We start from the raw sequence: 54,001 nt of genomic DNA, 5'->3' as shown, positions 1-54,001 counted from the left end.
AGCGTCGAGCGGGGGCTGCGCGACCTCGTCGCCGACGGCGCGGGGCTCGTCGTCACCACCGGAGGCACCGGGATCGCCCCCACCGACCGCACACCCGAGGGCACCGCCCGTGTCCTCGACCGCGAGCTGCCCGGCATCGCCGAGGAGCTGCGGCGTCGGGGCCTCGCCGACACCCCCATGGCGGTGATCTCTCGAGGGCTCGCGGGGATCGTCGACCCCGGCACGCTCGTCGTCAACCTTCCCGGGTCGACGAGGGCCGTGGCATCCGGGATTGCCGTCGTCGCACAGCTGGCCCCGCACATCCTCGACCAGCTCTCCGGAGGAGACCACGCATGAGCGCTGTCCGCATCGCCCGCTTGTCCGAGACCCCGCTCGACCTCGACGAGCACCTGGACGCCGTCGAGGAGTCGTCGTCGGGGGCCGTGACGACCTTCGTCGGACGCGTGCGCGACATCGACCCCGACGCCTCGGGCGCGGTCGTGGCGCTCGAGTACAGCGCGCACCCTGACGCCGAGCAGACCCTGCACCGCATCGCCGGGACCGCGGCGGCGGGAACCGATGCGATCGTCGCCGTCAGCCACCGCGTCGGCCGTTTGGGCGTCGGAGAGGCCGCGGTCGTGATCGCCGTGGCATCCGGTCACCGCGCCGAGGCGTTCGAGGTCTGCCGCGCCGTGATCGAGACCATCAAGACCGACCTGCCCGTGTGGAAGCGTCAGGTCGAGGCCGACGGCACGACGGAGTGGAAGGGCCTCGGGGGCTGACGGCTTCTCACGCCCGCAACGGTTTCGGATGACCGGGGCGCATCCGGAGACCGCAGCGAGGGTGCGCCCGGATCCCATGCACGGATCCGCATCCGGTGGGCGGCGCGCGCCCCGGGCTCAGCCGCCCCGGGCTCAGCCGCCCGCGAAGGGCGGGAGCACGTCGACGTATGTGACGCCGTCGAGGGGGACGTCGTCGTCGTGGCGCGTGCCGTCGACGAGCACGGCGCAGCGATCCAGGATGCCGCCGAGCGCGGGGTGGTCGGCGACGACGGCCGCGCGCAGTGCGGCGAGGGTCGGTTCGGTGCGATCCTCGGCATCGGTTCCCGCCGCCTCCGCCGCCGCGGCGAAGTAGCGCACGCGCACGCTCACGCGGGTTCTCCCTCGGCGGCGGCGTCTTCGCCCGGGCGCAGCCAGTCGCCGGACTTGCCGCCGGTCTTCGACACGATGCGCACGTTCTCGATGAAGGTGCCCTTGTCCATGCCCTTCACCATGTCGACGACGGCGAGAGCGGCGACCGACACGCTCGTCAGCGCCTCCATCTCCACGCCCGTGCGGTCGGCGGTGCCGACGGTCGCCTCGATCTCGACGCCCTCGTCGGTGATCTCGAGGTCGACCGAGGCGCGGTGTACGCCGATGACGTGCGCGAGGGGGAGGAGCGCGGGGGTGGACTTCGCGGCCTGGATGCCGGCGATCCGCGCCACGGCCAGCACATCGCCCTTGGGGGCGGTGCCGTCGCGGAGGGCGGCGACCACCTCGGGCGCGCAGCGCACGAAGCCGCGCGCGGTCGCGGTGCGGACGGTGGGCTGCTTGAGCGTGACGTCGACCATGCGGGCGTGGCCCGCGGCATCCAGGTGGGTGAAGGTCATGGAATCAGCATGACATCGAGCGGGTCGCCCACCGACACGGTGGACACCTCGGCGGGAACGATCGCGAAGGCCTCGGCGCGGGCGAGGGAGGCGGCCAGGTGCGAGCCGGAGCCGCCCGCGGTGGCGGGGCGGACGGTGCCCTCGACGAGGTCGATCGCCGCCGGAAGGTACTGGCGTCGGCCGGGGGGCGTCGTCCAGCTCTCGGATGCCGTGAGTCGAGCCAGGCGTCGATCGATGACCGTGCGCCCCTGCAGTGCCAGCAGCGCGGGGCGCACGAGCACCTCGAACGACACCGCGACACTCACGGGGTTGCCGGGGAGACCGAAGACGAGGCGGCCGTCGTCGAGGACCCCGAAAGCCTGCGGCTTGCCCGGCTGCATGGCGATCTTGTCGAAGGAGATGCGGTCGGACAGGGCCTGGCGCACGGGTTCGTAGGCCCCCGCGCTCACACCGCCCGTGAAGACGACGACGTCGGCGTCGTGGGCCTGCTCGAGGAGGGCGTGGATCGCGCCGGCTTCGTCTCGAAGCGAGGCGATGACCGTCACCTCGGCGTCGGCGTCCGCGATGAGAGCCGCCAGAAGGGTCGAATTCGAGTCGGGGGTCTGCCCGCGCCCCGGCACGGTGCCGGGGGCGACCAGCTCGCTGCCGGTGGAGACGACCGCCACGCGCGGGCGGCGGCGCACGACGAGCTCGGCCACGCCGGCCGCGGCGGCAGCGGACAGGGCCCAGGCCCCCAGTCGCTCGCCGGCCGCGAGGACGACGTCGCCGGCACGGGTGTCCCCGCCCCGACGTCGGATGAACGCCCCCGCGGCGGCGGGGGCGTGGAGCACCTCGACGACACCGAGCGAGTCTTCGAGACCACCCGCGGTGTCCTCGAAAGGGACGACCGCGTCGGCCGCGGCGGGAATGGGCGCGCCCGTCATGATGCGCACCGCCTCGCCCGGGCCGAAGGACGGGTCGGCCGAAGAACCGGCCGGCAGATCGGCGACCACGCGCAGGGACGCCGGGGTGCCGGCATCCGCCCCCTCGACGTCGGCGAGGCGCACCGCGAAGCCGTCCATCGACGAGTTGTCGAAACCGGGGAGGTCGTGCGCGGCGCGCACGGGCTCGGCGAGCGTGCGACCGCTCGCGTCGGAGAGGACGACGGTCTCGGCGGGCAGGGCCGAGACGGCGGCGAGCACGCGGGCGCGGTGCTCCTCGACGGTGAGCAGCGGGGTCATCGGGGCCTCCGGGGTCAGGGTGAGACGGCAGGGCGTGCCGCCGGGACGAGCGGGATCACGTCGTGCCGGGCGCGCAGGGCGTCGATCACGACGAGCCGGCCGAGCAGGGGGTCGCCGGCGCCGGTGACGAGTTTGATCGCCTCGGTGGCGAGCATGCCGCCGACCTGCACGCACAGCGACCCCAGCACACCCACCTGCGCGCACGTCGGGGGCTCGCCGGCGGAGCCCGCGGGGAACAGATCGCCCAGGACGACCGGGGCGTAGCCCTCGGGCGGGGCCGACCAGAACACCGTGAGCTGCGCCGCCCACTCCTGCACGGCTCCCCAGACGAGGGGGATGCCGAGCTCTTCGGTCGCGGCGGCGACGGCCTCGCGGGTGTCGAAGGTGTCGCTCCCATCGATCACGAGGTGGGCGCCCGCGAAGAGTTCGCGTGCATTGTCGGCGGTGAGTCGCACGTGTCTCTCGTGGACGAGGGTGAGAGGAGAGAGATCGTGCACGGCGCGCGTCGCGGAGGCGGTCTTGGCGGTGCCGATGTCGTCGACGCGGTGCATCAGCTGGCGTTGCAGGTTCGTGCGCTCGACGGTGTCGTCGTCGATCACGACGAGCTCTCCGACACCGGCGGCCGCGAGCGACAACAGCACGGGAGAGCCGAGGCCCCCGGCCCCGACCACGGCGATGCGCGCGGCGGCGAGGCGACGCTGCCCTTCTTCGCCGATGCCGGCGAGGACGGCGTGACGGGCGGTCCGGATGAGTTCTTCGGGGGCGAGGGAGGCCACCGGCTCGACGAGCGGTCTCATCCGCCGATCGCGCTCATCGTGCGCTCGGGCTGGACGAAGTCGGCACGCGCCAATCCCACGCGGTCGGAGCCGTGAGCGCGGGGCTTGGCCCACATGGCATCCCGCCAGACCTGCGCGATCCCCTCGTCGTCGGCACCCGACCGCAGGGTCGAGAGCAGATCGGTCTCTTCGTGCGAGAACAGGCACGAGCGCACCTTGCCGTCGGCGGTCACGCGCGTGCGCGTGCACGCCGAACAGAACGGCTCGGTGACCGAGGAGATGATGCCGACGTGACCGGCCACCGCGGTCTCGCCGGGGCGGCGCACCTCCCACCGCTCGGCGGGGGCCGCGCCCCGCCCGCGGGGATCGGGGGCGAGCGAGAACGCCGTCTCGATCTCGGTGCGGATGTCGTGCGCCGAGATGACGTTCGTCGCCGTCCACGAGCGGTCCCCGTCGAGGGGCATGTCTTCGATGAAGCGCATCTCGAAGCCGTTCGACACGGCCCAGTCGACCAGCGGAACGATCTCGGTGTCGTTGATGCCGCGCAGCAGCACCGCGTTGATCTTGATGGGCCCCAGACCCGCCGCGCGGGCGGCCTGCAGACCCGCGAGCACCTTGTCGAGGTGCGGGCGACGGGTGAGCTCGGCGAAGGTCTCGGGGTGCAGCGTGTCGAGCGAGACGTTCACGCGGGTCAGTCCCGCGTCTTTCAGCGCCTGGGCCCGACGGTCGAGGCCGACGGCGTTGGTGGTCATCGAGATGGGGAGGTCGGGGTTGTCCTCACGGATGCCGGCGATGATGAACTCGAGGTCTTTGCGCACGAGGGGCTCGCCCCCGGTGAGGCGCAGTTCTTCGGCGCCCAGCGACTGCACCGCCACGCGGACGATGCGGCGGATCTCGTCGGTGCTCATCAGCTGCGCCTGCGGGAGCCACGGCATCCCGTCGGCCGGCATGCAGTACGTGCAGCGGAGGTTGCACTTGTCGATGACCGAGACGCGCAGGTCTGTCGCGACGCGACCGAACCGGTCGAGCAGGCCTCCCTCGCGGGGAGCTGCGGCCCCGCTCTCGCGGATCGCGCCGAGAGTGCTCGGGGCGCCGGTGTCGCGCAGAACCGTGGCGCCGAGGGGTACCGCGACCGGTCCCGGGGCGGCGACGTCGTGCGCAGCTTCCATGGGTCGAGCCTAGGTCAGCGCAGACGGGGGTGGGGCGGTGGCGCCTCCGGGGCGGGACCGCGGGGGTACGGTCGGGGGATGCCGAACACCTATCGCATCGCGCAGGCTGCGCGTCTTCTCGGAGTCAGCGACGACACCGTGCGCCGGTGGATCGATCAAGGGGTGCTGCCGACGACCGGGACCTCTCCGACCGAGATCCCCGGAGCAGCCCTCGCGGAGCGGGCCGTGGCGCTCGCCGACGAGCCCGACGACCCGACGGGTATCGCCTCGAGCGCGCGCAACCGCTTCGTCGGGATCGTCACGCGCGTGCGCATCGACGGGGTGATGGCGCAGGTCGACCTGCAGTGCGGGCCGCACCGGGTCGTGTCGCTCATGTCGGCCGAGGCGGCCGAGGACCTCGCGCTCGAGCCCGGCTCCCTGGCGGTCGCGTCGGTGAAGGCGACGGTCGTCACGGTCGAGGCGCCGCGCGGTTGAGGCCGGCGGACTCCGCGGGCCGAACTCCGGAGATCCGGGGGTCGAGATAGCTCGGTGGGGCGATCGTGGGGCTCGAGAGCCGATTTCTCCGGAGTTCGGCGCACGGGTGCTCGGCGCAGGAATCCGTGGAAACGGGTCCAGCGCGTCCCCGGAGTCCGCAGATGCGGAATACTGAGGGCAGAGCGAGCCGTCGGCGTCGCCGAAAGGACTTCTCATGCGCCGCAGACTCCGCTTCTTCGCCGTTCTCGGTGCCGTCGCCGTGCTCGCCTCGGGCTGCGCGGGCGCGGTGACCGCCCCCGCGGCATCCGAGGACTCCCTCTCGGGGACCGTCGAGGTGTACGCCGCGGCCTCGCTGCAGCGCTCGTTCGACGAGATCGCCTCGGCGTTCGAGGCGGCCCACCCCGGAGTCACCGTCAACGCGGTCTACGACGGATCGAGCACCCTCGCGACGCAGATCGGCGAAGGCGCTCCGGCTGACGTCTTCGCCTCGGCCGACGAGAAGAACATGGCGAAGGTGAAGACGCAGGCCCCCGCCCCTCAGCTCTTCGCCGGCAACACGCTCGTGATCGCCGTGCCGAAGGGAAACCCGGGCGGCGTGGCCACCCTCGCGGACCTCGCCCGCGTCACGACGGTGCTGTGCGCCCCGGAGGTGCCGTGCGGCGCTGCCTCGGCGACCCTGCTGTCGAACGCGGGTGTGAGCGTGACCCCTGCCAGCTCCGAGCAGAACGTCACCGCGGTGCTGACCAAGGTCGCGGCGTCCGAAGCCGATGCGGGCCTCGTCTACGCCACCGACGTCAACGGTCGCGACGACGTCGAGACCATCGTTCCCGCCGGTGCCGACGCGGTCGTCAACCGGTACCCGATCGCCGCGCTGACCGATGCGCCGAACCCCGACGCCGCTGCGGCCTTCGTGGCGTTCGTCCTCGGCGAGGACGGGCAGCGCGTGCTCGCCGACGCCGGGTTCCGCGCCCCGTGAGAGAGACGGGCTACGTCCCCCGCTGGTTGATCGTTCCGGCGGTGGCCGGCTTGCTCTTCCTCCTCGTCCCGCTGACCGCACTCGTGTCGCGCGTGCAGTGGGCGACGCTGTGGAGCGACGTCACCTCCGAGGCCGCCCTCTCGGCTCTCGCTCTGTCGCTGATCACGGGGGCCGCGGCCACCGCGGTGTGCGCCGTCGTCGGCATCCCGCTCGCGCTGCTCATCGCGCGCAGCCCCGCCCGCACGGCAGCCGTGCTGCGGGCCCTGGTGACGGTGCCGCTCGTGCTGCCGCCGATGGTCGGCGGCGTCGCCCTGCTGTACCTGTTCGGGCGCAACGGCTGGTTCGGTTTCCTCGGACTGCCGTTCACCACCCCCGCCGTCGTGCTGGCGCAGGTGTTCGTCGCCCTGCCGTTCCTCGTGCTCGCGGTCGAGGGGGCGCTGCGCAGCACCGGCGTCGAGTTCGAGCGTGCCGCCGCTTCTCTCGGCGCGAGTCGGGCGACGATCCTGCGCCGCATCACGCTCCCGCTCGCGGCCCCCGGCATCGTCGCCGGGGTCGTGCTGTGCTTCGCCCGCGCGATCGGGGAGTTCGGGGCGACCGCGCTGTTCGCCGGCAACCGCCCGGGCGTGACGCAGACCATGCCGCTCGCGATCTACACGGCGTTCAACGGCGCGGGTGTCTCGCAGGGCACCGCGGTGGCGCTGTCTCTCCTGCTGTTGATCACCGCCGTCGCGGTGCTGCTGCTCGTGCGCGGATGGCGGCCGGGGGTGGGCAGATGACGATCCCGGATGCCGCGGAGCTCCGCGCCCGCATCGCCGTGCGCCGCCGAGACTTCGTCGTCGACATCGCGCTCGACGTCGCCCCGGGCGAGACGGTGGCCGTGATGGGGCGCAGCGGCGCGGGCAAGTCCACGCTGCTCGGGGCCCTCGCCGGGCTGACCCCGCTCGACGAGGGCGAGATCTCCGTCGACGGCCGGGTGCTCGATCGCGCACCGCGGCTGCGCACGGCCCCGATGGAGCGCGGGATCGTGCTGCTCGGTCAGGAGGCCCGGCTCTTCCCGCACCTCACCGCGCGCGAGAACGTCGCCTTCGGTCCGCGCTCGGCCGGGGTCCCGGCATCCGTCGCTCGCTCCCTCGCCGATGAATGGCTGGACCGCGTGGGGCTCCCGGGAACGGGTGATCGTCGCCCCGCGCGGTTGTCGGGCGGGGAGCAGCAGCGCGTGGCCGTGGCCCGGGCGCTGGCCGCCGAACCCCGGGTCGTGCTGCTGGACGAACCGCTCGTGGCCCTCGACGCGGTCACGGCTTCGGAGATCCGCGCGATGCTGCTCGAGCGTCTCGCGGGGGTGACCACCGTCGCCGTCACGCACGACGCGATCGATGCCGCCGCTCTCGCCGACCGGCTCGTCATCGTGGAGCGCGGACGGGTGACGCAGGAAGGGCCCGTGCGCGAGGTGCTCTCGGTCCCCGCCACCGACGTGGCGGCGCGGATCGCGGGACTCGAGCGCCTCGAGGGCGTGGCTCGGGGCGGCGCGTTCGTGCGCGGTCAGCTGCGGCTGGAGTCGACGGATGCCGCATCCCTCGCCCTCGCGCGGACCGAAGGTATGGCACTGGCCGCCGTCTTCCCCGCGTCGGCCGTGCGTCTCGGGGAGGGGACTCCGGCTCTCGTGTCGCACCTCGAGCCGACCCCGACCGGCGTCCGGGTGGTCACCGATCACGGAGCCGCGGAGGTCCCCCCGGCCGAGGTCGCGTCGATCCGACCCGGCGACACGGTGCTCGTGAGCATCGCTGCCGAGCGCGTCCGTTTCGCCGCCGCCTCCTGATTCAGCCCGCCACCACGCGTCCGTTCTCGAGCCTCACCTCGCGGTCGACGAGAGCGTCGGGCACGTCCACGTGCGAGACCAGGATCACCGCGCGATCGCGGTCGACCGCGCCGAGCAGGTCGCGGAGGAGGGCGTCGGATGCCGCGGGGTCGACGCCCGCGGTGGGCTCGTCGAGCACGAGCACGGGAAAGTCGCGCAGGATCGCCCGCGCCAGGGCGAGGCGCTGCGCCTGGCCGCCCGAGACGAGCCCGCCCCGCTCGCCCACGTCGGCGTCGAGGCCACCGCGCTCTCGCGTCCAATCGTCGAGCCCGACGCGCTCGAGCGCCGCCCACAGGTCTTCGTCGGTCGCGCTCTCGCGCGCGAACAGCAGGTTCTGTCGCACCGACTCGTCGAAGAGGTACGGCGACTGCTCGATCAGACCGACGGTGCGCCGCAGGTCGTCGCCCGAGATCTCGCGGGCCTCGCGACCGCCGAGCCGGTACGACCCCTCGTAATCGAGGAAGCGGGTGAGCACGTGCGCGAGCGTGGTCTTGCCGGCGCCGCTCGGGCCGGTCACGAGGACGCGCTCGCCGGGACCGACGCGGAGGACGACGTCCTCGAGGCGCCCGGAATCGCCGTCGGCGTCACCGCGCGCCGGCCAGTGGGCACGGATGCCGCTCAGCTCGAGGCCGGCGCCGAGGACGGGGGCCTCATCGGTTGCGGACGGTTCGTCGCGGGGGAGGCCGTCGGGGGTGGCCTCGGGCACGGCCTCGGCGATGCGCTCCGCGGCCGACCGCACCTGCCGCCACGAGGCGAGGGCGAGGGGGACCGGGCCGAAGACCTCGAACACCGCCATCGGCAGCAGCACGACGACCGCAAGCCCCGGCCCCGACAGTGCGCCGCCGGTGACAGCGGGGGCGGCGACGAGAAGGGCTATGAGGGAGGCGACACCGGCCAGCACCGACACCGCGCCCGAGGTCAGCCCCTGGGCTCCGCCGCGTCGAACGACGGCCCGGCGCAGTGCGGCGTCGGCTCGGCGCACGCGCTCGATCGCGGCGTCCAGGGCTCCGTACGCCGTCAGCACGTCGAGATTGGCGAGCAGGTCGTGCACCGCGTCCGCGACGGCGGCGCGCAGCGGCGCGATCGAGCGCTCGGCGCGGGCGCCCGCGGCCCAGCCGACGGCGACGGCGAGGCCGAAGGCGGCGACGAGGCACACCAGCAGGACGACGGCCGCGGGCCACGAGACGAACGCGGCGAACATCACGGCGGCGAGAGAGGTCAGCGCGGCGACCGCGAGCGGCAGCACGACCCGCAGGGGCAGGTTCTGCAGCTCTTCGACGTCGTCGACCACGCTCGAGAGCAGCCCTCCGCGGCGGGAGCGGGCGAGACCGTCGGGGGCGAGCGGCACGAGGTCGCGCACGAGGTCGGCGCGGACTCCCGCGAGCTGGTGCAGAGCGGCGTCGTGGCCCGTGAGGCGCTCGAGGTAGCGGAAGACCCCGCGCGAGAGCGCGAACGCGCGCACTCCGACCACCGCCATCGACAGGTACATCACGAGCGGTTGCTCGGCGGCCCGGGCGATGAGCCAAGCGCTCGCCGCGAGCAACGCGATCGAGCTCGCCGCGGTGCCGACACCCGACAGCACCGCGGGTGCGAATCGTCGGGGCGAGGGCAGGGCGGAACTCAGGATGCCGCGCACCCGGGCGTTCACGAGCGCACCGCCTGGGCCGCGCGTGGGCTGCCCGACACGGGCGTCCGCTCGTCGGTGCGAACGGCGGACGACGGAGATTCGCGCGGGGGCGTCAGCTCGACCACGCGGTCCGCGATCGCCCGGGCGGAGCGGCGGTGCGAGACGAGAAGGACCCCGCGACCGGCATCGGCCTCGCTGCGCAGGGTCGCCCAGAGATGCGCCTCGGTGTCGGCATCCAGAGCGCTGGAGGGCTCGTCGAGGACGAGTGCCGGCACCCCGCCGACCCGCGCGCGGTACAGCGCCCGCGCGACCGCGACGCGCTGCGCCTGCCCACCCGAGAGTCCTGCTCCGCCGGCGCCGAGCGCGATGGCGGGATCGATCTCGGCTGCTCCGGCGTCGGCGAGGGCCGCGGCGACCCGGGCGGAGTCGACCGGGGAGCCGAACGAGACGTTCTCGGCCACCGTGCCCGTGACGAGACCGGGTCGTTGTCCCGCCCAGGCCACCGAGTCCCGAGCGTGCGGCACGGCCACGCCGTCGACCCGCACCTCGCCGTCGTGCGCGGCGAAGCCGAGCAGCGCCGCGATCAGAGACGACTTGCCGACGCCGCTGGGGCCGTTCACGAGCACCACCTCGCCGGGCCCCACCGACAGCGAGACGGTGGGCAGAGCGTGCCCCTCGCGGTGCACCCTGACGCCCTCGAACGCGATCGTCGAGCCGAGCGCCGGGGTAACGGCATCCGGAGTCTGCCCCTCGGGAGTCTCGGCCGAGCGGGCGGCGTCGAGGGCGTCGAAGATCTCGTCGGTGGCTGCGACCCCCTCGGAAGCCGCGTGGAACTGCACGCCGACCTGGCGCAGCGGCAGGTACGCCTCGGGCGCCAGCAGCAGCACGAAGAGTCCGATCAGCAGCGTGAGGTCACCCGAGAGCAGACGGAAGCCGATGGTGACGGCGACGATCGCGACCGAGATGGATGCCAGGAACTCCAGCGCGAAGCCCGAGAGGAACGACACGCGCAGCACCGTCATCGTCTCGCGCTTGTAGTCGCGCGTGATCGTCTCGATCGAGCGCGCCGCGCGGTGCTGGCGTCCGAAGGCCTTGAGCGTGCCGAGGCCCTCGACGGTGTCGGCGAAGCGTGCGGCGAGGCGGCCGAGGGTGCGGTACTGCCGTTCCTGGACGCCACGGGTGGCGAGACCGATCAGCACCATGAACAGCGGGATCAGGGGAATCGTCAGCACCACGATCAGGCCCGAGAGGGGGTCGGCCAGCGCGATGGCGCCGATGAGGATCGGCATGGCGATCGCGGTGGCCACGAGCTGCGGCAGATACCGACCGAAGTAGGCATCGAGTGCGTCCAGACCGTGGCCGGCGGTGAGCGACAGCGAGGCGGAGTTTCGGCGGGCGAGCCAGCCCGGACCCAGGCGTGCGACCGCGCCCACGAGCGCTGCCCGCAACTGCAGCGATGCCGCCGCCGCGCCCCGCGCCGCCGCGCGCTCCGAGGCGGCGATCAGCAGGCCCCTCAGGAGCACGAGCGATGCCGCCACGCCGATGTATCCCCACAGCTCGCCGACCGGTCGGCCCTGGATCGCGCCGACGAGCGCTGTGGCGAGCGCCCACGCGAAGCCGACGGTCACGCCGGTCTGCGCGAGCACGATCGCCGCGGTCACGGCGAAGAAGCCGCGGGAGGCGGTGGCGTAGCGGAGCAACCGCGGGTCGACGGGTTTCATCAGTCAGTGGGCGACGAGCGCGGCCTTCTCGATCCGGGCGCGGGTGACGCGCTTGCGGAACACCCAGTAGGTCCAGCCCTGGTAGGCGAGGATCAGCGGGAGGAAGATGAGCGCCGCCCAGCTCATGATCGTGAGCGTGTAGTCGGTGCTCGAGGCGTTGTCGATCGTGAGGCTCGAGCCCGCCGCGAGCGTGGAGGGCATGACGTTCGGGAAAAGCGCGAAGAACAGCGCGGCGACGGCGGTGACGATCGTCACGGCGCCGAGGGTGAAGGCGGTGCCCTCGCGGTCGCGGGCGTTCGCGAGCCACGAGCCGATCAGCGCGAGCGCGGCGATGCCCGAGAGGGCGACCACGCCGAGGAACAGCGGAGCGCTCGCGGCGTTCGCGATCGTCCAGACGAGGAAGAGCGCGGCCAGTGCGATCGTGACCAGGCCCGCGCGTGCTGCGAGACGTCGAGCGTCGGCACGCACCTGCCCGTCCGTCTTGAGTGCGACGAAGTAGAGACCGTGCAGGAAGAACAGGGTCAGGGTGGTGAGTCCCCCGAGGATGCCGTAGGGGTTCAGCAGCGTGAGCACGCTGCCGACGTACTCGTGGTCGGCATCCAGCGGCACGCCCTGCACGATGTTGGCGAAGGCGACGCCCCAGAGGAAGGCGGGGACGGCCGATCCCGCCACGATCATGCGGTCGAAGGTGCGCTTCCACTTCAGGGACTCGCGCTGGTGGCGGTACTCGAACGAGACACCGCGGGCGATCAGGGCGATCAGGATCGCCAGGAGCGGCAGATAGAAGCCGCTGAACAGGGTCGCGTACCACTCGGGGAAGGATGCGAACAGCGCGGCACCGGCGACGATCACCCAGGTCTCGTTGAGATCCCAGACGGGGCCGATCGTGTTGATGATCTGGCGGCGGGCGATGTCGTCCTTGCCGAGGAAGGGGATCGACATGCCGACGCCGAAGTCGAACCCGTCCAGCACGAAATAACCGACGAAGAGGAAGGCGACGATCCAGAACCAGAGGTATGCGAGATCCATGAGGGGCTCCTAGTAGACCGTGGTCGGGGTGTTCTCGACCGAGTCGTCTCGCTCGGCGTCGGGGTCGGGCAGGGGCTCGGGACCCTTCTGCGCGAACTTCACGATGAGGCCGAACTCCACGACGGCGAGGGTGGCGTAGACGAGGGTGAAGGCGATCAGCGAGATGAGCACGCTCCAGCCCGGGACGCTGGGGGAGACCCCGTCCTGCGTGAGCATGAGGCCGAACACGATCCAGGGCTGACGACCCATCTCGGTGAAGATCCAGCCGACGAGGCTCGCGAGCATCGGCAGGGGAGCGGCCCAGATCGCCACGCGCCACATCCACGGGGCGACCGGACGGGTCGCCTTCTTGCGGGTGACCCAGAGGCCCGCGACGCTGACGAGCGCCGCGATCCCGCCGAGCGCGATCATCCAGCGGAAGGCCCAGTAGGTGACCCAGAGCACGGGGGCGAAGTTGCCGTCGACCTGGTCGGCGAACTGGGGGAACATCTGCTGGCTGTAGAGGGTATTCAGGTCGTTGATGCCTTCGACGCAGCCGTCGAGCGAGTGGGTGGAGAGGATGCTGAGCAGGAAGGGCACGCGGATCGAGAACAGCTCGCTCGTTCCGTCGGGCGTTCCCAGCGTGAAGATCGAGAACGAGGCATCCTGCCCGCAGACGGTGTTGAAGGTCGCTTCGGCCGCCGCCATCTTCATCGGCTGCGTGGCGACCATGACCAGGCTCAGCTGGTCGCCCACGATCGCGACGAGCACGAAAGACACCAGCGTCGACCACAGGCCGAAGCGGAGCGTCTTGCGCATCATGTCGGTGTTGCGACCGCGTGCCATGTGCCAGGCCGAGACGGCGACGACGACCATCGCGGCGAACATCCAGCCCGCGAAGATCGTGTGCGGGAAGGCCGCGAGGGCGACGGGATTGGTGAGCATCGCCCAGAAGTCGACGAGCTCGGCGCGGTGGCCGTCGGCCGACATCTGGTAGCCGACCGGGTTCTGCATGAAGGCGTTCGCGGCGATGATGAAGTAGGCCGACAGGGTCGCGCCGATCGACGCCATCCAGATGCTCGCGAGGTGCGCGAGGCGGGGGAGCTTGTCCCACCCGAAGATCCACAGGCCGATGAAGGTCGCCTCGAGGAAGAAGGCGAGCAGCCCCTCGAAGGCGAGGGGGGCGCCGAACACGTCGCCGACGAAGCGCGAGTACGCCGACCAGTTCATTCCGAACTGGAATTCCTGGACGATTCCGGTGACCACGCCCATGGCGAAGTTGATGAGGAAGATCTTCCCGAAGAAGCGCGTGATGTGAAGCCATCGCACGTCTCCCGTCCGATACCAGGCGGTCTGGAAGATCGCCACGATGAGCGACATGCCGAGCGTCAGAGGCACGAAGAGGAAGTGGTACAGCGTCGTCAACCCGAACTGCCAGCGGGCGAGGGCGAGGGGGTCGAGCCACTCCATCAGGAGCCTCCGATCGAACCGGATTATGTGGTCAGACCACATGCTACGCCGGGCCTCCTCGGCGCGCCGGGGGATCCCTCGGCGTCGAACGATATACTCGGCAAGTCATTTCTGACCCGCCTGGAGGCGCCGTGTCCGTCCGTCTGAGCCTGCTCGCGATCCTCGACCGCGGCACCTGCTACGGCTCTCAGCTGCGGGCCGAATACGAGCGGCGTACCGGAGCGCGGGTCAATGTCGGCCAGGTGTACACGACCCTCGAGCGCCTCGAGCGCGACGGGCTGGTGCAGGGTGCCGGCCTCGACGACGAGGCGCGCGTGCTGTGGGAGCTGACCGCCGAGGGCCGCGTCGAGGTGCGAGCGTGGCTGGGCGGTGCCTCGCTGGTCGAGGGGCGCGACGACGTCGCCCTCAAGGTCGCGCTCGCGGTGACGCTCCCGGGAGCGGATGTGCCCGGCATCCTGTCGGTCCAACGCGAAGCGGTCCGTGCGGCGCTCGCCGAGGTGCGGGAGGAGCGGACGGATGCCGTTCCTGCCGCCATCGTGCAGGCGGCGCGCCGTGCGCGGCTCGAGGCGGACCTCCGGTGGCTCGATGAGGTCGAAACGCTCACCGCGGGGGTGGAGCCGTTCGACCTGTCGGAGCAGCGCCCACGCCGCGGTCGCCCCGCGCGCAGCGTCGGCTGATCCCGACGTATCCGTGATCCGCCGTCGCGTCAAGGGCCGCGCGGTTCGGGGGCGGACGGCGCACTCTGGGATGACCCGGAGGAGCCAAGGAGTCGTCGCATGGTCATGGAAGCACCCCTCAGTCGCCCGGGATCATCGAAGGCTGCGGCTCGCGCCGCGGCGAAAGCGGCCCCCTCCTCGACTACGCCCGCCCTCACCGAGATCCCCTGGACGCGCGTCGATCTCGATCTGTACGAGGTCGCCCGCGAGGGGTACATCGTCGGATACGTCGAAGTCGTCGGCGCCGTGTTCGTGGCGCTCGGCGGACCGCGCTACGACCGCGCTGTCGAGGTCTCGCAGCACCTCACGTTCCACGCGGCCGTCGACGCGCTGGTGTGTCGCGTCTTCTGAGGCACGCGCCACGCGGGGCAGATTCCCGAGGGTGAGGGATCGCCGTGCCCGCGGCATCCGGTCACCGGACCAGGGTGTACCCGGCCTCGTCGATCGCCGCGGTGAGAGCGGCCTCGTCGGCTGAACCCGTGATGCGCACGAGCGAGGCGTCGCCCGCACGCAGGTCGACGTCGACGACCTTCACGCCGTCGAGCGCGTTGAGCTCTTCGCTCACGGCGCGAACGCAGTGCTCGCAGGTCATCCCCTCGACGCGGAGCACGACGGAGGACGCCTCGTCCGAGGCGACGGCGGGGGTGGATGCCGCGCTCTTGCACCCGCAGCCGTCGCCGCAGCCGCCGGCGGGGGCCGAGGTGAGGCGGAGGTCGATGCGCTGTTCGGTCATGTGCGTCTCCTTACGAGCGGACCAGGCGCGCGATCGCCTGGTTCGCCTCTTTCAGCTTCTCGTCGGCGACGGGGCCGCCCTGTGCGGCCGCTTCGGCCACGCAGTGGGAGAGGTGGTCGTCGAGCAGGGAGAGGGCGACGTTCTCGAGCGCCTTGGTCACGGCCGAGACCTGGGTGAGGATGTCGATGCAGTACTGGTCGTCGTCGACCATGCGCGCGATGCCGCGCACCTGCCCTTCGGCGCGGCGCAGACGCTTGAGGAGGTCGTCCTTGTGGCCCTCGTATCCGTGCATACCCCGATGATACCCCCATGGGGTATACCTAGCACCGTCGTGCGCCGTGTCAACCCCCTCGGAATCCACGCTCGACGGGCGGATGGTCGAAACATCAGGAGGTCGACATGTTCTCTCGTCGCACCGGTGGTGGTCAGCGATGACCACCGATCCCTTCCCCACCGGCCCCCATCGCCCCGTGCGCATCCCGCACCTGCCCCCGTTGCGCTCGCAGCGGCGAGAATCAGAGGATGACGCGAACACTGGCAGCGCTGCCGGGCGCCGCCCGGAGACTGTGCCTCAGCCGAAGAAACGGCGAGATCTGCACCCGTGAAGACGGCCACCGCGGCCTTCACCACCGCACCGGCGGACGACTGCTCTGGAGCGACCTGCAGGCCGACCCGCCCGAGTGCGTCGCGGGTGGGACTCCCGCCGAACCCGCCCCGACGCTCGATGACGGATTCCCCGGCGGCCGGGCACTATGCCCGGTCTGCTGGGCGTTCGTGAACCGTGACGACGGCGGTCTGCTCGAACCCCACGACTCGTGGCGAGGGGACGAGTCGCGCGCCGAAGCCGACCGCCGTCGCGAGTGGTTCAACGCGTACGGGTGGTGACGAGCGCCGCGCGCCCGTCCACGATCTCCACCGTCTCGTCGAGGGCGTCGCGGTGCACGAGGTCGTGCGTCACGAGCAGCGTCGCGGTTTCGCGTTCCCGCGTCAGTCGAGACAGCAGAGCCATGATCTCCCCTCCCCGGGCGGTGTCGAGAGCGCTCGTCGGCTCGTCGACCAGCAGTACCCGCGGCTCGTGCACGAGAGCGCGCGCGATCGCCACCCGCTGACGCTGACCGCCGGAGAGCTGGGCGGGCCGACGATCGGCCAGAGCGCCGAGACCGACGGCCTCGAGCAGCTCGTCGACCCGTGAACGAACGAGCGCACGCCGTTCGCGCCGGTCGGGTCCGCCGAGCTCGGCCATGACCCGCAGCTGCTCGCGAGCGGTGAGGGCCGGGAGCAACTGCGGCTGCTGGAACACGATGCCGATGCTCTGGCGCCGCAGCGCCGTCGCCGCCGCGGCGCTGAGCCGGGTGGCATCCGTCCCCGCGACGATCACGCGCCCGGAGTCGGGGCGCACGAGGGTGGCGGCCAGGGCCAGCAGGCTCGACTTGCCCGAACCCGAGGGGCCGGTGATGCCGGTCACGATGCCCGGGCGGCCCTCCAGGGTGACATGGTCGACGGCGGTGACGCGGGCGTCTGCGTCGGGATAGGTGAGGGTGACGTCGTCGAGAAGGATCATCGGGTGCTCCCGAGGGCGGTGAGGGGGTCGGAGGAGGTGACCGTGCGCAGCGACACCGCGGCGCCGAGCAGGCCGAGCACGACCATGACCGCCGCGGGGGCGAGGGTCGTGAGCGGGTTCAGGACGAAAGGCAGCGCTGCGCCGGCGAGGGTGCCGAGCAGGGCGGTCAGTCCGATCCCGATGCCGACTCCGAGCCCCAGCACGACCAGAGCCTGGCCGAGGGCGTCGCGCACGAGTGCGGGAGTGCTCGCCCCGAGCGCTTTGAGCACGGCGATGTCGGCTGAGCGCTGCATCGTCCAGACCGTGAAGAACGCGCCGACCACGAGCGCCGAGACGCCGAACAGCATCGCGATCATCAGCGCGAGCGAGCCGATCTCGGAGCGGAAGGTCGTCAGCGCCGTGAGGCTCGACAGGGGAGTGGATGCCGTGGTCCCGGTGTCGGCGGCGAGGGTGTCCCACGCCGGGGAGCCGGTGACGGCGAGAAGCGTCGGTTGCCCCGTGCCGCCCAGGTGCTGATCGAGAGTCGTCCACGCGTGCGCGTCGAGTGTGGCCACGGGGGTGTGGCTGTACCACCGATCGCCTCCGATCGCGGCGACGCGGAAGGAGGACCCCGCCACCGTGACCTCGTCGCCGACCATCGCGCCCAGGCTCTTGGCCGCCCCCGCCGACAGGTCGATCTCATCGTCGCGGTGGGGAGCGTCGAAGCTCGTTCCCGCGTCGAGGCCGAACAGAGCGACGGCGCCGACGGCTCCGGGTCCCTCCGCCCGTGTCTGCGTGATCCCGACGGCGGTGACGCTATCGACCCCCGGGGCCGCGCGCCATGCCGAGACGGTGTCGTCGTCGATCGTGGAGTCGGCGAAGGTCGCGCTCGCGCCGCCGACGGGGTGCAGGACGAGCCGATCCCCGGGCAGGGCGAGAACGGCCGAGACGTTCTGCGCGGCGAGTCCGCCCGTGAGCCCGGAGAGGAACCCGACGAGCAGGGTGATGAGGGCGACGACCGCCCCGATGAGGGCGAATCGCCCGCGGGCGAACCGCAGATCGCGCCATGCGACGTACACGTCGCCTCCTTCCGCCGGCGTCTCTCGTCGGCTCCGTTCCACCCTCGTCCGGACCGCTCCGGCCGTCATCGGCGGGGTGGGCGAACCCTTCCTCCACCTTTCGGATGATCCGCCGGGGTCCCGGCATCCGTAGCCTGGATCGGGAAATGACCCATCGTCCCCTCGCCCCGGTCTTCGCGGGGCTGCGCGCGGGCTTGCACGCTCTCTTCGGCGGACTGCTCGCTCTCGTCGTCGCGCGCGTGCTGCTGACGGACGGGTCCGTGCCCGCCCTCGTGCTCGCGGGAGCGCTGGGCGCGGTGTACCTCGCGGGACTCTGGATCGCCCGCGCGGGGCGATCGCGGCGCGGTGTCGTGTGGGTGGCGGCGCTCACGGTGGTGTGGGCGGCGCTGGTGTGGCTCGTCCCCGAGGCCGCGTATCTCGTCTTCCCGCTGTTCTTCCTGTACCTGCACGTGCTCCCGGGGGGAGCGGGTCCCCTCGCGGTCGTGGGCACGACCGCCCTCACGATCGCGGCCTTCGCCGTCCACGGGGGTCTCACGGTGGGCGGCGTCGTCGGGCCCGTCGTCGGTGCGGGTGTGGCGCTTCTCATCGGCCTGGGCTACAACGCCCTCGAGCGCAGGGCCGCGGAGCGCGAAGCCCTCGTGGCCGAGCTTCTCGCCACGCGCGACCGGCTCGCCGCCGCCGAGCGCGAGCAGGGGACCCTCGCCGAACGAGCGCGCCTGGCCCGCGAGCTGCACGACACCGTGGCGCAGGGACTATCGAGCATCCAGATGCTGCTCCACGCGGCGGAGAGAGCGGATGCCGAGGGTCCCGGCATCGACCACGTACGGCTGGCGCGCCAGACGGCGGCAGACGGCCTCGCCGAGACCCGCCGGTTCATCCGAGAACTGGCCCCGCCGAGCCTCGACCGCGGCCTCGGCTCCGCCCTCGAGCGTCTCGCCGGCGGATGGGGTGCGCGCGAGGGTATCGACGTGGAGGTGGAGGTGGATGCCGTGGTCTCGCTGCCCATGGACGCCCAGACGGCCCTGCTGCGCATCGCCCAGGGGGCCCTCGCGAACGTCGCCCAGCACGCGCGGGCACGCTGCGTGCGCATCCGGCTCGTGCCGCAGTCGGGCGGGGCGCGTCTGACCATCTCCGACGACGGCGCCGGGTTCGACGTGCGTCGCGCCGAGGCCGCGGCATCCGGAACGGACTCCTTCGGCCTCCGGGCCATGCGCGAGCGCGTCGATCAGCTCGACGGCGTGCTCGACGTGGACAGCGCGCCGGGTGCCGGATCCACCATCACCGTGGTGCTGCCGGGGGGAGCGTCGTGATCCGCGTGGTGATCGCCGATGACCACCCGGTCGTACGGGCGGGCGTGCGCGCCCTGCTCGACGCCGAGACCGATATCGAAGTGGTCGGCGAGGCCGCCGACGCCGACGAGGCCGTCGCTCTCTCGGCATCGCTGGCGCCGGAGCTCGTGCTGATGGACCTGCAGTTCGGCGAGCGGGCCGCCGGGGCCGAGGCCACGCGGCGGGTGCGTGCTCTCGCCGCCCCGCCGTACGTCCTCGTCCTGACGAACTACGACACCGACGGCGACATCCTCGGCGCCGTCGAGGCGGGCGCCAGCGGGTACCTGCTGAAGGACGCCCCGCCCCACGAACTGCTCGCCGGCGTCCGCGCCGCCGCCGCGGGGCAGAGCGCCCTGGCCCCGGCGATCGCGGGGCGCCTTCTGGCTCGCCTGCGCGAGCCCCGCGTGACCCTCTCGGCGCGCGAGATCGAAGTGGTGCGACTCGTCGCCCGCGGGGCCTCGAACGCCGAGGTGGCCGCCCGTCTGCACATCACCGACGCGACGGTGAAGTCTCACCTCGCGCACGTCTTCTCGAAGCTCGGCGTCTCGTCGCGCACCGCCGCCGTCTCGGCGGCGCGGGCTCTCGGCATCGTGCGCTGAACCCTCTCGCGACGGGCACTCCCCGTACGATGGCTCCATGATCCGGGTGCGCGTCGTCGGGGTCGCGCTCGACCCGGGTCAGCAGCACGTCATCCTGCTCAAGCCCGTCGACACCGCGACCGACGGCAACCGGGTGCTCCCCGTGTGGATCGGGCCGCAGGAGGCCATGTCGATCCTCGTCGCGATCGAGCGCACCGGCTCGCCGCGGCCCCTCGCGCACGACCTGATGACCGCGATGCTCGGCGAACTCTCGGCATCCGTGGACCGCGTCGAGATCACCCACCTCGACGAGGGGACCTTCCACGCCCGGGTGGTGCTGAACACCCCGGCGGGGCCCCGGACCTTCGACTCCCGTCCCTCGGACGGCATCGCCCTCGCGTCCCGAGCCGATGCACCGATCCTCGTGGCGAACGCCGTCTTCGACGAGGCCGGTGTGCCGGACGAGGCCGTCGAGCTCGACGGCGGGGGCGCGGACGAAGACCGGGTGGAGGAGTTCCGGCGCTTTCTGGAGGGCGTCGATCCCGAGGATTTCCAGGGCTAGCACCGATCCCTGGTGCCTCCGGACGCTCCTAGACTCGCGGAGGGACCGCGCGGCGCGGCCCGTCATGCACGACGAACGGGGAACCAATGCAACTCGCCATGGTCGGACTCGGACGAATGGGCGCCAACATCGTCCGCAGGCTCATGAAGGACGGTCACGACTGCGTCGTGTTCGACGTGAACCAGGATGCCGTGGCGTCGCTGGTCGCGGAGGGCGCCACGGGGGCGACGAGCATCGCTGACCTGGCTTCGAAGCTGCACAAGCCCCGCGCCGTGTGGCTCATGATCCCCGCCGGTATCACCGGCACGGTCGTCGACGAGGTGGCCGAGGTGCTCGAGCCGGGCGACATCATCATCGACGGCGGCAACTCGAACTACCGCGACGACGTGCGTCGTGCGAAGAAGCTCGACGAGAGCGGCATCCACTACGTCGATGTGGGCACCAGCGGCGGCGTCTTCGGTCTCGAGCGCGGCTACTGCCTCATGGTGGGCGGCCACGACGAGGCCGTCTCCCACCTCGAGCCCGTGCTGCGCACCATCGCCCCCGGTCCCGGAGAGGTCGAGCGCACGCCCGGCCGCACCGGCGATTACACGACCGAGGAGCGCGGGTACCTGCACTGCGGTCCGTCGGGCTCGGGCCACTTCGTGAAGATGGTCCACAACGGCATCGAGTACGGCATCATGGCCGCGCTCGCCGAGGGGCTGAACGTGCTGAACAACGCCGACGCGGGCCTGCGTCAGGGCGAGCACTCCGCCGAGGTGGCGCCCCTGGAGGAGCCCGAGTACTACCAGTTCGACATCGACACGGCTCGCGTCACCGAGCTCTGGCGCCGAGGCTCGGTCATCTCGTCCTGGTTGCTCGACCTCACCGCCGCGGCGCTCGCGCAGAACCCGACGCTCGACGGTCTGGCAGGCCGCGTCTCGGACTCGGGCGAGGGACGCTGGACCGTCAAGGCCGCCGTCGACACGGGCGTGCCGGTGCCGGTGCTGGCCGCGTCGCTGTTCGAGCGGTTCGCTTCGCGCGGCGAGGACCACTTCGCCAACCAGGTGCTCTCGGCGATGCGCCTGCAGTTCGGCGGGCACCAGGAACTGCCCGCGGGCGATGTGCTCGAGGCCGGACAGAAGAAGGCCGAGAGCGGTCGCGACTGACCCTCGTGCAAGCGCCCCCGCCGTCGGTCGTTCACGCCGACGGCGGGGGCGTCGTCGTTCGTCCGTGGCGCTGCGGGGGAGACTAGAGGGATGAGCAGTACCGAGTCGCCCGCATCCTCCGACCGCTACGTCGTCGCCACCGACGGCGCCTGCAAGGGCAACCCGGGTCCGGCGGGCTGGGCGTGGGTCGGCGAAGACGGACACTGGGCCGCCGGATCGATCCCCGAGGGCACGAACAACATCGGCGAACTGCTCGGGCTGCTGTACGCGATCACCGATCACGCCGACGTGCGCGAGCTGGTCGTGCAGGCCGACTCGAAGTACGCCATCGACACCTACTCGAAGTGGATGGACGGCCACCGCCGCCGTGGCTGGGTCACGAGCGCGAAGAAGCCGGTCGCCAACCAGGGCATCCTCGAAGCCCTCATCGCCGCGCGCGACGCGCGGCGGGCGGCGGGCCTTCCCGACGTCGTGCTCGAGCACGTGCGCGGGCACTCCGGTCACGTGCTCAACTCGTGGGCCGACGAGCGCGCCGTGCGCGCCTCGCAGCATGCGGCGAAGGGCGAGGAACTCATCTGGACCTCGCTGCGCGGTCTCGACAAGCTCGAGGTGTCGTCGGCGCCTCCGCGTTCTGCGGCTGACCGCAACGGGCGTTAGGCGCCGATGATCTCCGCCTCTTCGGCGGGTGTGAGTCCAGCGCGGCGGGGGCGGTCCAGTCCGCGCTCGCGCTCATCGTCGAGCGTGCGGCGTATCGTCTCGGCGAGGGAGCGGCGACGCCCGCCGGATGCTACGAAGGCGGCGTCGCTGCGCCGCGCGAATCCTCCCGCGCTCTCGGGCAGCCACAGGGGGAGTGAGCGCGGCCCGGCCCAGTAGGCGACGCCGCGCGCGATGAGGGTGTCGTCGTCGAGGGTGACGGTCTCGCTCGCCGTTCCGGCCGCATCGCGGGCCGCCGCGAGCACCGCGGCGAGCGGCAGTTCTTCGCCGACCGCGTTGATCGGGCCCGTGACGCCCGTGCGTCCAGCGTGCGCGATCCACGCGGCGAGATCGTCCACGTCGATCGCCTGGACGTGACGGCCGGCCGCCTCGGGCGCGACGACCCGCCCGCCGCGGGCGTACCGCGCGGGCCAGTAACCGAAGCGGTCGGTGGGATCGCCCGGCCCCGCGATCAGCCCCGCCCGCGCGAGGAGCACCCGGTCACCCAGCCGCGCCGAGGTGAGCCGTTCCGCGTGCACCTTGGCATCCGGATACTGCTCGAGGTCGTTCGGCTCGACGAGCTCCGCCGTCTCGTCGGCGAAGGGGATGTCCGAGCGGGCATACACCGAGACGCTCGAGATCAGGCTCCAGTGCGCTGCGCGGTCGGCGAGGGCGTCGAGGGCGGATGCCACGAACCCCGGGTCCCACGAGAGCTCGACCACCTCGTCCCAGTCGCGCTGCACGCGTGCGTAGGAGTCGGGGTCGTTGCGGTCGGCGCGGATTAGTCGTGCGCCCGGTGCCGTCTCGCCGGACTCGCCGCGGGCGAGGCAGGTGACCTCGGCCCCCTGCGCGAGGGCCTGCGCCGCGACGGCGCGGCCGAGCCATCCGGTTCCACCGAGGATGAGGAGCTGTCGCATGCGGGCCAGCAAACCATCTTCGGCGGCGCCAGGGCGACGGGGTTCGCGGACGGCGGACGAGGACCCGTGGTGGCTCCCCGTGGTTGTCCACAGGTGAAGGGCTCATGGCGTTTTCGGCATGAACTTTCCGCTAGCTTCTCCGCCACGGCATACGGCCCCTCCGGGGGACCCGACGAAGGGGTGGGAAAGATGACGGATATCCACACGCAGCAGATGCTCGGTCGTCCGACCGGAGCGTTCGTGGGAGCCTCGTGGGTGGCACTCGGGCTCGGCGCCTCGGTCTACGTCATCGGCCTCTACAACGCGCACATGACGCTCGCCGAGAAGGGCTTCTGCCTCTCGGTCTTCTTGCTCGGGCTCTTCGCCGCCATCTCGGTGCAGAAGGCGGTGCGCGACCGCGCGGAAGACATCCCGGTCACCGGCGCCTACCTCGGCGTCGCGTGGGGCATGCTTCTCGTCGCGCTCGCCCTCATGGCGGTCGGCCTCTGGAACGCCGAGCTCTTGCTGTCGGAGAAGGGCTTCTACGGCATCGGCTTCGCGATGAGCCTGTTCGCCGTCGTCGCGGTGCAGAAGAACGTGCGCGATCTCGCCGCGTTCCGAAACCTCCACCCCGACACCTCGACCGTCGAGTACACCGGCTACCCCGCGAACGGCTGACGCCTCAGACGACCGGCGTCCCCTGGTGGAACAGGCAACGCGGTGCGGGGTCGCACCGCCAGAGGGACGACCGGCGGCTGACGCGGTTCTCGAATCGCAGCAGATAGGTCAAGAGGACCGTGTCAGGTTCGACGAGCCGACTTTCTCGTTCTTCGACGAGGGGCGAGGAGTCGGTTCCCGGTTCTTCCCGCAGGGCGGCGACGATCGCGTCTCGCGTCCACCGACGGCCGGACTGTCCGACCTCCACGAACTCGGGGTCGAGCAACCGGTTCAGCTCGCGAGGGTTCGAGCGCACAGCCGGATGCAGAAGCATCTCCTCGGCCGCCCAGGCCGTGGCGATGAGGGCGTCGGCATCCAGTGCCCTCCCGTGGATGACGTAGAAGCGCTGGATCCCGGCGGTCTCGCGCCCCCACGTGCTCGCGGCGACGCGGCGCTGGTGGGCGTCGAACGCGGCTTCGTCGACGAAGCGCTCCGACACGCTCCAGACGCCGTCGGTGTCGGTGGGGTCGACGTCGAAAGAGAGGCATCCCGGTTCCGCACGTGTCAGAGCGATGTGCTCGGCGAGATGTGCGCGCACGCGCTGCGCCTCGGCTGCGTCGGCGCAGCGCAACTCGCCGCGGAGCGTCACCTCGGGGCCGCGCGGCACGGGTGTCGTATCGCCGCTCGCCCAGTCGCGGCGCAGAACGCTGTAGGCGACGGATGCCAGGGGGGCGCCGCCCTCGACGGGCCAGCCGTCGCGGTAATGCGCCTCGAGCACCCAGCCGCATCGTTCGAAGACCCGCCGCATGGCGACGTTGTCGTCGCGGGTCTGTCCCTCGAATCGGATGACGCCGGGGTGGTGAGAGAAGACGAGGTCGGTCGCGGCCGACAACGCCGCCGAGCCGAAGCCTCGACCTCGGGCGCCGTCGGCGAGCCGCAGATCGACCATCGCGGTGGCGTCCTGCAGATCCTCCAACCGGATCACCCCGACGCGGCCGTCGGTCTCGTCATCGATCCAATAGGTGTCGACATCGTCTCCACCCCACGAGCCGCCGCGAAGGGCGTCCTCGATCTGCGCGACCGTCGACTGCGCGCGCACATGGAACGGGAAGACGTTCGAGGTGAGGAACGCCGTCAGCGCGGCGCGGTCATCCGCACTCGAGAGGTCGACGCGCGTCAGAGAAATGCCCACGTGCCCACCGTAGACACGAACGCCCCGCGGAGGCGGATCGAGGCGCGGGTACCCTGGGAAGCCGTCCTCGCCCGCGATCTTCGGCGGGTTCGGTTCCCCGCCTTCGCCCCCATCCCAGGAGCACTCCATCGCCGCCTCGCCCTCTCCGACACAGATCCGCGCCCTCCGCACCGCATCCCTCACCACTGCCGGTGTCGGCGCCGCGATCACCATGGGGGCGCTGGGACCGTGGTTCACCCCCGTCATCCTCCTCGTCGCGACGGCGGGAGCTCTGCTGGTCATCTGGCGCACCGGCGCGGGTGTCATCGGCGCGCGGGCGATCGGGCCGGTACTCGCGGTGGTCGTCGTGCTGACGGTCGCGGCGTTGCTCGGGCTCATCGGCGTCCTGCCCTACGCGTGGGTGTGGGCCGCTCTCGGCGCGTACGCGGTGGCATGGGGCGAGTACCTCGTGTCGCAGACCATCGCCCGCTCGCGCGGGCTGACGGGCTACCGGTGATCCCGGTCCCGTTTCGTCTCGTCGCTGCGGTGGCGCGCGCTCACGAGCGCGGCTGGCAGGGGATCCGTATCAACACGAACCTCTACCCGACGGGGCACTGGCGGTGCCGCGTGTTCGTTCCCGAACCGAGCGAGACGCACGACAGTCCTCTCGAGCGGGAGAGCAATGTCGTGCTGAGGTACTCCAGCGCGGGCGGAGAGGACGTCTTCCAGGACGGACGCACCGACTGGACGACCGAGACCCTGGCCGACCGCTTCATCGAGCTCGCGCGGCCCCACGCCGCGGCATCCGAACCGGACCCGGGGTACGCGACCTGGCTCGCCGAGCTGCGCCGTCGAACCGCAGGCGGAGCGTTCTGGATGGTCGAGGACGCGATGAGCCGCCAAGCCCTGTGGCGCGAGCGGGGACTCGTCTGCCTCTGGTATGCCGACGCTCAGGCGGAGCAGGCGGATGCCACGGGCGCCGTCGATCAGAACGGGTGGACGCTCGACGGCACGATGCGGGTGCCGCCGTCGCGCTGAGCAGCGCGGTTCGGGTCACCGCAGCTCGAGGCACATGAGCCCCGGCCGATCGTCCCACGACGGGACGACCTCGAAACCCGCAGCGCGGTACATCCGCACCGCGGGCTCACGCCAATCCCAGACCGACAGACGCACCGGTCGCACGGCTCCGGTGAGCGCAGCCGTGAGCAACGCGGTTCCGACGCCTCGCCCCCGGGCGCGCGGATCGGTCCACACGCGCGAGAGTTCTGTTCCTTCGGGCACGCTCGACGAGACGACGAGCCCGACATCTGCGCCGTCGACGGTGGCGATGAGGGCGTGCCGGCCCGCGAATGCCGCCGCCGGGTCGTCGATCTCCCGCGCGTAGCGCTCGGGAAACGCGTCGGCGGCGAGCCCGCGTTCGATCTTCTCTGCCTCCGTCTGCCGCAGGTACGCCCCGACGAGGGCGCTGACGGCCGCGCCGTCTCGCGGGAAGACGGCTTCGCGGATGGTGACGCTCACCCTCTCACCGTACGACTCGGCGCGAAACGCCGAACGGACCCGGATGCCGATCAAGTCGGCATCCGGATCCGTTCGGGGAGTCGTTCAGACCGTCGCGAGGGTCGACTGCCATCCGAGGGCGGGGGCGACGTGCTTCGCGAAGTTCTCGACGAGGCGGAGGTTGAACTCCACGCCCATCTGAGAGGGGATCGTCAGCATGAGCGTGTCGGCGCTCATCACGGCGGCATCGTTCTGCAACTGCTCCACGAGCTTGTCGGGGGTGGCCGCATACGTCTTGCCGAAGGTCGAGCGCATGCCGTCGATGACGCCGATCTGGTCGCTGCCGGCCGAGCCGCCGAAGTACATCTCATCCTCGGCGGTGACGATGGGGAAGATGCTGCGGCTGACCGAGGTGCGCGGCTCACCGTCGTGACCGGCCTCGCGCCACGCGGCGCGGAAGGCGTCGAGCTGCTGCGCCTGCAGGAGGTCGAAGGGCGTGCCGTCGGCCTCGGTGAGCAGCGTCGACGACATGAGGTTCACGCCGATCCGCCCGGCCCACTCCGCGGTGGCCGTGGTGCCGGCGCCCCACCAGATGCGCTTGCGAAGCCCCGGGGAGTGCGGCTCGATGCGCTGCAGGCCCGTGCCGCCGCCGAAGGGGCTCATCGGGTCCCGCTCGGCGAGACCCTCGCCGTCGATCGCGCGGAGGAACAGGTCGAAGTGCTCGCGGGCGATGTCGCCGCCGCGCGGGTCCTCAGACCCGGTGTAGCCGAAGGCCTCGTAGCCGCGGACGACTGTCTCGGGTGACCCGCGGCTCACGCCGAGCGCGAGGCGGTTGGCGCTGATGAGGTCGACGGATGCCGCCTCTTCGGCGAGCATGAGGGGGTTCTCGTATCGCATGTCGATGACGCCGGTGCCGACCTCGATGCGCGAGGTGCGTGCGGCGATCGCGGCGAGCAGGGGCATGGGAGCCGCCTGCTGGCGGGCGAAGTGGTGGACGCGGAACGAGACGCCGTTGACCCCGAGGTCGTCCATGCCCTGGGCGAGGTCGATCGCCTGGAGCATCGAGTCGCCGGCGGTGAGCTGGCGACCGCCGCCGAGGGGGCCGTAATGGCCGAAGGAGAGTGTGCCGAAGGAGCGCATACCGGGTGCAACGTCGTGGTCGGCGATCTATTCCCGCGCATATACCGGGAGTCGGCCCCCGCCCTCGGGAGGTGTGGAACCATTCTGGATATGGACGACGACGTGCGTGAGGAGCTGCGTCTGTTGCGCGCGCGGGCCTACGGCCCCGAGGCCGACATCGCCGACGACCCGGTCGCCGTCTCGCGTCTTCGAGACCTCGAAGAGCTCGAGCGCGAGGACCGGCTCCCCACGGCTCCGCGAACGCCGCCCGCCCCGCCGGCGGGTTCGAGCGCCGCGGCCGCGTCCGCGCAGCACGACGAGGAGGACGAGACGGACGAGGAGGAGATCCGCCGCGAGCGCCCTCCCCTCGTGCGCTCGAAGCGCCGCCTGTGGGCATGGGCGATCTCACTGGCCGTGGTCGCCGCCCTCGCGAGCGCGGCGACCGCGATGAGCGTGTCGTTCGTGCCCGTGACCGCGACGGCGAGAGCGCCCCAGGTCGACACGCTCGTGCCCGACCCGGACTCCTCGGCTCCCGCCGTGTTCGGTGAGCGCACGGGCGCGGAACGCGGCTACGAGAACTACTACGGGGTGGCCGCCTTCACCGGGCGGGCGCCCACCGACGCGACCGACAACCGCAACCCCTGTCTCTACCTGCTCGACGCCGACGAGGTGGACACCGACGACACACGCGGCTTCCGCGGCAACTTCGTCTACGGCGGCTGCGGAGCCGGGGTCTTCCCCGCCACGGTCCAGTTCGTCGTCGCCGACGGCATGCCCGACGCCTTCATCCAGCGCTTCCCGATCGGTACGAGCGTGCAGTTCGTCTTCGACGGCGAGAACGTCGGGGTCTTCAGCGATCGCGGGTGAGGCCGCGTGCGTCCCCTCGCCTGTCGCGGGCTGCGCTCGCCCCCTGAATGAGAGGGTGGGGGAGTGACCCCCCTTCTCGAGAACGTCCCCGTCGGCGCCGATCCGGATGCCGTGTACCTGGGCTTCGTCGAATGGGCGGCCTCGCGAGGGCTCACGCTCTACCCCGCGCAAGACGAAGCGGTGATCGAGATCGTGTCGGGCGCGAACGTGATCCTGTCCACCCCGACCGGCACGGGCAAGTCGCTCGTCGCGGTGGCCGCGCACGCGGCATCCCTCGCCCGGGGCGGCCGCACCTATTACACGGCGCCGATCAAGGCCCTGGTGAGCGAGAAGTTCTTCGCCCTCGTCGAGATCTTCGGCGCCGAGAACGTGGGCATGGTCACGGGGGACTCCTCGGTGAATTCCGATGCCCCGATCATCTGCTGCACGGCCGAGATCCTGGCGAACCTGGCCCTCCGACAGGGTGCCGACGCCGACGTCGACCAGGTCGTGATGGACGAGTTCCACTACTACGGCGAGGCCGACCGCGGCTGGGCATGGCAGGTGCCACTGCTGTTGCTCACGCGCGCGCAGTTCATCCTCATGTCGGCCACGCTCGGCGACGTCGAGGACATCGCCGACGACCTGACGCGCCGCACCGGCCGGAACACCGCGCGGGTGACGGGCGTCGAACGACCGGTACCTCTGCACTTCGAGTACGCCCGAACGCCCGTGCACGAGACGGTGCAGGAACTGCTCGACACCAAGCAGGCGCCGATCTACGTCGTGCACTTCTCTCAGGCCGCCGCGATGGAGCGGGCGCAGGCGCTGTCGTCCATCCGCATCATCGGACGCGAGCAGCGCGACGAGATCGCGGACGCCATCGGCGGCTTCCGCTTCACGACCGGCTTCGGCAAGACCCTCTCGCGCTACGTGCGCGCGGGCATCGGCGTGCATCACGCCGGCATGCTGCCGCGGTACCGGCGGCTCGTCGAGACTCTCGCGCAGCGCGGGCTGCTGCGGGTCATCTGCGGCACCGACACCCTCGGCGTCGGCATCAACGTACCGATTCGCACCGTGCTGATGACGGCGCTCACCAAGTACGACGGCACGCGCATGCGCCAGCTGTCGGCGCGCGAGTTCCACCAGATCGCCGGCCGTGCCGGTCGCGCAGGCTATGACACCGCGGGGACGGTCGTCGTCATGGCCCCCGACCACGAGATCGAGAACGCCGCGCAGATCCTCAAGGCCGGCGACGACCTCAAGAAGCAGAAGAAGATCGTCCGCAAGAAGGCGCCGCAGGGCTTCGTCAACTGGACCGAGCAGAGCTACGACCGCCTGGTCGCGGCCGAACCCGAGCCGCTCGTCCCGCAGATGAAGCTCTCGGCCGCCATGCTCATCAACGTCATCGCGCGCGGCGGTGACGTCTTCGCGAACGTCCGCTCCCTCGTCTTCGACAACCACGAGCCTCGCGCCCGCCAGTACGAGCTCGCCCGCCGGGCCCTCGCGATCTTCCGCACCCTCGTTCAGGCGGGGGTCGTCGAGGCCGGGGCCGACGGCATCCGTCTCACCGTCGATCTGCAGCCGAACTTCGCCCTCAACCAGCCGCTGTCTCCCTTCGCGCTCGCCGCGATCGAGATGCTCGACCCCGAGGTCGAACTCGGAAGGGGCCCGGATGCCGCGCCCCCGGCGTCATCGGTCGGCACGGGCCACTACGCGCTCGACGTCGTCAGCGTCATCGAGGCGACGCTCGACGACCCGCGCCCGATCCTGTCGCAGCAGCAGTTCCGCGCCCGCGGCGAAGCGGTCGCGGCGATGAAGCGCGAGGGCATCGAGTACGACGAGCGTATGGAGCTGCTCGAGCAGATCACCTGGCCCAAGCCGCTGGACGAGCTGCTCGCACAGGCCTACGAGGTGTTCGCGTCGAGCCAGCCGTGGATCCGCGACTTCGAGCTGTCACCCAAGTCCGTCGTGCGCGACATGTTCGAGCGGGCGTGCTCGTTCGGCGAGTACGTGTCGCTGTACCAGCTCGCCCGCAGCGAAGGTCTGGTGCTGCGCTACCTCAGCGACGCGTATCGCGCGATCCGCCAGACGGTGCCGGTCGATGCGCAGACACCCGATCTGCTCGACCTCATCGCCTGGCTCGGCGAGGTGGTGCGTCAAGTCGACTCGAGCCTGGTCGACGAGTGGGAGCAGCTCATCAACCCCGCGGACGACCCGGATGCCCCGGTGGTGCCGCCCGCGCCGCCGTCGATCCTCACCAATCGTCGTGCCTTCGTCGTGCTCGTGCGCAATGAGATGTTCCGGCGTGTGCAGCTGGCGGCGCTGCAGCGCGACGACGAGCTGGTCGGGCTGGACCCCGACGTCGACTGGCCGGGGGTGCTCGACGACTACTTCGACGAGCACGACGCGATCGGCACCGGCGGGGCGGCGCGTTCGTCTTCCCTCGTGGTCATCGACGAGTCTTCGGCGGCCGAGGGCGTCTGGCGGGTCGAGCAGATCCTCGACGACCCCGCCGGAGACCACGACTGGCGCATCCGAGCCGAAGTCGACCTCGCCGCCTCCGAGGAGGAGGGCACCGCGATCGTGCGGGTGACCGAGGTGCTGCGGCTCTGATCGCTTCTCCCGAGGGCGGCCCGGGTGAAGTTCTCCACTGTTCGATAGTCATCCCCGCGGGGCGGGAGCACGGTGCTCTACAGTCATTGCATCCCACCCCGAAAGGATTGCCCGATGGAGACTCTTCCTCTGCTCTCGACGGCGGTCGGTCTGGTCGTGACGCTCTCCGTCACAATCCTGAGCGGGATGAAGTGGATGCTCGGCCGTGTCGAGCACCGGACCGATGCCCGCTTCGCGGAAATGGACGCGCACTTCGAGCGGATGGACGCGCGGTTCGACCGGATGGACGCGCGGTTCGACCGGATGAAAACCCGCACCGATGAGCGCTTCGCGGAGGTCGGAGCGTCTCTCATGGAGGTCAAGCTCGGTCTCGCCCGCCTCGAAGGCCCGCACCCGCCGTTCCTCATCGCGCGCGGCTGAGCCGTCGCGCGGACGTGAGCCGTGGCGCGGACGGAACCACCGCACGAACGACGGATGCCGAGGCCCGAAGGCCCCGGCATCCGATGTGTTCTGCGGTGATTACGACTTGCGGGCGACGCGGTTCTCGGCGCTGACCATCCACGACAGCTGCTCGAGGCGCTCGAGCACGCCGTGCAGGATGTCGGCGCTGGTCGGGTCTTCGTCATCGACGTCATCGTGCACGTCGCGGACGGTGCCGACGGTCGCGTCGAGACGCTCGGTGATGAGGTCGATCACCTCGGCCGTGTCGACCTCGCCCTGGGGAAACTCCGGCAGGGTGGTGGTCTCGGCGATGGTGTCGCTGCGTCCGTCGGGCAGAGCGTGCAGGGCACGCATGCGCTCGGCGATCTCGTCGCTGAACTCACGGGCGGCGTCGATGATCTCGTCGAGCTGCAGGTGGGTGTCGCGGAAGTTCTTGCCCACGACGTTCCAGTGGGCCTGCTTGCCCTGGATCGACAGCTCGATCAGGTCGACGAGGACGGCCTGCAGGCTGTCGGTCAGCTTCTCCGAGGCCTGGAAGCCCTTCTCGGCGTTCTGCTCGTCGGTGGTCTCCGGACCGCTGCCGCCGCGGGCCGGGCGACGACGGTTCTTGGTGGGGGCGTCCTTGGTGGTGGTGGACATGCGCGTTCCTTTCACTCACGGTCGATAGCGACGTTAGGCGGGAAGCCGGAGCGCCCGACGGGGGTTGCGAGTGCGGCGGAGGAGGGGTAATCGGACGCCTGTCCGTAGCCGCTCCCGTCCGATCCGACAACCCCGGCCTGAGCGGAGGGCGTCATTCCTAGCGTGAGAACGTGTCCACGCCTCCCTCCCCGTCCCGACCGCTGCGCGACTACGCCGCGATCGGAGACGGGCGTACCGTCGCCCTGATCGGTCTCGACGGCTCCGTCGACTGGTTGCCGCTGCCCAACATCCACTCGCGGCCGGTGTTCGCGCGCTTGGTCGACGAGGCCGCGGGCGGGTGCATCCGGTTGGCGCCCGTGGGGGAGTACGAGGTGAGTCGCCGGTACATCCCGAGGACGAATGTTCTGGAGACGACCTTCACCACCAAGACAGGTACCGCAACCCTCACGGACGCGATGGTCACCGGTATCGCGGGCCGGCTGCCCTGGGCGGAGCTCGCGCGCCGCGTCGAGGGCGTGACGGGAGAGGTCGAGTTCGCCTGGTGCGTGCAACCGGGCACGATGCTGCGTTCGGCCGCCCCCTGGACGGAGCGCATCGACGGCTTCTCGGTCATGCGCATCGGGCACGTCTCCCTCGCGGTGGTCGGCCACGAACACGGCATCCATGGTGAACCGGATGCCGGCAACGAGAGCATCGACGGCAGCTTCACGACCGCGGAGGGTTCGCGTCATCTCCTCGTGATCGCCGCGACCGAGGGGGAACCCCTGCGCATCCCCGACGCGCAGAACGTCGACCGCGGGATCGACCGCACCGCCGACGGATGGGCGATGTGGTCGGATGAGTTCTCGTACGACGGCCCCTGGGCCGACGACGTGCAGCGCAGCGCGCTCGCTCTCAAGCTCCTGCTGTTCAGTCCCACCGGTGCGATCGCGGCCGCGGCGACGACATCGCTCCCGGAGAACCCGCGCGGTGGCAAGAACTGGGACTACCGCTACGCCTGGGTGCGCGACCTCGCCTACACCGCGCACGCGTGGGTCGGCTTCGGTCTGCGCGAAGAGACCCACGCGGCGATCTCGTGGCTGCTGCGGACGATCCGCAAGAACGGGCCCGAGGTGCAGGTGATGTACACCCTCGACGGCGACGCCGAGATCGGTCTCGAAAAGCACGACGTTCCGGGGTGGAACGGCAATCAGCCCGTCGTCACCGGCAATCCCGCGCAGGGGCAGCTGCAGCTCGGCGTGTACGGCGACCTCATCGCGCTGTGCCGCACCTACGTCGAGGCGGGCAATCGGCTCGACATCCAGACCGGACGCCTGCTCGCCGATGTCGCCGACCGCACGTGCGACCTGTGGCGCCGCGAGGACTCCGGCATGTGGGAACTGCCCGAGCTGCGGCATTACACCTCGTCGAAGATGGGCTGCTGGAAGGCTCTCGACGACGCGCAGTGGTTGGCCGGCGGCGGGCACATCCCCGACAACGGCGACCGTTGGCGCGCCGAGCGCGATCGCATCCACGCGTGGGTCGACGAGCACTGCTGGTCGCAGGAGCTCGAGGCGTACACGATCGCCCCGGGCAGCCAGGACCTCGATGCATCCGTGCTGCTGCACGCTCCCACCGGCTTCGACCGGGGAGAGCGTATGTCGAAGACGCTGGATGCCATCACCGAACGACTCACGACCGAGAACCACCTCGTCTACCGGTACACCGGCATGGACCAGGAGGAACAGACCTTCGTCGCCTGCGCCTTCTGGCGGGCGACCGCTCTCGCGTGCGTCGGCCGTCATGACGAGGCCATCGAGGCGATGGACGCGCTCGTCGCCCAAGGCAACGACGTGGGCATCTACTCCGAGATGATCGCCGAAGCCGACGGGGCGTTCTGGGGCAACCTGCCGCAAGCGCTCAGCCACCTCGCCCTCATCAATGCCGCCCTCGTCATCCGCGAGCTCATCGACGACGCCGAGCTCGGCGACCGCTGAACCTCCGCCGGGGCGCCCCGTCCCGGCATCCATCCCCTCTGAAAGGACTCGCCATGAGCACGCAGTACACCTTCACCGACCCGGCGAAGCTCTACGCCGATATCGACCCGCAGTCGCAGGATCAGACAGAGCCCGGCCTCGACGCCGAGTTGACGCCCAAGGCCGCGCTCGGCGAGGACACCTACGCGGGCAGCGGACGTCTCGAGGGGCGTAAGGCCCTCATCACCGGAGCCGACTCGGGCATCGGTGCGGCCACCGCGATCGCCTTCGCCCGCGAGGGCGCCTCGGTCGCGATGTCCTACCTGCCGGAGGAGAAGGTGGATGCCGACCGCATCGCCGGGATTCTCCGCGAGGCGGGCGCGACCGTCGTGCAGATCCCGGGCGACCTGCGTGAGCGCGAGTACGCCAAGACCCTGGTCGCGGAAGCGGTCGAGGGGCTCGGCGGGCTCGACATCGTCGTCAACAACGGCGGCAAGCAGATCTTCAACGAGGACATCACCACGCTGTCGGACGAGCAATTCGACGACACCTTCAAGACCAACGTCTACGCGATGTTCTGGATCTGCAAAGAGGCGGTGCCGCACCTCCGGCCCGGCTCCACCATCATCAACACCACGTCGATCCAGGCCTACTCTCCGGCGCCGATCCTCGTCGACTACGCCTCGACCAAGGCGACCATCAACACCTTCACCAAGGCTCTCGGCCAGCAGCTCGCTCCGAAGGGCATCCGCGTGAACGCGGTGGCTCCCGGTCCGATCTGGACGCCGCTGCAGGTGACCGACGGCCAGCCCGACGAGAAGGTCGACGAGTTCGGCGAGGAGACCCCGCTCGGACGCATGGGTCAGCCGGCCGAGCTCGCGCCGGCGTACGTCTACCTCGCCTCGGCGGAGTCGAGCTACGTCATCGGCGAGACGCTGAACGTCAACGGCGGCATGCCCACGCCGTAAGCGGCACGCGAGGAGGCCGTCGTCCGGATTCGGGCGGCGGCCCCCTCGGCATCCGCGGTCTCAACGCACGGGCGGGCGATCAGCGCAGCGCTTTGCGGTAGAAGATCTCGCCGTCGGCGGTCTCCTCGGAGCGGTGGTACCCCTCGCGCTCGTACAGACGCTGGTTGGCCTCGCTGAGTGCGCCGGTGAACAGCTCGGCCTCGTTGGCTCCCGCTTTGCGGCCGCGGTCCTCGACGGCGGCGAGCAACAGCGTGCCGAGGCCTTCGCCCTGCTGGTCGGGAGCGATGGCGAGACGACCGATGAGCAGCAGCTCGCCGTCGAGACGAGCGCGAACGGCCCCCACGATGCGACGATCCGTGACGGCGACGCATCCGAGGTTCTCGACGAGCTCCGCGCGCAGCTCCTCGAGGGTCTGCGTCAGCGGGGGCATATCGGGATCGCCGTAGATGAGCGCCTCGCTCGCGAAAGCGGCGCGTTGGATGGTCAACACCTCACCCGCGTCGTCGGTGTCGATGGGGCGGATGGAGGCAGAATCGGCCATCGGGGTCCTTTCGAGGGGGAGGCTTCGCGATAACTATCATGAGCAGGAGCGCCCCGCCTTTCCGGCGGTCGACGCCCCTCTTCATGAACGAATTCTTCGACACCAGCGTCCGCACGAGCGACGTCGCCGAAACGCAAGCCTGGCTGCAAGCGCAGTACGGGCAGGTCGATGTGCAAGCGGATCGCGGCACCTTCGCGGAGCACGCGGTCGGCGACACGGCGTTCTCGATGCGCCGACTGATCTGGCAGTGCCGCGCCGAGGTGGTCTTCGAAGCGGACCGGTTCTACTTCGCGACATCGACGCCGGGATACGCATGGACCATCGGGTCCGAGACGGGGGAGTACAGCGTGGAGCCGGGCCTGGTGCAGCCGGGCCACGAACTGATCGGTCGCCCGGACGACACCGACCTGCGCCTGATCGCCTTCGATACCGGCTGGCTGACCGAGACGGCGCGGGCGATCTACGGCGACGACGAACTCGCCGTGCGCTTCGCCGGCACGGCTCCCGTGTCGCGCCGCCTTCGTGACCACTGGCTCGCGACGGTGCGCTGGTCGCTCACGCAGGTACCTCTGCTGAACGAGCCGCTGGTGCGCGCCCACGTGCGCCGCACTCTGGCGACCGCGACCCTCGAAGCCTTCCCTCTCGTCGGCGACCCCCGCGAGCGCCGGGCCTCGGCGATCGAGCAGGCGTCGATCTATACCTCGGCGACGTCGTGGATCGACGACCACGCCTCGCTGCCGGTCACCATCGACGACGTCGCCCGCGCCGTGGGGACCTCGGTCGCGGGCCTGCGTCGGGCGTTCGTCGCGAACGCCCAGCTCAGCGCGACGCCCGAGGACTACCTCTCCGCCGCCCGGCTGAGCGCGGCGCACACCGATCTGGTCGATGCCGATCCCACCCGCGTAAGCGTCGGCGAGATCGCCGCCCGATGGGGATTCACCGATGCCGCGGCCTTCGTCGACGCCTATCACCGCGCGTACCGGGCCGACCCGCGTCGCACGCTCGAACGCTGACGTCTCAGCGATCGCGGTCGGTGTACTCGCCGGGGTCGTCGACGTTCTCGCGCGTCTCGCGGCCGCTGGGCCGCTCGACGTCGGTGTAGGCGCCGGCCTCGTCGGAGCGGGGCCGCGATTCGCTCCCGTCGGCGTTCTCGCGGTCGACGTACTCACCGGCGAGGTCGGAGCTCCCGCGGTCGGCGGTGCCGTCGGGCAACTGCACGTCGGTGTACTCGCCCTCCGTGGGCCCGGTGCCGTGTCCTGAGTCGTGTCCGTTGACGTCGCGCTCGGCCATTGCCGCCTCCTGGGTTGGTTGGTGTCCCCGACGTTAGACCCCGGATGCCGAGCCCGTAGCGGTCTTGACACGCGCAGTGACGCGGGCCGCTCGCCCTGTCAAGGCCGGGGAGCGGGGCCAGATCTCGGAGCAGAGTGGGGCCATGCCAGCTCTCGCCATCATCCTCGTCATCGTGGGCCTCGTGCTCCTGTTCCTCGGCATCTTCGTCGAGGCCGTGAAGTTCCTGCTGTGGATCGGTGTGATCATCCTCATCATCGGGATCATCGCCGCGCTCATGCGTTTCATCCGCCGTCAGGTCTGACCTCCGGTCCCACCTCGCGGGATCGTTCGACGCCGCCCCCGTCCGACACCTCCGTCGGTGCGGGGGCGGCATGCGTTCCGGCAGTCAGCGTGAGAAGAGGTCGCGCGCCCGAGCGGGGCGCACCGTCACGACGGCGTCGAGAGCCGGGCCGATCTGCGGGTACCGGAACGAGAACCCCGCCTCCGTCAGAACCCGGGGCACCGCCCACCTGCTCTTGAGCACGAGCTCGGGCTCGTTGCGCAGCACCGCCATCGCCGGGTCGAGCATCCACCGGAAAGCCGGCAGCCCGAAGGGAGCGCGGGCGACGCGGCGCAGCTCGCGCATGAGCGTGCGGTTGTTGGTGACGCCGGGAGCCGAGAGGTTGACCGGCCCGGCGATCTCGTCGTGGTCGCGGATGAAGCGGACGGATGCCACCACATCGTCGATGTGGATCCAGCTGAAGCGCTGTCGCCCCGACGTCCTGCTCCAGCTCGAGCGCACGGGGCCCGTGGGACGGGGGCCGATTCCGCGGTAGCGACGGTGCGGGAACCACCAGCTGTCGATCTGGGGGCCGCCGAGACCGAGTCGCGCGAGGGCCAGGAGGATGCGGGTCGCCGGCCCGTCGCCGAACACGATCGCCATGCGCAGGGCGACGCGGCGCGTGGAGGGGAGGTCCCCCTCGAACAAGGCGCGTTCCCAGTTGGTCGCCACGTCGACCGAGAAGCCCTCGCCCGTGACGCCGTCCATCTCGTCGTTGCCCCGCTCGGTCTCGTGCCGATAGAGGGTCGCTGTCGACGCGTTCATCCAGACCAGGGGAGGGTGCTCCGCGGTCGCGACGGCGTCGCGGAGCGCGCGGGTGGTGTCGACTCTGGAGCGCAGGATCTCGTCGCGATTCGCGTCGGTGTACCGGCACGACACGATCTTGCCCGCGAGGTTGATCAGCACGTCGGCTCCATCGACCCGCTGCGCGATCGCGTCCGCGTCCGTCCACACGGCGTCTCCGGTCCGTCCCACCGTCGCCACCTCGAAGCCGTCCGCGCGAAAGGCGTCGACGAGCGCGTGGCCGATGAAACCGCTCGCGCCGGCGATCACGACACGGGGTGGGGTCACGGCATCCTCCTGGCCTGGGTGGGTTTCAGCCTAGGGGCGGGCCTCGTCGCGGCGGGTCTGGTGATGGGCAACGCGACCGCGAGGTATCTCGCCGTCGTCGGCTCGTCGTCGCCCTGACCACCGGGGCGTATCTCCTCTCCGGCCGAGGACACCCGTCCGGCTCGGGCGCCCGCGCCTGACACAATGAGTTCCATGCGACGACAGGCCCGGGCGACGCGCGTAGCGCGCGGCACCGCCGCGGCATCCGTCGCCACCTTCGTCGCTCTGCTCTCGCACGTCAGCGGCGGAGGAGAGATTCCCGGCCTGTTCGGTGTCGCCGTGCCGCTGGCTCTGTCGTTCGTCGTGTGCACGGTGTTGGCCGGGCGCCGCCTGTCGACCTGGCGCCTCGCGGTGGCCGTTGCGGTGAGCCAAGTGCTGTTCCACACGCTGTTCGTGCTCGGCAGCTACGACCTGGCCGCCGTGGCGCACGTCCACGGCTCCGCTCTACCGGTGCTCACGGGCACCGCGCTCCCGGCGGTGAGCCCGGATGCCGCGATGTGGCTCGGCCACGCTGCCGCTGCTGTCGCCACCACCGTGGCCCTGCACCGGGGCGAGCGGACGCTCGCAGCCCTGCGCGTCCTCGCGGAGCGCAGCGTCGTCTGGCTCCGCGCGCGGGTGCGCGTCGTGCTGACCCTTCCTGCGGCACCGTCCGTGCGGCGAACCGTGCCCGCCGTCGTCGTCGCGGTGCGTCCGCACTCGGCCCTCGTGGTCTCGTCCGCGCACCGGCGCGGGCCTCCTCTCGCGGCATCCTGAGTCTCGCTCCGCCCGCCTCTCGCGGCGGTGGAGCGATCGACCGCTGTGCCGTGCACCTCGCCGGATCAGCGCGATCGTCGACGTGTCTTCGGGCGCGTCCCACCCTTCCGGCCCACGCCGTCGCCCCTGAGGAGGGGCCGCCGTGGGCGACGGCGTCCGCACTGCGCGGCGTCCTGTCGCGAGCGCATCCTGCGCTTGGAAAGAGACCTCGATGTTTCCTGCTCGTCCCCTCACGCCGATCCCGGCCCCGCCGTCGATCGGAGCCCGCGCGTGACCGCCGTGGGCGCTGACCCGAAAGCCACACCGTCCGCTCCCTCTGCCGCAGCGGGGGCGTCCTCTCGCGGGTGGTTCACCGCGCTGCTGCGGCGCCTGCACTTCTTCGCGGGCCTGCTGGTGGGGCCGTTCATTTTCGTCGCGGCGGTGAGCGGCGCGCTGTATGCGATCACCCCGACCCTCGAGAGCACCCTGTACGCGCACGAGCTCACCGCGGCCACGACGTCGCCGGCGGTACCGCTCGCCGAACAGGTGTCGGCCGCGGAGCAGTACGTCGGCGGCGGGGCGACTCCCGTCGCCGTGCGTCCAGCACCCCAGGCGGGGGCGACCACGCGCGTGATGTTCGCCGACGACACCTTGCCCGAGAGCACGACGAGGGCGATCTTCGTCGACCCCGCCACCACCGAGATCCGCGGCGACCTGCCGGCCTACGGCACGAGCGGTGCGCTGCCGTTGCGGCACTGGATCAGCGACCTGCACCGCTCGCTGCACCTCGGAGACGTCGGCCGCTGGTACAGCGAGCTCGCGGCATCCTGGCTCGGGATCGTGGCGCTGGCGGGACTGGGACTCTGGATCGGACGGTTCGTGCGCAGCCGCAGGGGGCGCCGCGATCTGCTGCGACCGAACCGACGGCACACGGGCTACCGGCGTCTGTCGGGCTGGCATTCGGCCGTGGGCATCTGGGTCGTGGTCGGGGCGCTGTTCCTGTCGGCCACGGGCATCACGTGGTCGACGTTCGCGGGCGCGAACGTGGCCGAGCTTCGCACCCTCGTGGGTGGGGGAACTCCCGCCCTCACCACCACCCTCGACGGGGCGGCCGCGGCCGGAGGCGAGCACGCGCACCACGGCGGCGGGCATTCGTCGGGTGCGCCGTCCGCGGATCCTGCGACCTTCGACGCGGTGTGGGCCGTGGCCCGAGACGCGAACGTGAACTCTGGCGACCTCGAGATCCGCCCTCCCGCGTCCGCGGGCACGGCCTGGGTCGTGCAGGAGATCCACCGGAGTTTCCCGACCGAGGTGGATGCCGTGGCCATCGACGCATCGACCCTGCGGGTGACCGACCGGGTCGACTTCGCCGATTACCCGCTGCTGGCCAAGCTCTCGCGCTGGGGCGTCGACCTGCACATGGGAACCATGTTTGGCCTGGCGAACCAGCTCGTGCTGTTCGCTCTCGCGATCGGCATCGCCGCTCTCGTGGTGCTGGGGTACGCGATGTGGTGGAAGCGTCGTCCGACGGGAGGAGCCACGGGCGCCCCCGCCCGCGGCGTGCTGCGCCTGGCACCGTGGTGGGGGACCGGGGCGGTGCTGGTCGCGTCGGTGGCGATCGGGTTGGTGCTGCCGCTGGTCGGGTACACGCTCGCGGTGTTCGTGCTGGTCGACGTGGTGATGGGGTGGCGTGCGCGGCGCACCCCGAGATCCCTCTCGAGAGGGAGGTAACGGCGAGGCGGCGTGCGTAGCGTGGGATTCTCCCCCCCCCGGAAGGAACCCCGTGACTCTCGCCCGCCGCCTCGCCGCCGTCCTCTCCGCCGCCGCCGTCGCGGCCCTCACCGCTTGCGCCAGCGCGGCACCGGATACGCCCGCGAGCCCGGCGGCATCCGTCGACGTTCCGAACACCCCCGTCGGGGAGCGCGTGACGTGGATCATCGACAAGCTCGAGGCCGAGGCCGACACCACCCCCGGCGAGTGGGCCCGCGTCCTGCACGAGAGCTTCCTCGCGCAGGTTCCGGCGGAGCAGGTCGCCGAGCTCGTCAACCGTCAGTTGCGACCGGCCGCCCCGTTCACCGTCACGGCCTACCAGGGCACCGAGACCCAGGCGGTTGCGACCCTCGCGGGCGCCCTCGGCGACCCGTTCGATCTCTCGCTCACGATCGACGGCGCGAGTCGCATCACCGGGATGGTCTTCGGCCCCGTGGCGAAGCCGTGGACCCCGTCGACCTCTCTCGACGAGGTCGAGCAGCGCCTCGCCGACCTCCCGGGCGAGGTCAGCGCCCTCGTGCTTCGCGGTGACGAGGAGGCGCTCGCCGTCGATGCGAACCGGTTGGCCCCTCTCGCCTCGGCCTTCAAGCTGTACGTGCTTCTGGCGGTGGCGGATGCCGTGGCCTCCGGCGACCTGTCGTGGGACGAGAAGCTCGTCCTCCGTGACACCGACCGGAGCCTCCCCTCCGGCGAGCTGCAGACCCAGCGCCCACCGGGACCGAGGTGTCGGTGCGGGACGCAGCCTCCGCGATGATTCGCATCAGCGACAACACCGCGACCGATCTGCTGATCACGCGGCTCGGGCGCGAGCGCGTGGAGGCGGCGGTGGTGCGGTCGGGTCACAGCGACCCGTCCGTGCTCTCGCCCTTCCTCTCGACCAAGGAACTGTTCACCCTCGGCTGGGGTGACGCCTCGCTGCGGACCGAGTGGGCCGCCGCCGACGACGCGGGAAAACGCGCCGTACTCGACCGCATCGACGCGGCGCCCCTCGCCGTGGAGGTCGCCGACGTCACCACCCCCGTGTGGCAGGACGGATTCGACTGGTTCGCCAGTGCGAACGACATCGCCGCCGTCCACCGCGCGCTGCAGCAGACGCAGGATGCCGAGGTGCTCGGCATCCTGAGCGAGAACCCCGGGCAGGGGCTCGATCTCGGAACGTGGCCGTACGCCGCCTTCAAGGGCGGGTCGAGCCTCGGTGTGCTGACGGGCAGCTGGTTCGCGCGCGACGGCGATCGGGAGGCGACCGTGGTGTGGCTCCTGTCGGACGACGACGCTCAGGCGGTCACGGGGGCGATGAGCGACTTCTTCCACCTGGCTCAGGACGCCCTGCGCCTCGCCCACTGAGACGACCGATCCGCGCACCCCGCGCGAGAGGCACGGGGTGCGCGGATCGTCGAGGCGCGCGTCAGGCGTCGTCGGGGTGGGGCAGGCTCTGCGCGATCTTGCTCGACGCGGCCGAGTCGCGTCCGACGCCCGGCTGGAATCTCGCGATGGGGTCGTCGCCGTCGACATGCGGCTCGCCGCCGTCCTTCGACCGCGGCGGGGAGGCGGGAGTGCGGATCGCCCCGTCTTGCGTGTCGTCGTGCGGCTGAGGCTCGGGGCGGCCGGTGTCCTCGGTGTGGCGCGAGGTGGATCCACCCTCGCGACGGGCCTCGTCGGTTCCGCGCTCGGTCATGCCGTCGGCGGCACGCGTGCCGACGCCGGGAAGGTCGTTCTGGCTCGAGATGCCCTGGAGGCGCGCCTCGTCGTCGGGATCGATGCGGGCCGTGCCCACGGCGCCGGAGTCCGCACCGGCGGCACCCGCGGGGACATCGGCGGCGAGGCCGTCGGATTCGGGGACGAGGTTCTCTTCGTCGGCTCCGGGGAGTCGGTCGGCGGCGATGTCCATGGTGTTCCTTCCGTGGGTGTTCCGCCACGCTAGGCGCGCCGCGGTCGCGGCCGGACGGGGTTGACGCGGCCCGCGATGCCAGGGGGCTGGCTAGGCTCGGATCACGCGTCGAAAGGAAACCGCAATGCAGCAGCGCCCTCTCTCCCGAACCGGCCGTCAGGTCTCGGCCATCGGTCTCGGTACCTGGCAACTCGGCGCCGACTGGGGCGATGTCAGCGAAGACGACGCGCGCGCCGTCCTGGCGGCCTCGGCAGAGGCCGGAGTCACCCTCTTCGACACCGCCGACGTCTACGGAGACGGTCGATCCGAGCAGATCATCGGTGCGTTCTTGAAGGACCGGGGGTCCGACGACATCACCGTGGCGACCAAGATGGGCCGCCGCGAAGACCAGGTTCCCGAGAACTACGTCATGAAGAACTTCCGCGGCTGGCTCGACCGCTCGCGGCGTCTGCTCGACACCGAGACGCTCGACCTCGTCCAGCTGCACTGCCCGCCGTCGGCCGTCATCGACGACGAGGCCACGTGGGACGCTCTCGACCAGCTCGTGTCGGAGGGCGTGATCGCCGCCTACGGCGCCTCGGTCGAGACGATGGACCAGGCCCTGTCGGCGCTGAAGCGATCGAACCTCACCAACCTGCAGATCATCTTCAATCCGTTCCGCCTCAAGCCGCTCGACGAGGTGCTGCCGCTCGCGGCCGAGAAGAACGTCGCGGTGTTCGCGCGTGTGCCGCTGGCCAGCGGCTTGCTGTCGGGCAGATACACGCGCAACACCACGTTCGAGGAGAACGACCACCGTTCGTACAACCGCAACGGCGAGGCCTTCGACAAGGGCGAGACGTTCTCGGGCGTTCCCTTCGACGAGGGCGTCGCCGCGGCCGACGAACTGAAGGCATCGCTCCCCGAGGGCGTGACGCTGCCGGCCGCGACTCTCGCGTGGATCGCCTCGCGCGAGGGCGTCACCTCGGTGATCCCGGGAGCGCGCTCGGTCGAACAGGCGACGGCCAACGCCCAGGCAGCCGAGCTGCTCGAGGGCGGTTTCGACCTCGGTGCCTTCGACACCCTGGTTCGCGACGTCTACGACCGTCGTCTGCGGGCGGAGATCCACCCGCAGTGGTGACGCGCACATGACAGAAGCCGGGCCCGTCCCTCGCGGACGGACCCGGCTTCTGTCGTCGGAGGACGTCAGCTGACGTCGCCGCGCCACGCTCCGGACTCGGCGCCGCGCGACTCGATGTACTTCTTGAAGTTCTCGAGGTCCTTCTTGACCGAGTGGTCGTCGGCGCCGAAGGCGGCCCCGAGCTTCTCGAGGACACCGGCGGGCGCCCAGTCGATCTGGACCGTGACGCGCGTCTCGTCGTCAGAAAGACGGTGGAAGGTCACGACACCGGCGTGGTTCTCGTCGCCCCCCACGCTGTTCCACGCGACGCGCTCGTCGGGGTGCTGCTCGGTGATCTCGGCGTCGAATTCGCGCTCGGCACCGGCGATCTTGACCTTCCAGTGCGTGAGGGTGTCGCTCTTCTGCGTGATGGACTCCACGAAGCTCATGAAGTGCGGGAACTCCTCGAACTGCGTCCACTGGTTGTACGCGACGCGGACGGGAACGTTGACGTCGATGGTTTCGATGACCTGTGCCATGGTGTCCTCTTTTCGTGTGGTTTCCGGGGCTTCCCCCAGCTTCGACCGATGCCGTCGACCCGCCCCCGGGGTTGAGGGATGAGCCTTCGTGCCCTATACGCGTGGGCGAGAGGTCGTCGCGTCATCCGCCCGCTCTTCCGGCTCGCGGATCCCGACGGGGAGAGCTCGCGCCCGCATCATCCCCGTCCGCGCAAGATCAGGTGCCAGTACACCCACGGCAGGATCCGGCGGTCGGCGATCCACGACATGCGGCGCTCGCGATACAGCGAGCGCCAGAACGGCACTGTCGGCTGCAGCCGGCCCATCCGGTCGAACTCGGCGAACACGACCGTGCCGCGCGAGACGGTGAACGGAACGACGCTGTAGCCGTTGTATTTCGCGGACGGCGTCCGCCCGGCCAGCGCGGCCTTCATGTTCTTCACCAGCGCTTTCGCTTGCGGACGAATCGCCCCTCCCGACCGTCGCGTCGCGACGGTGGCGGCATCTCCCACGGCCCAGATCTCCGGGTGGCGGGTGTGCTGGAAGGTCTCGGGATCGACGTCGACGAAGCCGTACGGATCATCGGATGCCGAGAGTCCGCTGCCGGCGATCCACTCCGGCGCCCGCTGCGGGGGGACGGCGTGCAGCACGTCGTAGGCCAACGTCTCCTCGGCGTCGCCGCGACCGATCACGAGCGTGCGGGAGTCGGCATCCACCCGTCGGACGTCCCGGCTGTAATGCACCTCGATGCCGTACTCGTCGAGCTTGCGGCGCAGTTCGGCGTCGATGGCGGGAATGCCGAAGGGCACGGGGTCCGGGCACACGAACACGACGCGGAGGTCCTCGCGCACCCCGATCGCCCGCCACCAGTCGCACGCGAGGTACATCGGCTTCTGGGCCGCGGCTCCGCACGAGGCGGGCTCCGGCGGCTGGGTGAAGACGACCGTGCCCGAGCGGAGATCGCGCAGCACCGGTGACGCCTTCGCGGCGAGTTCGAAGTCGTAGTTCGAGATGCCGGTGGGGGCGGCCATCGCCTCGGGGAGACCGGGGATCTGTTCCCACGCCATGCGCATTCCGGCGCAGACCACGAGCTGGTCGTAATCGATGCGCCCGCCCGAGACGAGATGCACGCGTCGGGCATCGGCATCCACCGTGAAGGCTTCGTCGCGCAGCCACCGCACCCCCGGAGGGATCACCTCGGCCTGCGTCCGAGCGGCCTCGGACGCCCGAGCGACGCCACCCGCGATGTGCGACTGGAGGGGGGCGAAGACGTGGGTCGTGCGCGGTTCGATCACGGTGATGTCGCCGAGGCGTGCCCGGTGCAGGCGCCCGGCGACGGACAGGCCGGCGTTTCCGCCGCCGATCACGACGATGCGCGGGGATTCGGTCATGGGGGATCCTCTCGTCTCCCTCACGGTGCGGCCTCGCGCGTCCCCCGGCCAGCGCCTTGACACCGCCGCGTGCGCGGTCGACTCGTCGGGCGTGCGGTTCGACCCCGGTGGTCGCGGCGCCGACGAGGGACTCCGTCCCCGGTGGCCGTACGAAGGCGGGGGCGTGCGTGTCAAGGGGCGGGGCTCGAGGCGAGGAGCCCCGTTGGATGAGGGGACCGCCGATGTCGGCGGTGACGTGCGCCCCACGAAAGGACCCCCATGAGCGACGCTTCGATCGACCCGACCCCCGACGCCACGACCCCGGCCGCCGAGCGCGGGCATCGCGGGCGTGCAGCCCCTCCGCGACGGCGACACCTCCATCGAGCCCGACCCCGCGCTCGACCCCGCCCAGGCGGAGTGGGACGCGACGACCGCGCTCGACGAGGGTGCGGACCCCGCCGACATCAACCCGGCCACCGCGACGGGCGCCGACCCGGCCGAGATCCCGGCCGACGACAGCGATATCCCGCTCGAGGACATTCACCCCGACTCGACCGGCACCGACTCGCAGGGGGAGGATCCCGGCGTCGTCGAGCTCGGCGAAGAGGGCCAGGGCGACCTCGCCCCCGAAGACCTCTGACACGCCTTCGATGCCCCGGGCCCGTTCGCGGCGTCCGGGGCATCGTGCTGCGGGGGCGCCGGGTCGTGAGCGCGGTAGCGTCGGAGGGTGACGGATGCCGCGGCAGGGCCGCCCCTCGTGCGCGCGTTCTGGGGCGCCACCCACCCGGGCCCGACCCTCGTGGTCACCCTCCTCTCGCTCGCCCTCGGCGTCGCGGCGGGCGTCGAGCCGTGGCGCCTGGTCGTGCTGGTCGTCGCCGTCTTCGCCGGTCAGGTCTCGGTCGGGCTCTCGAACGACGCGATCGACGGCGCGCGCGACGCGGCTGTCGGTCGTACCGACAAGCCCATCGCCGGGGGAGCGATCACCCCGGAGCGCGCGCTCGCGGTGGCTGTGGCATCCGCGGTCCTCGCCGTCGCGCTGTCGCTCCCGCTCGGACCGGCTCTGGTCGCCGCCCACGCCCTGGCGCTCGCCTCCGCCTGGGCGTACAACGCGGGCCTCAAATCGACGCCGTTCTCGATCGTGCCGTTCGTGCTGAGCTTCGGGCTGTTCCCCTCGTTCGCGACGCTGTCGCTCTCGCCGCCCGCGCTCGCCGCGTGGTGGGCGTCTCTCGCGGGGGCGGCCCTGGGAGCGGCCGTCCACCTCACGAACGTCGTGCGGGACCTCGACGACGACAGGCGCACGGGAGTCCGGGGCCTGCCGCATCGTCTGGGCGCCCGGGCGTCCGTGGCGATCGCGGCGCTGGGGATCGTGGCCGGAGCGGTCGCCGTCTTGGTCGGAACGGATGCCACGGTCACCGGCGTGGTCTTCTTCGCCGCGGTCACGGCGGTTGCCGTCGGCGTCGTCGTGCTCGTGTACGTGAGATCGCCCGGGCGGGCGGTGTTCCAGCTGACGATGCTGGCGGCGCTGCTGCTGGCGGCTCAGCTCGTCGTCTCGTGACGATCTCGTCCGTGCGGGCGTGCTTCCGACACGGGGCCGCACCGACCCCACGGCGGCGGCCGCACGACGTGCTGAGCTAGGCGGTCGCGGCCCGATCGAATCGCATCGCGTAGGCGCGCGCGAAAGCGGCGCCGCCCGGTCCCCGCAGGACCGTGCGCAGCGTCGCGGCCTTCGCCGCGTGGGCTGCGGGCCCCCGTGCCCGCCCGAGGAAGGTGTTCAGCGCCGCGAGTCGGGCGGCGTGCCGGGCCGAGGCGAGACGGTCGCGTTCCCACCGACCCAGGTCGTCCGCTGATCCCGTCCGCAGCCATCGCGACAGCAGGGGCGAGAGGGTCAGCGCGTCCAGCAGCCCGAGGTTCATCCCCTGGCCTCCGATGGGGCTGACCTCGTGGGCGGCGTCACCGACGACGAACACCCGTCCGCGCCGCAGAGCGGGGGCCACGGCGCGGCGGACGCGGAACATCGTGGCTTGCGGGATGTCGACATGGAGACCGGCGCGCTCGGCGACGGCGCGGCACAGGAAGGCCGCGGCATCCGGGATGTCCTCCGTTCCGGCCCAGGCCACGAGGCGGCGCCGACCGCTCGGGAGGGGGAAGGACTCGAGCACGCCGGCGCGTTCGAGGTGCACGCGGGCGACGGGCCCGCCCGGGGCGACGACGTCCGCCATCGCGTAGCGGTCGGGGTACTCGTGCGTGCGGACGGCGCCGGGGCGGTAGACGAGCTCACGGCCCGCCCAGCCGGAGGCGACCACGACCACCCGGGCCCGGACCTCTTCGTCGCCGCGCTGCCCGGTCGTCTGCACACGCACCGACGGGCCGTCATCGGAGACCGCCGTCACGGTGATCCCGCGCCGGACGGGAGGCGCGAGCCGGGTGAGGATCTCGGTGGTGTCGACCTGCGGGAGGGCGGCGACGTACGGGTGACGGGCGCGGATCCGGTCGAAGCGGATCTCGGCCAGCACCGTGCCGTCGGCGCGCGCCTCGCCGCGTGCGATGCGGACGGCGCGCGAGAGAAGCTCGTCGGTCGCGCCCGAAGACTCGAGGTGGGCCAGAACGGGGGAATGGATGCCGATGGCGCGGGTGCCGCCGCCGATCGCCGTCCGCCGCTCGACGACGTCGACGTCGACGCCGCGGACGCGGAGGTCCGCGGCGAGGGCGAGACCGACGGGGCCCGCTCCGACGACGAGGACCTCACGCACGGGAGGCCTCCCCGCGGGCGACGGCGAGGACGCGGAAGGGCGCGGGTGTCTCCACGCGCCACGGTGCTCCGAGCGCTGCGGCGAGCTCGGGAGCCCGGTAGCTGCGACGGATCGAGCGGAGGCCGTCGACGCGAAGGAACGTGCCCGCCGACAGCGGTGCGATACCGACCGCGTACAGTCCGTAGGCCAGTCGTCCGCGTGCGATGTCGGCGTGCAGGACGCTGCCCCTCGACAGGGCGAGGGAGTCGTCGGTGAAGCCTCGGAGTGCCGCAGCGTCCAGGTGGTGCAGAACGTGGTTCGACACGACGATGTCGAAGCTCTCCCCGGCCGCGAGCAGGGCCCGCGAGTCCTGTGCGACGAACCGCACCCCCGGCCGGGCGCGATCGCGGGCGGCGGCGATCGCGCGCGGGTCGGGGTCGGCGCCGACGCACTCGAGCTCGAAGCCGTCACGCGCGGCCAGACCCGCCAACCTCACCAGGACGTCCCCTCCGCCGCACCCCAGGTCGAGCACGCGCGCGGGGCGGCCGAGGGCGAGCAGCTCGGGCCGCACGCGGGATCGGTAGACGTGCCCCCAGGCCGAGACCACGCGGTTCACGAGATCGAAGCGACGGTAGGTCGCAGCCAGCGCCTGCGGGTCGCAGTCGGGGTCGTCCATGAGCTCGGTCAGCGCGGTGTCGCGCCGCGCCAAGCCGGTCACGTGGCCGGACGGCGCAGCGTCAGACGCGCCGCCTCCACCGTGAGGCCGGGGCCGAAGGCGAGGGCGGCCACGCGGTCTCCGTCGCCGCGAGAGACGTCGGCGAGCAGGTCGCGGAGGATGAACAGCAGCGTGGCGCTCGACATGTTTCCGTGCTGGCGCAGCACCTCTCGCGAGGGGGCGAGGGCCGCAGCATCGAGGGAGAGCGCACTCTCGACGCGGTCGAGGATGCTCCGCCCTCCGGGGTGCACCGCCCACGCGTCGATGTCGTCGAGGTCGCCGATCACGTCCGCGGCGATCGCGGAGATCTCGCGACCGATGATGCGGGGCACCTCGGGGGTGAGGGTCATCTCGAACCCGGAGTCGCCCACCGTCCAGGCCATGTCTTTCTCGCCCTGGTCTATGAGGTGCGTGGCGAAGCCCTCGAGGTCGAGGCCCTCGTGGTCGGAATCTGCGGATGCCACGACCGCCGCTCCCGCTCCGTCGGCGAACACCGAGGCTGCGACGATCTGGTCGGGGTGGGACGAGGTCTGCCAATGCAGGGAACACAGCTCGGTGCACGCGACGAGCACGACCGCGGCGGGGTCGTCGCCGACGATGCGTGCGGCCAGCCGCAGGGCAGGGATGGCCGCCGCGCACCCGATGAAGCCGAGGTGGTAGCGCTCGACCGCGGGAGAGAGCCCGAGATCGCGCACCAGGTGGTAGTCGGGGCCGGGTGCGAACATGCCGGTGCACGAGACGGTCACGACGTGGGAGATGGCATCCGCGGTCCGTCCGGAACCTGCGATGGCGGCGCGAGAGGCCTCGGCGAACAGCGGTGGAGCGGTACGACGGTACTCGTCGTTGCGCGCGCCGGTCGGGGGCATGAGGAGCGTGTCGCCGTCGCGGACCTCGAGTGCGTCGCCCTGTCCGCCCGCGAGTTGGGGGAGGACCACGTGCCGGGTGTCGATGGCCGCGGCATCGAAGGCGGCCCCCACGAGCCGCTGGGCCTTGCGGTCGAAACCGGGCTGTGCGGCGAACAGGTCACGCAGGGTCGACTGGTCGACACGAGTGTCGGGCAGGGCCGTGCCGATCGAGAGGATACGGGCGGTCATGCCTCACTGTAGACACGGCGCCGCCGCCCTTCGTCGGGGATGGCGCCGTGTCGGCACGCCGTCTATGGTGCGCCGGGCTCAGGCCGCCAGCATGCGTGACACGAGCAGGTCCTCGACCGTCGCTCGGTAGTCGGCGATCATGCGGCCCCGGTCCATGCGGGTCCGGGCCGCGAGGGCGGCTGCGCGCAGCGCCGGGCCGAGGGCGAGGGCGTCTCCCCAGGCCTGGACGATCGCGTCGACGTCGCGCGCCGTCACCAGGCCGAACCCCTCGACGAGGCGCGCGGCGTCTCCGACGTCGGTGGTCACCGGAACGGCTCCGGATGCCGCTCCCTCGACGAGGCAGAGGGGAGAGGCCTCGCCGAAGGCGCTCGTCAAAGCGACGACGTCCGCGATGCGGTACAGCTCGGGCATGTCCTCGCGAAGGCCCAGGGCGTGCAGGGGCACGCCGCCGTCGACGCCGCTGTCGGCGAGGAGCGAGACGAAGGCCGGGTTGGTGCGGGTCATGCCCGATCCGCACACGACGTACTGCGTCCCGGGCGCCGTGCGCGCGTGCGCCGCGACGGCCCGGAGGAACAGTCCGGGGTCCTTCATCGCATCGAAGCGCGCGGCCAGCAGCACCACGGGGGCGGAGTCCGGGATGCCGAGCCCCGCGCGGATCCGTCGCCGCTCGGCGCGCGTGCCGGGGCGGAAGCGGCGGGTGTCGATGCCGTTGTCGATGACCCAGGCCTCACCGGCCGAGACGCCGGCGCGCGCGTAGGCGCGGGAGGTCGACTCCGCGCAGGAGATCGTTGCCGTGACTGCCCCGCAGGAAGCCGACTCGACGAGCCAGCCGAGGGCGGGGCCGGAGTGGGTGGGGTCGGAGCGGTGCAGGCAGGCGGCGATCGCGCGGTCGGGCAGCATGCCCGCGCGCTCGAGGGCGACGACCAGGCTGAGCGGCTGTTCTTTCAGCGAGAGGATGACGTCGGCCTCCGCGAACAGGCGCGCGGCGTGCGTGAGCTCGTCCCTCGTGTACTCGTCGGGGCCCGGGGGGCGGTCACCGGCGACGCGATCGAACGTGTCGATGCGGACCCCGCGCTCCTGCAGACGACGAAACCGGGTGTCGTCGTGCGCGAACTGCAGGGACGCGTCCCGCCGTGCGGCGGACGTCAGCGACAGCACACGGTGCTCCTGCGATCCGTCGGCCGCGAGCCCCTCGACGACATCGGAATGGAGGATTCGCGCGCCTCCGGCGAAGAAGCCTTCGTAGAGCGAGAGCACACGCACGGGTCGAGTCATCGAGGTCGCTTTCCAAGCCGGGATCCACTACCGCGGGTGCGGTCGTCCCATGCTGGAGCCTCGACCAGGTGCGGCGGGTTACACCGTGGAGACCATCGTGTGAACGCCCGGACACGAGCCGACGCGCCGACCTCCGGGGGAAGAAGTCGACGCGCCGGGTGAAGGGGCGGTGGAATCAGGCGCGGAGTGCGTCCGCCATCGCCTCACCGGCCGAGCCCGTGCGCGACCAGGGCCACCGCCTCGCCGTGCGCGGCGCGGGTGATTCCTCGATCGAGCGCGGCCCGATGCCGTTGCCCATCGCGGCCGTCATGGCGATGCTCCACACCGAGCCCGTCTGTCGTCCGCTCTGCTGTCCGTGGATCATGGTGTTCTCCTTACTCCCGTCTCCCGACGGCGCTGTGTCCGTCATAGACCCGGGGGGAGGGGCGTGAGACCGGCTTGACAGGAGTCTCGACGTACCCATCACCCGGTCCGCCGCATGTCGAGCGGCCGGTGGAGCATCCTGCGCCGCTCCGTGCAAGCGGACTGGACACTGGGCCGGAGTGGGTACGATCATGGGTCGTGCACTCGTCCCCCGAAACTTCGTCTCGCCCCGCGCCGGGGTCGGAGGTCGGCCGCGCCCTCCTCGCCTACGGCGAAGCCCGCCGGGTCGCCGCCGCGGAAGCACGTCGCGAGCTTTCCTTGAACGAGCTCGACGCTCGCGCCCTGCTGTTCGTCGCGGAGAATCCCGGGGCTCGGCCCTCGCACGTTCGTGACCACCTCGGCATCACCTCGGCCGGCGTCACCACGCTCATCGACCGCCTCGTGCAGCGCGGTGCCGTGCGGCGCGACCTCGACGAACAAGATCGTCGGGTGAACCACATCACGGTGATCATCGACCTCGATAGTGCGCCGTGGTCACAGCTTCGCGCCTTCGACACCGCCGTCGAAGCGGCGATCGCCGACGTGGATCCCGTCGATGCGAAACGGCTCGCCGAAGTCCTCGACCGCATCACCGCGCGAGCCGTGAGCTGAGCTTCTTCGACTCGACCCGTCGCGCCCGGCGGCCTCAGACGTTCGCGAGAAAAGCCTCGGATCGTGCCTGGAGGAAAGAACACAACGCCGACAACGTCGCCAATTCGCCCGACAGCGCCATGACGCGACCGGCCGGCAGGGGAGCGGCGTCTTCGCGGGGCTCGAACGTCACGGCCCATTCGGTGGAGTGCAGCTCGGGGCCGGGGGCGATGAAGAACGTCGTCGAAACGCTCTTCAGTCGGGCGGCGATGAGTCCCGCATCGGCGCCGTCGTCGAGGTCCTGGGGAATGACGCGCAGCATGTCTGCGTCGTCGTAGCCGAGCGCTCGGAAATCGTCGACCCAGCTTTGCAGCGTGGTGGTCGTGCGAAATGGCATGAGAGCTCCCTTCCCTGGCGGACGCCGGGTAGCCCCCGTCCCATTATGGGCCGCACCAGGCGCCCCGGGCGGGGTCACGAGCTCCGCGTCGAGGCGCCTGCCGACCACCGCGCCGGGGAACGGAGAGCGGTCAGGATGCAGCGAGATGCTGCTCGGGGATGATGGCCGGTCGACGTGCGTCGGGTCAATCTGCACGGAGTCCATCTTTCGCATTTCGGATGCCGATTGACGTACGCGGTCCGAATCCGCCGAAATGCGCATTGCAATTCCTATGAGCGATAGCGTGGAATGCGGATGGGGGGCATCCACGACGCCGCGGTCTCTTCGGCTGAGCGTGTGAGAGCGTTCCCATAGTGGCCCCCGCCACTGAGCGCAATGGTCTTGCCGCACATCCTCGGACTATTTAGGAAAAAGGCGTGGAGCATACGAACATCGAAACCCGCGACGCCGAGACGGTGGAGCACCTGTGGCAGACCGTCGTTCCCGGAGCGCGCATCTCGCGCGCCGAGGTGATCCAGCCGGCTCTCGCCTGGCATGCGGCCTCCGAGCCCGGTTTCGCTTTCTGCGATTACACGATCGGTTCGACGATGATCGTCGAGTCCGATCCGCGCGATCAGGTCGTGGTCGGTCGTATCGCCGGTCCCCGGGTATCGGGTACCTATCGTCGCGAGCGCATCGACACGGCGGTGCCGTTCATGGTCGTCGACCGCCCTCTCGAGATCGCCTTCACCGGGCGCATCGCCGGTACCGCCGTCTCGTTCGCGCGCTCCGACTTCGACGAAGCCGCTCGGCGGCTGTCGGGCGACGACACCCTGCGCGTCCGGCCGACAGGGTACGCGCCGGTGAGCGAGCAGCGCCTGCGCTACTGGTCGCGCACGTGGGAGTATGCCCGCGACGTGCTGCTGCGCTCGCCCGAACGAACCCCGATCATCGAGCAGCAGGCCCGCACCCTTTTGCTGGAGGCCTCGCTCCTCGCCTTCCCGACGACCTTCACCGAGGCCCTCGCGGCCGGCCGCCCCTCGCGGCCGCTGCCCGCCCCGGTGCGAAGGGCCAAGGCGT

At 71.4% G+C, this 54,001-nt stretch carries 63 protein-coding genes (2 of these 63 running past the window's edge); 33 read left to right on the top strand and 30 right to left on the bottom strand.

Annotation, left to right across the window (positions count from 1 at the left end):
• Both QE416_RS01420 and QE416_RS01415 read left to right on the top strand, forming a co-directional pair.
• On the top strand, nt 1-336 hold the 3' portion of the coding sequence (locus tag QE416_RS01420; RefSeq protein ID WP_210073379.1) for a molybdenum cofactor biosynthesis protein B. Its footprint begins 147 nt before the window's first position; only the last 336 of its 483 coding nucleotides appear in the window; the start codon falls outside the window, past its left edge; the stop codon is at nt 334-336.
• A complete protein-coding gene (locus QE416_RS01415; protein WP_307312955.1) occupies nt 333-761 on the top strand; it encodes a molybdenum cofactor biosynthesis protein MoaE in 429 nt (142 codons plus the stop codon). The genes QE416_RS01420 and QE416_RS01415 overlap by 4 nt, the downstream gene beginning before the upstream one ends.
• Before the next feature lie 132 nt (nt 762-893).
• On the opposite strand, the gene QE416_RS01410 is transcribed toward QE416_RS01415, so the two are convergent.
• Genes QE416_RS01410 through moaA form a run of 5 tightly spaced genes read right to left on the bottom strand, consistent with a single transcriptional unit; the run spans nt 894 to nt 4,792 of the window.
• A complete protein-coding gene (locus tag QE416_RS01410; protein WP_307312953.1) occupies nt 894-1,130 on the bottom strand; it encodes a MoaD/ThiS family protein in 237 nt (78 codons plus the stop codon).
• Complete coding sequence (gene moaC / locus QE416_RS01405) at nt 1,127-1,627, bottom strand: cyclic pyranopterin monophosphate synthase MoaC (protein ID WP_307312951.1); 501 nt, start codon at nt 1,625-1,627, stop codon at nt 1,127-1,129. Before moaC ends, QE416_RS01410 begins: the two co-directional genes overlap by 4 nt.
• Nucleotides 1,624-2,847, bottom strand: a complete 1,224-nt coding sequence (glp, locus tag QE416_RS01400) for a gephyrin-like molybdotransferase Glp (protein ID WP_307312950.1) — start codon at nt 2,845-2,847, stop codon at nt 1,624-1,626. The genes moaC and glp overlap by 4 nt, the downstream gene beginning before the upstream one ends.
• Before the next feature lie 14 nt (nt 2,848-2,861).
• Nucleotides 2,862-3,644 carry a HesA/MoeB/ThiF family protein gene (locus tag QE416_RS01395; protein WP_307312949.1) on the bottom strand — a complete coding sequence of 261 codons (783 nt, stop codon included), beginning with the start codon at nt 3,642-3,644 and terminating at the stop codon, nt 2,862-2,864.
• Nucleotides 3,641-4,792 (bottom strand): GTP 3',8-cyclase MoaA, encoded by a 1,152-nt coding sequence (gene moaA / locus QE416_RS01390; RefSeq protein WP_307312948.1) that lies wholly within the window; start codon nt 4,790-4,792, stop codon nt 3,641-3,643. Before moaA ends, QE416_RS01395 begins: the two co-directional genes overlap by 4 nt.
• Nucleotides 4,793-4,870: 78 nt before the next feature.
• Between moaA and QE416_RS01385 the strand changes: the two genes are divergently transcribed.
• The 4 genes from QE416_RS01385 (at nt 4,871) to QE416_RS01370 (ending at nt 8,058) form a co-directional block, all read left to right on the top strand.
• Nucleotides 4,871-5,266: a molybdopterin-binding protein gene (locus QE416_RS01385; protein WP_267787843.1), complete on the top strand. Its 396-nt coding sequence runs from the start codon at nt 4,871-4,873 to the stop codon at nt 5,264-5,266.
• Between the two features lie 214 nt (nt 5,267-5,480).
• Nucleotides 5,481-6,242: a molybdate ABC transporter substrate-binding protein gene (modA, locus tag QE416_RS01380; protein ID WP_307312945.1), complete on the top strand. Its 762-nt coding sequence runs from the start codon at nt 5,481-5,483 to the stop codon at nt 6,240-6,242.
• Entirely contained in the window at nt 6,239-7,018 is a 780-nt protein-coding gene (modB, locus tag QE416_RS01375) for a molybdate ABC transporter permease subunit (RefSeq protein ID WP_307312944.1), read from the top strand. Before modA ends, modB begins: the two co-directional genes overlap by 4 nt.
• The gene (locus QE416_RS01370) at nt 7,015-8,058 is read left to right on the top strand and encodes a sulfate/molybdate ABC transporter ATP-binding protein (RefSeq protein WP_307312943.1); all 1,044 of its coding nucleotides are present in this window, start codon (nt 7,015-7,017) and stop codon (nt 8,056-8,058) included. The genes modB and QE416_RS01370 overlap by 4 nt, the downstream gene beginning before the upstream one ends.
• A gap of 1 nt (nt 8,059) precedes the next feature.
• On the opposite strand, the gene cydC is transcribed toward QE416_RS01370, so the two are convergent.
• Genes cydC through QE416_RS01350 form a run of 4 tightly spaced genes read right to left on the bottom strand, consistent with a single transcriptional unit; the run spans nt 8,060 to nt 13,923 of the window.
• Nucleotides 8,060-9,745, bottom strand: a complete 1,686-nt coding sequence (gene cydC, locus QE416_RS01365) for a thiol reductant ABC exporter subunit CydC (protein ID WP_307312942.1) — start codon at nt 9,743-9,745, stop codon at nt 8,060-8,062.
• A complete protein-coding gene (cydD, locus tag QE416_RS01360) occupies nt 9,742-11,445 on the bottom strand; it encodes a thiol reductant ABC exporter subunit CydD (RefSeq protein WP_307312940.1) in 1,704 nt (567 codons plus the stop codon). Before cydD ends, cydC begins: the two co-directional genes overlap by 4 nt.
• Before the next feature lie 3 nt (nt 11,446-11,448).
• Nucleotides 11,449-12,474, bottom strand: a complete 1,026-nt coding sequence (cydB, locus tag QE416_RS01355) for a cytochrome d ubiquinol oxidase subunit II (protein WP_210073408.1) — start codon at nt 12,472-12,474, stop codon at nt 11,449-11,451.
• Between the two features lie 9 nt (nt 12,475-12,483).
• Nucleotides 12,484-13,923: a cytochrome ubiquinol oxidase subunit I gene (locus QE416_RS01350; protein WP_210073411.1), complete on the bottom strand. Its 1,440-nt coding sequence runs from the start codon at nt 13,921-13,923 to the stop codon at nt 12,484-12,486.
• A 131-nt stretch (nt 13,924-14,054) separates the two neighbouring features.
• On the opposite strand from QE416_RS01350, the gene QE416_RS01345 reads away from it, so the two are divergent.
• On the top strand, nt 14,055-14,600 hold the full coding sequence (locus QE416_RS01345; RefSeq protein WP_307312938.1) for a PadR family transcriptional regulator: 546 nt from the start codon (nt 14,055-14,057) through the stop codon (nt 14,598-14,600).
• A 99-nt stretch (nt 14,601-14,699) separates the two neighbouring features.
• Nucleotides 14,700-14,990, top strand: a complete 291-nt coding sequence (locus QE416_RS01340; RefSeq protein ID WP_307312937.1) for a hypothetical protein — start codon at nt 14,700-14,702, stop codon at nt 14,988-14,990.
• A gap of 61 nt (nt 14,991-15,051) precedes the next feature.
• Here QE416_RS01340 and QE416_RS01335 read toward each other — a convergent pair whose 3' ends face one another.
• On the bottom strand, nt 15,052-15,372 hold the full coding sequence (locus QE416_RS01335; protein WP_307312935.1) for a heavy-metal-associated domain-containing protein: 321 nt from the start codon (nt 15,370-15,372) through the stop codon (nt 15,052-15,054).
• A 10-nt stretch (nt 15,373-15,382) separates the two neighbouring features.
• Complete coding sequence (locus QE416_RS01330; protein ID WP_210073419.1) at nt 15,383-15,664, bottom strand: metal-sensitive transcriptional regulator; 282 nt, start codon at nt 15,662-15,664, stop codon at nt 15,383-15,385.
• Between the two features lie 230 nt (nt 15,665-15,894).
• Here QE416_RS01330 and QE416_RS01325 point away from each other — a divergent pair, with 230 nt between their 5' ends.
• Complete coding sequence (locus tag QE416_RS01325; RefSeq protein WP_307312934.1) at nt 15,895-16,257, top strand: hypothetical protein; 363 nt, start codon at nt 15,895-15,897, stop codon at nt 16,255-16,257.
• Here QE416_RS01325 and QE416_RS01320 read toward each other — a convergent pair.
• Nucleotides 16,238-16,933: an ABC transporter ATP-binding protein gene (locus tag QE416_RS01320; protein ID WP_267787826.1), complete on the bottom strand. Its 696-nt coding sequence runs from the start codon at nt 16,931-16,933 to the stop codon at nt 16,238-16,240. The two genes, QE416_RS01325 and QE416_RS01320, sit on opposite strands and share 20 nt — an antisense overlap.
• The gene (locus QE416_RS01315) at nt 16,930-17,991 is read right to left on the bottom strand and encodes an FtsX-like permease family protein (protein WP_307312931.1); all 1,062 of its coding nucleotides are present in this window, start codon (nt 17,989-17,991) and stop codon (nt 16,930-16,932) included. Before QE416_RS01315 ends, QE416_RS01320 begins: the two co-directional genes overlap by 4 nt.
• A 146-nt stretch (nt 17,992-18,137) precedes the next feature.
• Here QE416_RS01315 and QE416_RS01310 point away from each other — a divergent pair, with 146 nt between their 5' ends.
• The 5 genes from QE416_RS01310 (at nt 18,138) to QE416_RS01290 (ending at nt 22,264) form a co-directional block, all read left to right on the top strand.
• Nucleotides 18,138-19,301: a sensor histidine kinase gene (locus QE416_RS01310; RefSeq protein ID WP_307312929.1), complete on the top strand. Its 1,164-nt coding sequence runs from the start codon at nt 18,138-18,140 to the stop codon at nt 19,299-19,301.
• Complete coding sequence (locus QE416_RS01305; RefSeq protein WP_210073427.1) at nt 19,298-19,918, top strand: response regulator transcription factor; 621 nt, start codon at nt 19,298-19,300, stop codon at nt 19,916-19,918. The genes QE416_RS01310 and QE416_RS01305 overlap by 4 nt, the downstream gene beginning before the upstream one ends.
• A 37-nt stretch (nt 19,919-19,955) precedes the next feature.
• Nucleotides 19,956-20,459 carry a bifunctional nuclease family protein gene (locus QE416_RS01300; RefSeq protein ID WP_210073429.1) on the top strand — a complete coding sequence of 168 codons (504 nt, stop codon included), beginning with the start codon at nt 19,956-19,958 and terminating at the stop codon, nt 20,457-20,459.
• An 86-nt stretch (nt 20,460-20,545) separates the two neighbouring features.
• Nucleotides 20,546-21,607 (top strand): phosphogluconate dehydrogenase (NAD(+)-dependent, decarboxylating), encoded by a 1,062-nt coding sequence (gnd, locus tag QE416_RS01295; protein WP_307312926.1) that lies wholly within the window; start codon nt 20,546-20,548, stop codon nt 21,605-21,607.
• A 90-nt stretch (nt 21,608-21,697) separates the two neighbouring features.
• Nucleotides 21,698-22,264 carry a ribonuclease H gene (locus QE416_RS01290; RefSeq protein ID WP_267787820.1) on the top strand — a complete coding sequence of 189 codons (567 nt, stop codon included), beginning with the start codon at nt 21,698-21,700 and terminating at the stop codon, nt 22,262-22,264.
• Here the strand turns inward: QE416_RS01290 and QE416_RS01285 are convergent.
• Nucleotides 22,261-23,217: an NAD-dependent epimerase/dehydratase family protein gene (locus QE416_RS01285; protein ID WP_307312924.1), complete on the bottom strand. Its 957-nt coding sequence runs from the start codon at nt 23,215-23,217 to the stop codon at nt 22,261-22,263. The two genes, QE416_RS01290 and QE416_RS01285, sit on opposite strands and share 4 nt — an antisense overlap.
• Before the next feature lie 189 nt (nt 23,218-23,406).
• Between QE416_RS01285 and yiaA the strand changes: the two genes are divergently transcribed.
• Complete coding sequence (gene yiaA / locus QE416_RS01280) at nt 23,407-23,874, top strand: inner membrane protein YiaA (protein WP_267787816.1); 468 nt, start codon at nt 23,407-23,409, stop codon at nt 23,872-23,874.
• Nucleotides 23,875-23,878: 4 nt separating this feature from the next.
• On the opposite strand, the gene QE416_RS01275 is transcribed toward yiaA, so the two are convergent.
• Complete coding sequence (locus QE416_RS01275) at nt 23,879-25,045, bottom strand: GNAT family N-acetyltransferase (RefSeq protein WP_307312923.1); 1,167 nt, start codon at nt 25,043-25,045, stop codon at nt 23,879-23,881.
• A 211-nt stretch (nt 25,046-25,256) separates the two neighbouring features.
• Between QE416_RS01275 and QE416_RS01270 the strand changes: the two genes are divergently transcribed.
• Nucleotides 25,257-25,541, top strand: coding sequence for a hypothetical protein (locus QE416_RS01270; protein WP_307312922.1), 285 nt, complete (start codon nt 25,257-25,259; stop codon nt 25,539-25,541).
• 29 nt (nt 25,542-25,570) lie between these two features.
• A complete protein-coding gene (locus QE416_RS01265) occupies nt 25,571-26,062 on the top strand; it encodes a hypothetical protein (RefSeq protein ID WP_267787814.1) in 492 nt (163 codons plus the stop codon).
• A 15-nt stretch (nt 26,063-26,077) separates the two neighbouring features.
• Here QE416_RS01265 and QE416_RS01260 read toward each other — a convergent pair whose 3' ends face one another.
• Together QE416_RS01260 and QE416_RS01255 are read right to left on the bottom strand one after the other, a co-directional pair.
• A complete protein-coding gene (locus QE416_RS01260) occupies nt 26,078-26,542 on the bottom strand; it encodes a GNAT family N-acetyltransferase (protein WP_267787812.1) in 465 nt (154 codons plus the stop codon).
• Between the two features lie 84 nt (nt 26,543-26,626).
• Nucleotides 26,627-27,661: an LLM class flavin-dependent oxidoreductase gene (locus QE416_RS01255; protein ID WP_267787810.1), complete on the bottom strand. Its 1,035-nt coding sequence runs from the start codon at nt 27,659-27,661 to the stop codon at nt 26,627-26,629.
• A gap of 90 nt (nt 27,662-27,751) precedes the next feature.
• Here QE416_RS01255 and QE416_RS01250 point away from each other — a divergent pair, with 90 nt between their 5' ends.
• The 3 genes from QE416_RS01250 (at nt 27,752) to QE416_RS01240 (ending at nt 31,522) form a co-directional block, all read left to right on the top strand.
• Nucleotides 27,752-28,507, top strand: coding sequence for a hypothetical protein (locus tag QE416_RS01250; protein WP_307312918.1), 756 nt, complete (start codon nt 27,752-27,754; stop codon nt 28,505-28,507).
• A 63-nt stretch (nt 28,508-28,570) separates the two neighbouring features.
• Nucleotides 28,571-31,102 carry an RNA helicase gene (locus QE416_RS01245; protein WP_307312917.1) on the top strand — a complete coding sequence of 844 codons (2,532 nt, stop codon included), beginning with the start codon at nt 28,571-28,573 and terminating at the stop codon, nt 31,100-31,102.
• Nucleotides 31,103-31,216: 114 nt separating this feature from the next.
• Entirely contained in the window at nt 31,217-31,522 is a 306-nt protein-coding gene (locus tag QE416_RS01240; RefSeq protein ID WP_307312916.1) for a response regulator, read from the top strand.
• A 99-nt stretch (nt 31,523-31,621) separates the two neighbouring features.
• On the opposite strand, the gene QE416_RS01235 is transcribed toward QE416_RS01240, so the two are convergent.
• Nucleotides 31,622-32,182 (bottom strand): Dps family protein, encoded by a 561-nt coding sequence (locus tag QE416_RS01235; protein WP_103206025.1) that lies wholly within the window; start codon nt 32,180-32,182, stop codon nt 31,622-31,624.
• A gap of 170 nt (nt 32,183-32,352) precedes the next feature.
• Here QE416_RS01235 and QE416_RS01230 point away from each other — a divergent pair, with 170 nt between their 5' ends.
• Nucleotides 32,353-34,158, top strand: a complete 1,806-nt coding sequence (locus QE416_RS01230; protein ID WP_307312913.1) for a glycoside hydrolase family 15 protein — start codon at nt 32,353-32,355, stop codon at nt 34,156-34,158.
• A 53-nt stretch (nt 34,159-34,211) separates the two neighbouring features.
• Complete coding sequence (locus tag QE416_RS01225; protein WP_267787803.1) at nt 34,212-35,105, top strand: SDR family oxidoreductase; 894 nt, start codon at nt 34,212-34,214, stop codon at nt 35,103-35,105.
• A 79-nt stretch (nt 35,106-35,184) separates the two neighbouring features.
• Here the strand turns inward: QE416_RS01225 and QE416_RS01220 are convergent, their stop codons facing one another.
• Nucleotides 35,185-35,646, bottom strand: a complete 462-nt coding sequence (locus QE416_RS01220) for a GNAT family N-acetyltransferase (protein ID WP_307312912.1) — start codon at nt 35,644-35,646, stop codon at nt 35,185-35,187.
• A gap of 83 nt (nt 35,647-35,729) precedes the next feature.
• On the opposite strand from QE416_RS01220, the gene QE416_RS01215 reads away from it, so the two are divergent.
• The gene (locus QE416_RS01215; protein ID WP_307312911.1) at nt 35,730-36,659 is read left to right on the top strand and encodes a helix-turn-helix domain-containing protein; all 930 of its coding nucleotides are present in this window, start codon (nt 35,730-35,732) and stop codon (nt 36,657-36,659) included.
• Nucleotides 36,660-36,663: 4 nt separating this feature from the next.
• On the opposite strand, the gene QE416_RS01210 is transcribed toward QE416_RS01215, so the two are convergent.
• Nucleotides 36,664-36,936 (bottom strand): hypothetical protein, encoded by a 273-nt coding sequence (locus tag QE416_RS01210; protein WP_307312909.1) that lies wholly within the window; start codon nt 36,934-36,936, stop codon nt 36,664-36,666.
• A 142-nt stretch (nt 36,937-37,078) separates the two neighbouring features.
• Here QE416_RS01210 and QE416_RS01205 point away from each other — a divergent pair, with 142 nt between their 5' ends.
• Nucleotides 37,079-37,237 (top strand): hypothetical protein, encoded by a 159-nt coding sequence (locus QE416_RS01205; protein WP_307312908.1) that lies wholly within the window; start codon nt 37,079-37,081, stop codon nt 37,235-37,237.
• An 84-nt stretch (nt 37,238-37,321) separates the two neighbouring features.
• Here the strand turns inward: QE416_RS01205 and QE416_RS01200 are convergent, their stop codons facing one another.
• Complete coding sequence (locus tag QE416_RS01200) at nt 37,322-38,326, bottom strand: epimerase (RefSeq protein ID WP_307312907.1); 1,005 nt, start codon at nt 38,324-38,326, stop codon at nt 37,322-37,324.
• 192 nt (nt 38,327-38,518) lie between these two features.
• Between QE416_RS01200 and QE416_RS01195 the strand changes: the two genes are divergently transcribed.
• The 4 genes from QE416_RS01195 to QE416_RS01180 all read left to right on the top strand — a co-directional run bounded on the left by QE416_RS01195 (nt 38,519) and on the right by QE416_RS01180 (nt 42,211).
• Nucleotides 38,519-39,118 (top strand): hypothetical protein, encoded by a 600-nt coding sequence (locus QE416_RS01195; protein WP_307312906.1) that lies wholly within the window; start codon nt 38,519-38,521, stop codon nt 39,116-39,118.
• 270 nt (nt 39,119-39,388) lie between these two features.
• Nucleotides 39,389-40,828 carry a PepSY-associated TM helix domain-containing protein gene (locus QE416_RS01190; protein WP_373458829.1) on the top strand — a complete coding sequence of 480 codons (1,440 nt, stop codon included), beginning with the start codon at nt 39,389-39,391 and terminating at the stop codon, nt 40,826-40,828.
• A 52-nt stretch (nt 40,829-40,880) separates the two neighbouring features.
• A complete protein-coding gene (locus QE416_RS01185) occupies nt 40,881-41,621 on the top strand; it encodes a Cpe/LpqF family protein (protein WP_307312905.1) in 741 nt (246 codons plus the stop codon).
• Nucleotides 41,618-42,211, top strand: coding sequence for a serine hydrolase (locus tag QE416_RS01180; protein ID WP_307312903.1), 594 nt, complete (start codon nt 41,618-41,620; stop codon nt 42,209-42,211). The genes QE416_RS01185 and QE416_RS01180 overlap by 4 nt, the downstream gene beginning before the upstream one ends.
• Nucleotides 42,212-42,272: 61 nt before the next feature.
• Here QE416_RS01180 and QE416_RS01175 read toward each other — a convergent pair whose 3' ends face one another.
• The gene (locus tag QE416_RS01175; RefSeq protein WP_307312902.1) at nt 42,273-42,755 is read right to left on the bottom strand and encodes a hypothetical protein; all 483 of its coding nucleotides are present in this window, start codon (nt 42,753-42,755) and stop codon (nt 42,273-42,275) included.
• A gap of 124 nt (nt 42,756-42,879) precedes the next feature.
• Here QE416_RS01175 and QE416_RS01170 point away from each other — a divergent pair, with 124 nt between their 5' ends.
• The gene (locus QE416_RS01170; RefSeq protein WP_307312899.1) at nt 42,880-43,872 is read left to right on the top strand and encodes an aldo/keto reductase; all 993 of its coding nucleotides are present in this window, start codon (nt 42,880-42,882) and stop codon (nt 43,870-43,872) included.
• A gap of 65 nt (nt 43,873-43,937) precedes the next feature.
• On the opposite strand, the gene QE416_RS01165 is transcribed toward QE416_RS01170, so the two are convergent.
• Both QE416_RS01165 and QE416_RS01160 read right to left on the bottom strand, forming a co-directional pair.
• Complete coding sequence (locus tag QE416_RS01165; protein ID WP_267787792.1) at nt 43,938-44,390, bottom strand: SRPBCC family protein; 453 nt, start codon at nt 44,388-44,390, stop codon at nt 43,938-43,940.
• A gap of 176 nt (nt 44,391-44,566) precedes the next feature.
• Complete coding sequence (locus tag QE416_RS01160; protein ID WP_307312896.1) at nt 44,567-45,760, bottom strand: NAD(P)/FAD-dependent oxidoreductase; 1,194 nt, start codon at nt 45,758-45,760, stop codon at nt 44,567-44,569.
• Between the two features lie 328 nt (nt 45,761-46,088).
• Between QE416_RS01160 and QE416_RS01155 the strand changes: the two genes are divergently transcribed.
• Complete coding sequence (locus QE416_RS01155) at nt 46,089-46,379, top strand: sugar ABC transporter ATPase (RefSeq protein ID WP_307312895.1); 291 nt, start codon at nt 46,089-46,091, stop codon at nt 46,377-46,379.
• Between the two features lie 87 nt (nt 46,380-46,466).
• The gene (locus tag QE416_RS01150; protein ID WP_307312893.1) at nt 46,467-47,294 is read left to right on the top strand and encodes a UbiA family prenyltransferase; all 828 of its coding nucleotides are present in this window, start codon (nt 46,467-46,469) and stop codon (nt 47,292-47,294) included.
• Nucleotides 47,295-47,370: 76 nt separating this feature from the next.
• On the opposite strand, the gene QE416_RS01145 is transcribed toward QE416_RS01150, so the two are convergent.
• The 5 genes from QE416_RS01145 to QE416_RS01125 form a co-directional block, all read right to left on the bottom strand.
• The gene (locus QE416_RS01145) at nt 47,371-48,489 is read right to left on the bottom strand and encodes an NAD(P)/FAD-dependent oxidoreductase (RefSeq protein WP_307312892.1); all 1,119 of its coding nucleotides are present in this window, start codon (nt 48,487-48,489) and stop codon (nt 47,371-47,373) included.
• Nucleotides 48,482-49,144: a methyltransferase domain-containing protein gene (locus QE416_RS01140; protein ID WP_307317831.1), complete on the bottom strand. Its 663-nt coding sequence runs from the start codon at nt 49,142-49,144 to the stop codon at nt 48,482-48,484. The genes QE416_RS01145 and QE416_RS01140 overlap by 8 nt, the downstream gene beginning before the upstream one ends.
• Before the next feature lie 38 nt (nt 49,145-49,182).
• On the bottom strand, nt 49,183-50,277 hold the full coding sequence (locus QE416_RS01135) for a type III polyketide synthase (RefSeq protein WP_307312891.1): 1,095 nt from the start codon (nt 50,275-50,277) through the stop codon (nt 49,183-49,185).
• 78 nt (nt 50,278-50,355) lie between these two features.
• Complete coding sequence (locus QE416_RS01130; RefSeq protein WP_307312889.1) at nt 50,356-51,552, bottom strand: glycosyltransferase; 1,197 nt, start codon at nt 51,550-51,552, stop codon at nt 50,356-50,358.
• A 175-nt stretch (nt 51,553-51,727) separates the two neighbouring features.
• Entirely contained in the window at nt 51,728-51,916 is a 189-nt protein-coding gene (locus tag QE416_RS01125) for a hypothetical protein (protein ID WP_210073515.1), read from the bottom strand.
• A 197-nt stretch (nt 51,917-52,113) separates the two neighbouring features.
• On the opposite strand from QE416_RS01125, the gene QE416_RS01120 reads away from it, so the two are divergent.
• Nucleotides 52,114-52,566, top strand: coding sequence for a MarR family winged helix-turn-helix transcriptional regulator (locus QE416_RS01120; RefSeq protein WP_210073517.1), 453 nt, complete (start codon nt 52,114-52,116; stop codon nt 52,564-52,566).
• Nucleotides 52,567-52,600: 34 nt separating this feature from the next.
• On the opposite strand, the gene QE416_RS01115 is transcribed toward QE416_RS01120, so the two are convergent.
• Entirely contained in the window at nt 52,601-52,942 is a 342-nt protein-coding gene (locus tag QE416_RS01115; protein ID WP_307312888.1) for a hypothetical protein, read from the bottom strand.
• Between the two features lie 416 nt (nt 52,943-53,358).
• On the opposite strand from QE416_RS01115, the gene QE416_RS01110 reads away from it, so the two are divergent.
• Nucleotides 53,359-54,001 carry the 5' portion of an AraC family transcriptional regulator gene (locus tag QE416_RS01110; RefSeq protein ID WP_210073521.1) on the top strand. The gene runs 293 nt beyond the window's last position, so 643 of the gene's 936 nt are visible here — the first part of the coding sequence; its start codon is at nt 53,359-53,361; its stop codon lies beyond the right edge, outside the window.

Source organism: Microbacterium sp. SORGH_AS_0421 (genome assembly GCF_030818635.1).
Lineage (GTDB): Bacteria > Actinomycetota > Actinomycetes > Actinomycetales > Microbacteriaceae > Microbacterium.
Note: the sequence above shows the minus strand (reverse complement) of the source record. Positions and strands in the feature narration are given on the sequence as shown.

Coding starts and splice junctions, on each gene's coding strand:
- QE416_RS01415 (WP_307312955.1), top strand. CDS start 333: ATGAGCGCTGTCCGCATCGCCCGCTTGTCCGAGACCCCGCTCGACCTC.
- moaC (WP_307312951.1), bottom strand. CDS start 1,627: ATGACCTTCACCCACCTGGATGCCGCGGGCCACGCCCGCATGGTCGAC.
- glp (WP_307312950.1), bottom strand. CDS start 2,847: ATGACCCCGCTGCTCACCGTCGAGGAGCACCGCGCCCGCGTGCTCGCC.
- QE416_RS01395 (WP_307312949.1), bottom strand. CDS start 3,644: ATGAGACCGCTCGTCGAGCCGGTGGCCTCCCTCGCCCCCGAAGAACTC.
- moaA (WP_307312948.1), bottom strand. CDS start 4,792: ATGGAAGCTGCGCACGACGTCGCCGCCCCGGGACCGGTCGCGGTACCC.
- QE416_RS01385 (WP_267787843.1), top strand. CDS start 4,871: ATGCCGAACACCTATCGCATCGCGCAGGCTGCGCGTCTTCTCGGAGTC.
- modA (WP_307312945.1), top strand. CDS start 5,481: ATGCGCCGCAGACTCCGCTTCTTCGCCGTTCTCGGTGCCGTCGCCGTG.
- QE416_RS01370 (WP_307312943.1), top strand. CDS start 7,015: ATGACGATCCCGGATGCCGCGGAGCTCCGCGCCCGCATCGCCGTGCGC.
- cydD (WP_307312940.1), bottom strand. CDS start 11,445: ATGAAACCCGTCGACCCGCGGTTGCTCCGCTACGCCACCGCCTCCCGC.
- cydB (WP_210073408.1), bottom strand. CDS start 12,474: ATGGATCTCGCATACCTCTGGTTCTGGATCGTCGCCTTCCTCTTCGTC.
- QE416_RS01350 (WP_210073411.1), bottom strand. CDS start 13,923: ATGGAGTGGCTCGACCCCCTCGCCCTCGCCCGCTGGCAGTTCGGGTTG.
- QE416_RS01340 (WP_307312937.1), top strand. CDS start 14,700: ATGGTCATGGAAGCACCCCTCAGTCGCCCGGGATCATCGAAGGCTGCG.
- QE416_RS01335 (WP_307312935.1), bottom strand. CDS start 15,372: ATGACCGAACAGCGCATCGACCTCCGCCTCACCTCGGCCCCCGCCGGC.
- QE416_RS01330 (WP_210073419.1), bottom strand. CDS start 15,664: ATGCACGGATACGAGGGCCACAAGGACGACCTCCTCAAGCGTCTGCGC.
- QE416_RS01325 (WP_307312934.1), top strand. CDS start 15,895: ATGACGCGAACACTGGCAGCGCTGCCGGGCGCCGCCCGGAGACTGTGC.
- QE416_RS01320 (WP_267787826.1), bottom strand. CDS start 16,933: ATGATCCTTCTCGACGACGTCACCCTCACCTATCCCGACGCAGACGCC.
- QE416_RS01310 (WP_307312929.1), top strand. CDS start 18,138: ATGACCCATCGTCCCCTCGCCCCGGTCTTCGCGGGGCTGCGCGCGGGC.
- QE416_RS01300 (WP_210073429.1), top strand. CDS start 19,956: ATGATCCGGGTGCGCGTCGTCGGGGTCGCGCTCGACCCGGGTCAGCAG.
- gnd (WP_307312926.1), top strand. CDS start 20,546: ATGCAACTCGCCATGGTCGGACTCGGACGAATGGGCGCCAACATCGTC.
- QE416_RS01290 (WP_267787820.1), top strand. CDS start 21,698: ATGAGCAGTACCGAGTCGCCCGCATCCTCCGACCGCTACGTCGTCGCC.
- QE416_RS01285 (WP_307312924.1), bottom strand. CDS start 23,217: ATGCGACAGCTCCTCATCCTCGGTGGAACCGGATGGCTCGGCCGCGCC.
- yiaA (WP_267787816.1), top strand. CDS start 23,407: ATGACGGATATCCACACGCAGCAGATGCTCGGTCGTCCGACCGGAGCG.
- QE416_RS01270 (WP_307312922.1), top strand. CDS start 25,257: ATGGGGGCGCTGGGACCGTGGTTCACCCCCGTCATCCTCCTCGTCGCG.
- QE416_RS01255 (WP_267787810.1), bottom strand. CDS start 27,661: ATGCGCTCCTTCGGCACACTCTCCTTCGGCCATTACGGCCCCCTCGGC.
- QE416_RS01250 (WP_307312918.1), top strand. CDS start 27,752: ATGGACGACGACGTGCGTGAGGAGCTGCGTCTGTTGCGCGCGCGGGCC.
- QE416_RS01240 (WP_307312916.1), top strand. CDS start 31,217: ATGGAGACTCTTCCTCTGCTCTCGACGGCGGTCGGTCTGGTCGTGACG.
- QE416_RS01235 (WP_103206025.1), bottom strand. CDS start 32,182: ATGTCCACCACCACCAAGGACGCCCCCACCAAGAACCGTCGTCGCCCG.
- QE416_RS01225 (WP_267787803.1), top strand. CDS start 34,212: ATGAGCACGCAGTACACCTTCACCGACCCGGCGAAGCTCTACGCCGAT.
- QE416_RS01220 (WP_307312912.1), bottom strand. CDS start 35,646: ATGGCCGATTCTGCCTCCATCCGCCCCATCGACACCGACGACGCGGGT.
- QE416_RS01215 (WP_307312911.1), top strand. CDS start 35,730: ATGAACGAATTCTTCGACACCAGCGTCCGCACGAGCGACGTCGCCGAA.
- QE416_RS01210 (WP_307312909.1), bottom strand. CDS start 36,936: ATGGCCGAGCGCGACGTCAACGGACACGACTCAGGACACGGCACCGGG.
- QE416_RS01205 (WP_307312908.1), top strand. CDS start 37,079: ATGCCAGCTCTCGCCATCATCCTCGTCATCGTGGGCCTCGTGCTCCTG.
- QE416_RS01195 (WP_307312906.1), top strand. CDS start 38,519: ATGCGACGACAGGCCCGGGCGACGCGCGTAGCGCGCGGCACCGCCGCG.
- QE416_RS01180 (WP_307312903.1), top strand. CDS start 41,618: ATGATTCGCATCAGCGACAACACCGCGACCGATCTGCTGATCACGCGG.
- QE416_RS01175 (WP_307312902.1), bottom strand. CDS start 42,755: ATGGACATCGCCGCCGACCGACTCCCCGGAGCCGACGAAGAGAACCTC.
- QE416_RS01170 (WP_307312899.1), top strand. CDS start 42,880: ATGCAGCAGCGCCCTCTCTCCCGAACCGGCCGTCAGGTCTCGGCCATC.
- QE416_RS01165 (WP_267787792.1), bottom strand. CDS start 44,390: ATGGCACAGGTCATCGAAACCATCGACGTCAACGTTCCCGTCCGCGTC.
- QE416_RS01160 (WP_307312896.1), bottom strand. CDS start 45,760: ATGACCGAATCCCCGCGCATCGTCGTGATCGGCGGCGGAAACGCCGGC.
- QE416_RS01140 (WP_307317831.1), bottom strand. CDS start 49,144: ATGGACGACCCCGACTGCGACCCGCAGGCGCTGGCTGCGACCTACCGT.
- QE416_RS01135 (WP_307312891.1), bottom strand. CDS start 50,277: ATGACCGCCCGTATCCTCTCGATCGGCACGGCCCTGCCCGACACTCGT.
- QE416_RS01130 (WP_307312889.1), bottom strand. CDS start 51,552: ATGACTCGACCCGTGCGTGTGCTCTCGCTCTACGAAGGCTTCTTCGCC.
- QE416_RS01125 (WP_210073515.1), bottom strand. CDS start 51,916: ATGATCCACGGACAGCAGAGCGGACGACAGACGGGCTCGGTGTGGAGC.
- QE416_RS01115 (WP_307312888.1), bottom strand. CDS start 52,942: ATGCCATTTCGCACGACCACCACGCTGCAAAGCTGGGTCGACGATTTC.